Genomic DNA, 57,671 nt, shown 5'->3' with positions numbered 1-57,671 from the left:
ACTTCAAGAATGCATTTAAGGCGTGCGGTCAGCCGTAAATTGCAGAACTTGATTGAGTTTGCCGCTCCGGTAGCCTTCTAAATCGAGGGTGACATATAAAAAGCCCAGAGACTGAAATGCCTCGACCAGCGTTGAAAGATCCGTCTGAACAACGAATTCTTTAACTTGATCGGGCATGACTTCAATCCGAGCCGTGTCACCCTCTGATCGCACTCGAATATTCGACCAGCCCAGTTTTCTTAAATACACTTCAGCCCGTCCAACTCGTTGCAGTTTCGCGATCGTAATTTCCTCACCATAGGGAAACCGTGAACTCAAACAAGGTTGGGCGGGTTTGTCCCAATATGACAATCCGAGATGTTTCGCGATCGCTCGAACTTGAGCTTTTGTGATGCCAATTTCGGCTAAAGGAGATCGTGCGCCTCGCTCTTTTGCAGCTTGAATGCCAGGACGATAATCATGCAAATCATCTGCATTCACACCATCGACCACGTAAGGATAACCCCATTCATGTGCGAGAGGCTTTAATGTATCGTGCAATTCGCTTTTACAGAAATAACAGCGATTGACCGGATTAGAAGCATAATTGGGGTTTTCTAATTCGTGAGTTTGAACGATTTTGTGAGTAATGCCAATCTCAGCAGCTTGAATGCGAGCATCTTCAAGATCTTCGGGCAGGAGAGACGGGGATTCGGCAGTCACAGCAATGGCACGATCGCCCAAAACATCAAAGGCAACTTTTGCCACAAGCGTACTATCGATCCCGCCCGAATACGCGACTAGGGCTTGATCCATCTCGACGAAGAGCGCTTTTAGCAGGTCTAATTTCTCGTACATCTGGGGGCTGAGTTAGGGATACTCTCGTTATGCCACAAAAAAGCAGGCATTGATTGCCTGCTTTACTTTTGAGAATTTGTGAATTCAAGGAATTCGATTAGTCGTCGTACACGCGGCATTCTAGTGCATCAGGATTATCGTCGCAGTATTTTTCAAAGTTGTTCTTGGGCTTGCTGCTTTCGCGCTGGTGAGCCGCTTCAGCCTGTAGTTCTTCGACTACATCCCAAGCAGCCGCACACTCAGCCGAGTTCGCACCGTTGATGTCACACTCTTTGCGAGCATTATCACGCTCGACTTCAATCTGCTTTTCAATATTGCTCATTGTTAGGATCCGTCCTCTTTAATTCAAGTCAAAACAAGCGGGTTAGAGAGAGTAGACGTTAGACCTGGACTGTACTCAGGACAAGTGAGAACGGTTGACAGGACTATCCAGCATTCAAGCTTAGGACAATCAGCTCTTTTTAATCTGCTCACTAGACAACATTCCAGTGAGTGTCCGCTCATGCTTTATGTGCATATATTAACCCGTGTTGTTTCCCCTTGGCGACTCTACCTGAAGTGCGGTCTTCCGATCTGTGAGTCTGATAAGCTGTCAACCGTGTTCTACACTAGAGTCATTGCGACTTTTCTCAGGAGAGCGATCGCGTATGACCGAATCTCTCAAATCATCCATGCGATGGGCAAGCGCCTTGTCAACTCGCCCATTCCTAGAAGCTGCGGTCGAAGAAGTTGTGACTCAAGCACAGGCAACCTTGCAAGCTTCAATTGATTTGGGGATTATTTTTATCTCATCTGCGTTTGCCAGTGAGTACTCTCGATTGTTGCCTTTATTTCGAGAAAAATTGCCGGGTGTGCCGCTGATTGGATGTAGCGGGGGCGGCATTATCGGAATGACACAGCGGGGAAAAGTGCGGGAAGTCGAAGGGGAGCCTTCGCTGAGCTTGATGCTTGGGCATTTACCGAACGTGAAGGTGCAGCCGTTTTACATTTCGGCAGGGGATTTACCGGATTTGGATAGTCCGCCGGATACTTGGACAGATTTAATCGGGGTTCCGACATCAGATTCGCCAAATTTCATCGTGCTCGCAGATTTGCCGCGAGTCAACGATCTACTGCAAGGGTTAGATTTTGCTTATCCTAGTGCGCCGAAAGTCGGCGGGTTGGCAAGTGCGGGAACGTTAGGGGGATCGACCGGATTGTTTGGCGATCGCTTTTATCGAGAAGGCGCAGTTGGAGTTGCGCTGAGCGGCAATATTGTCATGGAAACGATCGTCGCTCAGGGTTGCCGTCCGATTGGTAAACCGTATTGGGTAACCGAAGGCGAGCGCAATGTCTTGCTGGCAATGCAAGAAGACGATGGATCAGGAGTGCCGTCTGATCGCTGTGGTGTGAAGCGATCTCCCTTGGAACAGTTGCAAGAGTTAGTGCAGGGATTGAGCGAAGAAGATCAGCAGCTCGCACAGCAGAATCACATTTTTGTGGGTGTGGCGCAGAACGGATTTAAGCAGACCTTGGAACCTGGGGATTTTTTGATTCGGAATTTATTAGGCGTTGATCCGAGAGTGGGCGCGATCGCAATTGGCGATTTGATTCGTCCCGGTCAACGGATTCAGTTTCACTTGAGAGATGCAGAAACTTCCGCAGAAGATTTGGATTTGTTCCTGCGGCGATATATGCAGACGAGCCAATCTGATCCGAGTCCGACGGGAGCCTTAATGTTTTCGTGTTTGGGACGGGGCGAAGGGCTGTATGGAGAACCGAATTTTGATTCGCAATTGGTGAATGAGTACTTGCAAGAACTGCCGATCGCGGGTTTTTTCTGTAGCGGTGAAATTGGGCCTGTGGGAGGGAGTACATTCTTACATGGCTATACGTCAGTTTTTGGAATTTGTCGGGAGAAGGAATAGACTGTGGCGATCGTTCGAGTTCGAGAGCATGTAAATCCGCTGAGCCGGAGATATCAAACCCCCACGCCTGCGCCAGACTGGAATCAGGTTTTTTCAGATCTGTCGCGCCCTTTGCATTTGGATATTGGCTGTGGGCGAGGGGTGTTTTTGCTGAAAATGGCAGAGCAACACCCGGATTGGAATTATTTGGGGTTAGAGATTCGAGAGCCGATTGTTCAACAAGCCTTAGAGTGGCGAGACGAAGCGGGCTTGAAAAATTTGCATTACATTTTTTGCAATGTGAGTAACTCGCTGCATCCGATGTTGGCATCTTTGCCGACAGGTGTGCTTGCGCGGGTGTCGATTCAGTTTCCTGATCCTTGGTTTAAGCGGAAACACCAAAAGCGTCGAGTTGTACAGCCGGAAATTGTTACAACTTTGGCGGAATTTATGAAGTCGGATACAACCGTGTTTCTGCAATCAGACATCCTGGAAGTTGCGCAGAAAATGGTTGATCGATTTGCAGAGTCACCCAATTTTGTGCGCACCAGTTCAGAGTGGCTCGCTGAGAATCCGTTACCGATTCCAACAGAGCGAGAACTGATGGTGATGTCCTTTGGAGATCCGATCTACCGAGCGATTTTTCGGAAAGTTTGAAGGTCGCAACAAAAAAGCCCTAGCAATTTACTAGGGCTGATTTCAACTTTCCAATGATTGATCCAGAGATTCAGAAGTTGAGGAGAGACAACTTCTGAAAAGTCTTATTGCTCAGTCAGGGATTCAGAAGTTGAGGAGAGACAACTTCTGAAAAGTCTTAGCTTGCAGCAAACGCAGTGAGAAACGTGAAGGCAACGAGTAGGAATGCGATCGCACCTTGAAAAGCGTAGTTCTGCTGTTGCTCGAAAGAAGGAGATTCAGCGAAATACATCACAGGTTCCGAAGCGTAGTTGTTCAAGATTCCGTCTTCATTCCGAGTCGTATACATCGCAGGTTCCTCTTAAGTCAGTGGTTTGTTGCGTTATGTAAATTAATGTAACGTTGTGTTTACAAAATGTCAACAAATTTCTGATTTTCTGATAGAGAAGCACGGACTGCGTTCGAGCAGCACTTCCAAATCCAGAATGAGAGACTCTAGCTAGCGTTGCGCAGAAGCAGACAGTTGCGCCCACGCTTGCACCATGTCTTGTAAAGCTCTTGGAAGATTTTTAATTTCCAGATCGATGTATTGAACAGTAATCCCCATGCCTTTCAGCGTTGTCGTCGGATAGTCTGCCATAGCGGCGCTACTCAAATAACGCAAGCGATGGAAATTGGGAAATCTCTGGGTTTGCATCATTTGCTGAAACTGCTCAACTTGCTGCTGAGAGAGACGCTTGACCACGATCGGACGAGAACGAATATTCGGTCCCATGATCCACTGGGTGATTGCACCATCCTGGGTCAACGTAAGTTGTGTCACTTTGCCAGCCAGATCCCCGCTGACGATCGATTGAAATACAACGTCTTTTTCACTCGGCGATAAGTTCTCTTCTGGAATAAATGAAGGCACTAAACCACCCTGGCTACCGCTTGCTGTGGGATTTTGAGCAATGCGATTGCCGGACTGATCTAAGTGATAGACCCAACTGCGATCGCCGTTTGTCACGATCGCTTGCCATCCAGGTATCGCAATCTTCGTACAGGCTTGTCCTGGTTTGAAAACGCCCATGCAGCCATCCCAAGTTGCGGATCTGACTTCTGCTACTTTTAAACGACGCATCGGTACTCGCACTTGTCTTGAAACCGTTCGGAGCAAGCGTTGGTTGACTGATGCGGGTAAAGTCACTCCTGTTTCAGAGTTGGGTGCTAAGCGAATTGTGTCAGCATTCTTGTCCGTGCGATACAGCCAATTTTGCTGCCCGCTGGAGACTTCAATTTGCCAACCTTCAACCAGTGCTTGTAAACAACTGTCCGCCGCACCTCCTAGACCTAGACATCCATCTGTCCAAGTTTGCTGAGAAAAATGCACAACTTGAATCTCGCGCAGCGGAATGTTAAATTGCTGCGCGGCAGCTTGACGGACTTTAAGTTCAACGGATGACGGAAGTGCAGATCGCGGAGTAGTGAGCGCGATCGCAGATGCAGAAGTATGTGCAAATCCAGCTTGCTGAGAGAATCCTATTCCAGTGCTGAACATCAATCCAGACAATGCAAAAGTCATGAAGTGACGCGATAATCTGAACTGTTTTTGTGTCGTGAGTTTCATAAGGATTGAGAACTTGATTAGGGATAGATCTAAGTTAACGAGCCTGATGATGAGACACGATCGCTGTTTCTGAATCTGTTACATCAATCCATGACTTTATATTGATCGGGAACTCCTACGATTTGTATGGTGTCTTAGTGCGATCGCAATTTAAGGTGTAGTCTGTTTGTAGCTCATTGCAATGAGTAGCTCATATTGCTTGCAGTAAGACAGACATCGGGTGAAACGCTGTGTTCAAGCCAAATCCTTAGAGAATAGCCAGACCTCTTACAATACTCTTATCCATCCCGGACTGAGGACAATCGAATCATGGATTCAGAAGTCTTGACAAAACTGAAAAGCTTGTGCCGAGATGAAGCCGCATTTGAGCAACTCCGACAAACCCTCGCTGACAAAATTCAGCCTTTAGAACAGCAGATCAATCAGGCAAATTTTTTAGTTGAGCGGCAGAAGGCTCTGTTTCATGTCATCGCCCGCTTACGCGAACCCCTTGATCTCGAAACAATTTTTCAATCAACCGCAGCCGAAGTCCGGCAATTGCTCGGAGCCGATCGCGTTGGCGTATTTCGCTTCTATCCTGATTGCGGTTGGAATGATGGAGAATTTGTTTCAGAAGATGTTGATCCTGAGTTTTCTTCCGCGATCGCCCAAAAAATCCACGATCACTGCTTTGGCGACCAGTTCGCAGCACATTACCAACAAGGGCGCATCCAAAATGTAACCGACATCGATACAGCAGGATTAAGCGATTGTCATAGACAAATTTTGGCTCAATTTCAAGTGCGAGCCAACCTCGTCGTGCCGCTTCTGCAAGGTCGCAATCTATGGGGATTACTCTGTATTCATCAATGCCGCGCTCCGCGCCAGTGGCAATCGACAGAGATCGAGTTTGTGCAACAAATCGCCAATCACCTCGCAGTTGCCCTGCAACATGCAGAACTGCTGGCAGAATTGCGCGCAGAAGTCACGGAGCGCCAGCAAGCTGAACAACGCGCCCAAAAACTCAACCAAGGGTTACAACAAGCCATTCTTGAACTTAAAGCAGTCAATGCAGAATTAGAAGCCTTTAGCTATTCTGTTTCGCACGATTTGCGCGCCCCTTTACGCAGCATTGATGGCTTCAGTCAGGCATTACTAGAAGATTGCTTCGAGCAACTCGATCCGAGCGGGCAGGATTATTTGCGCCGTATCCGCTCTGCCACTCAGCGCATGGGGCACTTGATTGATGATCTCCTGACGCTATCGCGAGTCACTCGCAGTGATATGCGAAAAGACACCCTTGATCTCAGCCAAGTTGCCAGCCGGATCTGCACTCAGTTACAGCAAGCCTCTCCGCAACGACAAATAGAAGTTCAGGTACACCCGGGATTGACCGCTTATGGAGATACCCGTCTGATCCAAGTTGTCTTAGACAATTTATTAAATAATGCTTGGAAATTTACTGAAAAGCAGGCACAAGCCAAAATTGAATTTGGCATGATTCTCCAAGACAACGGTATCCCCCTCTACTTTGTCCGAGATAATGGAGTTGGCTTTGACCCAGCGTTTCTTGATAAATTATTTAAGCCGTTTCAGCGGTTACACAGCATGGTTGAATTTCCGGGTAATGGAGTCGGACTCGCGACTGTACAGCGCATCATTCATCGTCATGGCGGTCGCGTCTGGGCAGAAGGAGCCTTAGATCAAGGAGCAACTTTCTATTTCACATTAATAGAGGAGAAACCCAGCGCATGAGTGCGAATAGCAGAGTGATCCTGTTGGTCGAAGATAATCCGGATGACGAAGCTCTAGCAATGCGAGCACTCAAACGGCATCATATCGGTAATGAAATTATTGTCGCAAGAGATGGAGTAGAAGCTTTAGATTATCTGTTTGGAACCGGGCTGTATGCAGGACGGGATATTACATTCAAGCCCTCAGTCGTCCTCCTCGATCTCAAACTTCCTCGAATTGACGGACTGGAAGTTTTACGCCGTCTGCGAGAAAGTGAACCGACCAAATTATTGCCTGTGGTGATCTTAACGACATCGAGTGAAGAACAGGATTTACTCGATAGTTATAGCTTGGGTTGCAATAGCTACATTCGCAAACCAGTTGATTTTCTGCAATTCTCCGAAGCGATTCGGCAATTGGGCATGTACTGGTTACTGATGAATGAACCCCCCCCTGTTTAGAGAGGCGATCGCATATGCATTCTCATCTACAGCTTTTAATTGTTGAAGACTTAGAAGATGATATGCTCCTGATCCTGCGGGAGTTACGACAGGGTGGCTATAGCCTGGATTATGTGCGGGTGGAAACTCCGGAAGCCATGCAAGCCGCGCTCGATCGCGCAACTTGGGATCTGATCATTGCAGACTATACTTTGCCGAAGTTTAGTGCGCCAGAAGCGCTAAAACTCGTGCAGCGCCAGCAACGAGATTTACCATTCATTATCGTTTCGGGCACGATCGGGGAAGAAATTGCGGTCGCTGCCATGAAAGCAGGCGCACATGACTATATTTTTAAGGGGAACCTAGCACGATTAGTTCCTGCAGTAGAACGGGAATTGCGGGAAGCAAAAGAACGACAAAAGCGGCATCAAGCAGAACTCGCATTGCAAGAAAGTGAGGAAAAAATCCGAGAGCAGGCTGCATTAATTAACATTGCTTCAGATGCAATTTTCGTCTGCGATTTCTCGAATCAAATTACGTTTTGGAATCAAGGAGCAGAACGACTCTATGGATGGAATGCGGTAGAAGTTATCGGCAAAGATGTCCGTACACTCCTCGGACAAGATCTAGAAGAGAGTGAAATGCTCCAAACTGTTTTGGAAAAAGGCGAGTGGCAAGGAGAGTGCCAAAAGCTGAATAAAACAGGTCAAATTGTGATTGTTGCGACTCGCTGTACGCTCGTGCGCGGTGAAGCCGGAGAAGCTCGATCGATTCTGATCGTCGATACCGATATTACGGAAAAAAAGCTGTTAGAAGCTCAATTTTTGCGGGCGCAACGACTCGAAAGTTTAGGCACTTTAGCGAGTGGAATTGCCCATGATTTTAACAATCTTCTGACTCCGATTTTAGCGATCTCACAGCTTCTCCCCCTTAAGCTACCCGATCTTGATGAGCAGAATCACCAACTCTTGCAACTGATTGAAGACAATGTGAAACGTGGTGCCGATTTAGTCAAACAGATTCTGACTTTTGCGCGAGGAGGAGATGGAAAGCGTGTGCCGCTACAAATCCGACATCTGCTTTCGGAAGTGACGCAAATTGTACGTCAGACTTTTCCAAAAGCGATCGAGATTCGGACAATGCTATCGACCGTCGATTTGTGGATCGTTTCTGCCGATTCGACTCAGCTGCATCAGGTCATCATGAATCTCTGTGTCAATGCAAGAGATGCCATGCCCACAGGTGGAACGCTGACCATTGGCGCGGACAATCTTGTGATTGATGAAAGCTACAGACGCATCAACCCAGAAGCTTCTTCGGGTTCCTTTGTCGTATTGACGATCGCAGATACAGGAACTGGAATTCCAGCGGAGTTACTCGAGCGAATTTTTGATCCCTTTTTTACGACAAAAGAAGTTGGGAAAGGAACCGGGTTAGGACTCTCAACCGTATCGGGAATTGTCAGAAATCATGGTGGATTTGTTGAGGTCTATAGTGAGATTGGGAAAGGAACGCAGTTTAAGGTCTTCTTACCTGCAATTCCACAAAAAGTGGATCTAGCAGTAGAAGCAACTGCACATGCCCACGGACAGAACAAGCTGGTTCTGATTGTGGAAGATGAAGCTTCGATTCGGCAAGTCACGCAAACAACTTTAGAACTCTGTCATTACAAAACGCTCGTTGCTAAAGACGGAGTTGAAGCAATTTCTCTCTATGCCCAACACCATCAAAAGATTAGCTTAGTGCTGATGGACATTATGATGCCATCAATGAGCGGATTAACAGCAGTTCGTGCCTTGCAGCAAATTAATCCTGAAGTGAAGGTTGTTGCGATGAGCGGGTTAGCAACAAATTATGAGATTTCTCAAGAGGGTGGGAGTAGCTGTATCAAAGCATTCTTATCTAAACCTTATACTACAAAAGATTTAGTCGATACCTTACAAACAGTTCTTTGCCCATAGCTAAATTTAGACTGATGATCAGATACTAAACTTTAGCAAACTATAATTAAGATCCGTCTCAAGAGACATCCGGTCATCGGCACTTCTCCGTAGAATAGAGCCTGCTCAAAATGTGCCCATTGAATGAACGCTCGACCCTCTAGGCAGTCCTGGCAGCCTCTTTTGCTTGGTGCAGGAATTCTTATTCTGTCCCATTACGCAGCGTTACTGTTTCGTGTACAGCCTGCAGTTTCACTCTGGTTTCCACCTTCAGGGGTTGCAGTGACGCTAGCAATTTGGTTCGGAATGCCTGCTGTGATCCTCACTGGAATTGTTTCAACTCTAGTCGCGCCACTTTGGGGAAATCACGGTTGGAGCCAATTTGCGGGTTTGATAGATGGCGTAGAACCTTTCCTAGCCTGGTGGCTTTATCGGCGGGTTTGGCAGCGATCGCTGTCACTTGATCGCGTAAAAGATGTCAGCGTCTTTGTCTTGAGTGCTCCTACTGTCGCCTGTGCTAGTTCTGCAATCTGTGGAACTTTGACCTTAGCCACGATTGGAAATTTACCTTGGGGGAGGGTTTTAAGCACAATCCCACACTGGTGGTTAGGCAATGCGATCGGAACGATGACCATCGCGCCGCTGGCGATATTGACCTTAAACCCAGTACTGCAACACTGGAGATGGCTTCCAGAGAGCGAACTTCCAGCCAAAAGTGCTTCTGATCCGTGCAACTCTTCTCGCTTTCGAGCCGAGAAAATTGCAATTTTTGGCATGAGTATCGCGATCGCAATGTTGAGTGTCTGGCAAACGAGCCATAACGGATTTGCGTTTCAGCAGTTTGCTTTTCTCAACTTTATTCCAATCCTCTGGACAGCTTTGCGCTTCGGAGCTATTGGCAGTATAGCAACGGCAAGCTTCTGTGTGATTGCTGCTCTACTGAGCTATATCCTGAAGTATCCTAATGCTTTAATCTTACAAAATTTCCCAATTGATCCCGCTGTTCTCACCGTTCATAAGCTCAGTTTGCTCACTCAATGCGCGATCGCTTTATTGACTGGAACTGCAATTACTCAGCAAACTCAAACCCAAGTCAAACTCGCAATCTCTCAAGTACAACTTGCAGAATATGCAGCCCGATCGCGTTTAGCTGAGATTTTAGAGCAAACAAATGCCCAATTAAAACAGGCGAATCGTGAAAAAGATGAGTTGCTCGTGCGAGAGAAAATGGCGCGATCGCAAGCCGAAGCCGCAAATCAGGTCAAAGATGAATTTCTAGCTGTAGTCTCACACGAGCTACGCACTCCACTCAATCCAATTCTCGGTTGGTCGAAGCTATTACAAACCGGAAAGCTCGATCCAGCAACAACCGAGAAAGCATTGGAAACAATTTCCCGAAATGCCAAGCTACAATCCCAGTTAATCGAAGACTTACTTGATGTTTCTCGGATTTTGCGCGGCAAGTTAATTTTGCGAGAAATAGAGCTAGATTTGAGTTTAGTTATTCGATCTGCGATCGAGACAGTTCGCTTATCGGCAGAAGCAAAAGCACTTGCTCTAACTTTCACGCAGACGAATGCAGCGTCCAAAGTTTTAGTTTACGGGGATCCAAATCGATTGCAGCAAGTCATAGTCAATTTGCTGACAAATGCGATTAAGTTCACACCTGAACATGGACAAATCGAAGTTCTCTTAGACTGTACCGCAACCCATGTACAAATTCGGGTGAGTGATACGGGAAAGGGCATTCACCCAGAGTTTCTCCCTTATGTCTTTGAGCGATTTCGTCAGGAAGACAATGGCACAACTCGCAATTTTGGTGGATTGGGATTAGGACTCGCAATCGTGCGCCATCTCGTCGAGTTGCATCATGGACAAGTCGAAGCGAAAAGTGAAGGACTCGATCAAGGTGCAACATTTGTGATCACACTACCGATCGCAAATGCAAATTCTGAAATGTTGCCCGAACCCATTCCATCCACACCAGAATTCACTCCCATTTTAGAAGGCAGAAAGATTTTAGTCATTGATGATGAGGCAGATACCAGAGAGCTCCTCCAGTTCTTTCTGGAATCCCAGCACGCGATCGTCATCTCTACTGCCTCGGCGCAAGCCGCGATCGCCCAACTGAAACCCTTTCAGCCGGATCTAATCATCAGTGACATCAGTATGCCAGAGATGGATGGCTATCAGTTTATGCGTCAAGTTCGCCAATCTCATCGTATTCCGGCGATTGCCTTAACCGCGAATGTTCGCGAAGAAGATCGGCTTAGCGCGATCGCGGCAGGGTTCGATGCTCATTTAGCAAAACCGATTGTGATCGAAGATCTGTTAACTGAGATTGAGAACCTTCTGGATTCCTTTCATTCTGCCTTTAGAGAGTGACATTCTCACAACACAATTCGTTACACATAGGGTTGTCCAATTTGAAACGATTAACCCATGCTCCAGCGCCAACCCTTTCATCCCCCGACACATATTTATCCCGCCGACGCTTGGAGATGGGTTGAAACAAAGTTCGCCCCTGATTTTTTAGAGCAGATGGAAACTTTGTTTTCGACCGCAAATGGTTACTTAGGAATGCGCGGAACGTGTGATGAAGGTGATCCCGTTTGGCAAAATAGTACCTTAATCAATGGTTTCTATGAAACCTCGCAGATTGAATATGCTGAGGAAGCCTATGGTTATGCAAAAACCGGGCAAACCATCGTCAATGTCGCAGATAGTAAAACAATTAGGCTCTACGTTGATGATGAGCCGTTCTATCTCCCGACTGCCCATTTATCGCAGTATGAACGCGCCTTAGATATGCGATCGGGAACGCTCGATCGCACAATCATTTGGGAAACGTCATCGGGAAAACAAGTGAAGATTTGCTCTCGCCGATTCGTCTCATTTGAGCATCGCCATCTTGCGGCGATTTCTTACGAAGTGACGGTTCTCAATGCCAATACCCCGATCGTACTGTCTTCAGAAGTTTGTTATGATCCCACGCCTTCTAGCAATACAAATGATCCTCGCCTCACCAAAGGTTTCAAAGAACGGGTTTTATTACCAGAGCATCACTTCTGCGAGAAGCAGCGCATCTTACTCAGCCATCGCACTCGCAATAGTCAAATGAGTGTCACCTGTGGGATTGATCATATTTTTGAAACGGGATGCTCTTATCTCTATGAAGCACAAGCTTCTGAAGATAAAGGTAAAGTTGTGTTCAGTGTGGATGCTCAAGCAGGTGTACCCATCCGATTGATCAAACTGATCACCTATCACACAGGTCAGCGTGCTTCTGCTCAAGAATTGTGCGATCGCTCAAATCGTGCCCTCGATCGTGCGCTCAGACAAGGCTTTGATCAACTCTTAGCCAGTCAGTATGATTACTTGAATGATTTTTGGCAGCGCAGTGATGTGCAAATCGAAGGACATCCAGATGCACCAGATTCAACCGAGAAAATGCAGCAAGTGCTGCGGTTTAATCTCTTTCACATTTTGCAGGCTTCGGCGCGATCGCAAGATGCTGGAGTTGCGGCGAAGGGGTTAACTAGCCAAGCTTACGAAGGGCATTATTTCTGGGATATGGAAATCTATGTTTTGCCGTTCTTGATCTACACCTCGCCACAGATTGCGAAGAACTTGCTGCGGTTTCGATACAACATGTTGCAGCAAGCGCGATCGCGGGCGAAACAAGTGAGTCAAGCGGGAGCCTTATTTCCTTGGAGAACAATCAATGGTGAAGAAGCATCTGGGAACTATGCAGCCGGAACTGCCCAGTATCACATCAATGCTGACATTATGTATGCGCTGAAGAAGTATATCGAAGCGACTGGAGATGAAGAGTTTCGTTTCCGAGAAGGCGCAGAGATGCTAGTTGAAACAGCACGAATGTGGTATAGCTTAGGGTTCTTTTCACCACGCAAAGGAGATCAATTCTGCATCAATGGTGTGACTGGACCTGATGAGTACAACACTGTGGTCAATAACAATGCCTATACGAATTTGATGGCACGTGAGAATCTGTGGTATGCCGCTGAAACAATTGAAACGTTGCGAGACAAGAATGCAGAACAATTTCAGGCTTTAGTACATCAAACTCATCTCGATTTGGCTGAAGTAGAGTGTTGGCGAAAGGCTGCTGATCGTATGTATCTGCCTTATGATCAATCGCGAGGAATTCACTTACAGCATGATGGTTTTCTCGATGATGAAGTTTGGGATTTCGAGAATACACCTCCTGACAAATACCCTTTATTGCTGCATTTTCATCCCCTCGTGATCTATCGCCATCAGGTGATCAAACAAGCCGATGTTGTGCTTGCTATGTTTTTACTAGGACACGAATTTTCACAAGAGCAGAAACGCCGCAATTTTGACTATTATGATCCGCTCACAACAGGTGACTCTTCTTTATCAGTCTGTATTCAAAGCATCCTTGCTGCTGAAATTGGATACATGGATGAAGCGATCGAATATGCAGCCTATGCGAGCTTAATGGACTTAGGAAATGTCGCAGGCAATGTGAAAGATGGCTGTCATATTGCAGCAATGGGCGGAACTTGGATGATTCAAGTGTATGGTTTTGCAGGACTCCGCGATGATGACGGGCGGCTGTCCTTTCATCCTAGACTGCCGAAGATCATTCAACGCCTACGATTTCCCCTAACGGTGCGAGGTCAGCGATTATGGGTTGAGATGCATGACAAGACAGCAACTTATCTCCTGCAAAACGGACAGGGATTATCGATCGAGCATCAAGGCAAAGTACTAGAACTGAGTGAAGGTCATCCTGTCTCCGTCGAAATTGAAGTTTGAAAACGGTGATAGGGCGGATCTGTTTGAGTTGTGAATGCTGAAAAGAGTAGGGGGTAGGAAGTAGAGAGCTACCAAGAAACCAATTCCCTACTCCCCACTTCACACCCAATTCAGGACTACTGAAGTTCTCAAGCCATCGGCTTATCTTTGGGAAGAAAGAGATTGTAGCGGCCTCTAATCCCATAGACATCATAGATAGTAATCGGGTTCTCAAACCCTTTCGGATGAACCTGTTTCTCGCCCATAATTTGCACATTCTGACCTAAAGCCTGACGGGTCTGCTCAGAAATTAGAATTTGTCCACCCTGAGTATAAGACTCAATTCGATAGGTCAAATTCACAGAACTGCCGACCACGCCATACTTCGTCCGTTTTTCCGACCCAATGTTCCCAACAATGACTTCTCCGGTATTGATACCAATGCCCATTTCTAGCTGAGGTAAATTTAAGGCTTGTAGCTTCTCATTGACCAATCCCATTGTCAGTTGCATCGCGCAGGCACAGGCAACGGCTCGCAGCGCATCATCAGCTTGAGACAGAGGCGCACCAAACAGAACTAAGATGCCATCTCCCATAAATTCATCGATCGTGCCTTGATACTGGTTAATCACTTCTGCCATATCTTCAAGGTACAAATTCAGAATCTCAATCACTTTTTCGGGAGGTAAGCGCTCTGAAAGTGTACTAAAGCCTCGCAGATCAGAAGTCAAAATCGTAATCGTTCGCCGATCCCCACCTAACTTTAGTCCGGTCGGTTGATCGAGTAACGTGCCAACAACCGCATCGCTTAAGTAACGTCCAAAGACTTGACGAATCAGACTATTGCGTTTCTCCAAATCCGTATTTGCCTGCGCGAGATCAAAGGTTCGTTCTCGCACTCGCTGTTCTAGCTCTTTTGCTGTTTGTCGCAATCGTCCTACAACCAAAGTTAAACCCGATAGTCCGATGACCGACATGCTGCCTAGCATCGCAAAGGTTCCTTGCAGATTGCGATTGACTTTCTCGACAAATTGATCCAGCGGTTGGCGAATCTCCCAGACTCCAGCAACATCACCGACTGCCCAATCTTTTTTCGGGCTTTGCTGATGCGTATTGTGGCACTCAACGCAGGTTTGCTTCATGATGCTGGCTTCACCGTAAAACAGGGTGGTATGCCCATCTTTGCGCTCAAATCGCACAAAGGGCGATCGCGGAGTTTTCTGCAAAAATGCGATCGCATCTTTTTCCAATGCATCGGCTTGCCTCGCGCCCCGCCACGGAAATGGATACTCGCTGAACAAGCGCACCACCATTTCTGGATTCTTTTCGCTGATTTGATTTCCCAGTTCGAGAGCGAACGTTGAGGGCAAAGGAATACCTCCAGACTGGTTCAGATAAGCATGGGTCACAGTAATGCCTTTCACAGGTTTAGCACGATCGGCAGCAGAATCGCTGTAGAGCGCGATCGCTTGTTGAAAAGACTGGGCATGTAGAGCGGCATTTTGGATTGCTTGGGACTCGATCAAGTTCGTGGACAAGCGAGACATATTTGCCAGCGCGATTCCGGCTCCGAGACAAAGCAGAAGTGCCAAAACCAGCACAATTCGTTTGAGAAGAAATCGAAAAAATCGATTCCAAAGCATTGCCAATATCATGACGGTTGAAGGCGAATGGGCATCTTATACTTAAATTGTTACTGGTTGTGATGTCAGGATTACGGATCACACCAGCAGTTTAAAGAATATCTTGCGAAATGCCGCAACTATTTTGTTTGATTTTTGATGAGAGAGGTCTTAAGTTCATGTCAGGGATAAATTCATCAGTTTGACAGCATGGATATTGACGCAACACTAGCCTTTACTGATCGACTTGTGTTTGAAAAAATTGGCATACATCTGAACGATCTGCAATTGGCAATGCTGCGATCGTCTTGGTCGTGGGAGCGTCAAAGTTATGACCAAATTGCTGATACTTATGGCTATTCAGGAACTTATCTAAAACACGATGTTGGTCCAAAACTTTGGAAATTGTTGTCAGAAGTTCTGGGTGAAAAAGTCAATAAAACCAGTTTTCGAGCCGCGATCGAGCGACGCTTTCAATCTCAAGAACAGAGACAACCAGTCATTAGCAAACAAATCATTCAAGCTCAAGATTGGGGCGATGCTGTCGATGTGAGTTTTTTTTGTGGGCGAGAGCATGAGCTATCTCAGTTACAGCAGTGGATTTGTGAGGATCAATGCCGCTTGATCTCGATTGTTGGGATCGGCGGGATGGGTAAAACTTCGCTCTCGGTGAAACTTGCCAAACAGCTCCAAAACCAGTTCGACTGGATCATTTGGCGATCGCTCAGAAATGCTCCATCTGTTCAGGAATTGCTGCTAGACGTGATTCAGGTGTTATCGAGTGAAGCAATTTCTAATCAGCGAGATGTGACGATTTCTCGATTATTGCAAGAAATGCGATCGCGACGCTGTTTGCTCGTACTGGACAATGTTGAAACCGTTCTGCAAGGGAATCAGTATCGCAGTGGCTATGAGCAATATGGAGAATTGTTTCGGCAGCTTGGAGAAACGATTCATCAGAGTTGTAGTGTGCTGACGAGCCGCGAGAAACCTTATGAAATTCGTATGCTAGAAGGCAATGTGCTACCTGTGCGATCGCTGATGTTGCGCGGCTTAACGCTTGCAGCGGGACAGCAGCATTTGCAAATTAAGGGAACCTTTCGCGGCACAGAGACAGACTGGAGCCGATTGATCGCCGGATATTCAGGCAATCCCTTAGCCTTGAAAATGATTTCCACGACGATTCAGAATTTATTTGATGGGCAATTAGCGGATTTTCTCAGCCAAGATGCTTGGGCATTAGGCAATATTCGATCGCTGATCGAGCAACAATTTCAGCGGCTCTCAGAGTCCGAAAAAACGGTGATGGATTGGCTAGCAGTGTACCGTGAGCCAGTTTCATTTTCAGAACTCAAAGCTGACATATTTCCGCCGCTTTCAGTGCAGCGATTGATCGAGATTTTAGAACTCCTAGAGCAACGCTCTTTAATCGAAAAGGTGAATGCGAAATTTTCGCTCCAGCCTGTGATCATGGAATACGTGACTGATTGCTTGGTTGAAAAAATTTGCCAAGAAATTCAAACCGGAGAGCTGCTCCGCTTAAAAACTCACGCATTGCTCAAACCCCAAGCTAGTGATGATGTTCGAGAGGCTCAAATTCGATTGAGTTTGCAGCCTGTAATCTCGACTTTACAAGCAAATTCTCCAGGGAACATCGAGCATCTTTTGGTCGATAGAATTCACCAACTTCAAGATAATCCCGTATCAGATATCGGCTATGCAGGTGGAAATCTCTTAAATTTACTTTGTCAGATCCAACCTCGGCTGAAGCATCATGACTTATCTGATTTAGCAATTTGGCAAGCAGATTTCCGCCAGGTGAATCTCGATCGAGTAAACTTAGCAAATTCTGATCTCAGTCGTTCTGCATTTGCAGACACATTGGGCGTGGTCTTTACGGTTGCTTTTAGTCCCGATGGTACTCAGTTAGCTACAGGCGATGCTGAAGGAGGATTGCGGCTTTGGCAAGTTTCTTCTGGAGAACCGTTATTGAATCTTTCAGGACATCGGGGCTGGGTTTGGGCAGTTGCTTTTAGTCCTGATGGAAGCTTGCTAGCAAGTTGTAGCAGCGATAAAACAATTCGAGTCTGGCAAGTCGAGACTGGTGAATGTTTACAAGTTCTTCGAGGTCATACTAGCGCGATTTGGGCTGTTGCGTTTAGCGCAGATGGAACTACGATCGCAAGTGGTGGCGATGAGCCGACTGTTCAACTGCGAAACGTTAAAACAGGAGAATGCTACCCAGGTTTAACGGGTCATACGGGTCGAATTCTTTCGGTTGCATTTAGCGCGGATGGTCAGTATTTAGCGAGTGGCAGCGATGACCGAACTGTGCGAATTTGGGCTATGCAGAGTGGCGAATGTCAGGCAATTTATCAGCAACATCGCGATCGCATTTGGTCAGTTTCGTTTAGTCCTGATGGTCAACTGTTGGCTAGCGGAAGCGCGGATCATACAATTCGATTATGGGCATTAGAAACGGGTGAATGTTTGAAGGTCTTGAGTGAACATCGCGATCGAGTGCGATCAATTACTTTTAGCTCAGATTCTCAACGGTTAGTCAGTAGTAGCGATGATCAAACCATTAAAGTTTGGGATATCCACACTGGGCAATGTGTGCAAACACTCAAGGGGCACACGAATTCTGTCTTCTCAGTGGCGTTCAATCAGTTGATTGCCAGCGGTAGTACTGACCATACTGTTAAGCTTTGGGATACTACCACAGGTCGCTGTTTAAAGACCCTCACAGGCTATACAAACTCTATCTTTTCGGTCGCATTTCACCCAGATGGGCAATTGCTCGCGAGCGGGAGTACAGATCGCACCCTTCGGCTCTGGTCAATCCAGTCAGGAACTTGCTCGAAAACGCTACGAGGACATCAAGATTGGGTCACTTCAGTCACCTTTCATCCGAACGGAGAATGGGCTGCGAGTAGTAGTCTCGATCGAACTGTTCGGATTTGGTCAGTTGCAACCGGGGAATGCCTCAAACAATTACAAGGACACTCAAATTGGGTACAGTCTGTAGCATTTAGTCCGAATGGTCAGATCTTAGCGAGCGGCAGCGATGATCAAACGATTCGGCTCTGGTCAGTCGAAACTGGACAATGCTTGGAGGTTTTAACCGGACATTCGAGTTGGGTTTGGGCAGTGACTTTTAGTTCAGATGGCTCAGTGATTGCGAGTAGTAGTGATGATCAAACGATTCGGATTTGGTCAGTGGAAGCAGCAGAGTGCTTGCATGTGTTACAGGGACATACAGGACAAATTCAAGCGATCGCGTTTAGTCCAGACGGAACGTTACTTGCTAGCGGCAGTGGAGATGAAACCGTCAGAGTTTGGAATGTTCAAACCGGGGAATGTGTGCAGATCTTACAGGGACACGAAAACAATGTCTGGACAGTTGCTTTCAGTTTAGATGGTCGTTTTTTAGCAAGTGGAAGCTTAGATCAAACCGTGAAACTCTGGGAAACTGAGCATTTTGCTTGTGCGAAAACACTGCCGATTTTGATGCATTCGGTCAGATCCTCGATCGCGTTTCGTCCAGGCGAAACAATGACGATCGCAACCGGGAGCCATGATGGAACAGTTCGGATGTGGGATTTGCAAGATGCACAGTGTTTGCAGACCTTCATTCCTGATCGACCCTATGAAGGGACAAATATTCGGGGAGTAACCGGAATTACTTCTGCGCAGAGATTAGCGCTGAAAGCATTAGGCGCAACAGATTAATTCTGCTAACATCAAGCGTGCAGCTAGCTCTACCATTGGTTACTCCTAGTCATTAGACAGAATTTTGCCTCTACCCTTCGGAGGATATTGAGTCTAGCAACGCATCTTTCGTTCCTGATTTCAGTAAGTCAGTTTGTAGCTAAGATAACTTGAAGCAAAATCGAGTGCTGTATTCGCCAATCAACATTCCAGCATTAACTTGATCCTGCTAATATTCAAACAACCTCAGAAATAAGTTCGGGAGAGATTTGTAATGACAGGTCTGCTTGGGTCACCCAATGCTGTTGCTCCTCAATCCCAAAATACCCGGTATCGTCCGACTACCCATCGCCGTATTCTCTGCATTTTTCCAAAGTACAGTCGGTCTTTTGGAACCTTCCATCACGCCTTTGGATTAAAAGGCGTAAAGGCTTTCATGCCTCCCCAAGGACTTTTAATTGTTGCTGCCTATTTGCCTTCAGAATGGGATGCACGTTTTATTGATGAAAACATTCGACCTGCTTCCCGCGCTGATTATCGTTGGGCAGATGTTGTGATTGTCAGCGGAATGCATATCCAACGCCCACAAATTCAGCACATTAATGCACTTGCTCATCAAGCTGGAAAAATTACTGTGCTAGGTGGTCCCTCAGTTTCAGGCTGTCCAGAATACTATCCTGACTTTGATATCTTGCATCTCGGCGAATTAGGAGATGCGAGCGATCGCATGATCGAATACCTCGATCGTCATCATGAGCGCCCGACTCAGCAACTTCGGTTTGAAACTATCGATCGCTTACCGCTTGCTGAATTTCCCACACCTGCCTATGACAAGCTCAACTTAAATCAATATTTTCTTGCCAATATCCAATACTCAAGCGGTTGCCCCTATCAATGTGAATTCTGCGACATTCCAGCCCTCTATGGTCGCGATCCCCGCTTGAAAGCACCGCAGCAAGTGCTGCGAGAACTAGATGCCATGCTAGAAGCTGGAAATCCTGGAGCCGTTTACTTTGTCGATGATAATTTTGTGGGCAATCGTCGAGCCGTTGCGGAACTTCTGCCGCACCTGATTGAATGGCAAAAATCAAACGGTTATCCGGTTCAGTTTGCTTGTGAAGCAACGCTGAATCTCGCACAGAGTCCAAAGCTCCTCGAAATGATGCGTGAAGCTTATTTCTGCACCGTCTTCTGCGGCATTGAAACCCCAGAACCAGAGGCATTACGCGCGATTTCTAAAACGCAAAATCTGAGTATGCCGATGCTAGAAGCAATCAAAACTTTGAATCAATATGGCATGGAGGTTGTTTCAGGGATCATTTTAGGATTCGATACAGATACACCAGAAACGGTCGATCGCATTTTGGAATTTATTAAGCGATCTCAGATCCCGATGCTGACAATCAATCTGCTCTACGCTTTGCCAAAAACCCCGCTCTGGAATCGTCTGCAAGCTGAAGGACGCATTGTGTCAGAAGTCGGACGAGAATCGAATATTGACTTTCTCATGCCCTATGAAGAAGTCATTGCAATGTGGAATCGCTGTATTAGTGCGGCTTACGAACCCAACTTTTTGTACGAGCGATTTGCTTATCAATGCCAACATACTTATCCGAATCGGATCAAAGTTCCGAATAGTCCTGCACGCACTGCTCCAGATAAGATTCGTCGAGGGCTAACCATGCTTGCAAAAATCTTGCTCAGAGTTGGAGTTTTTAGTAACTATCGAGAGACATTTTGGCAAATGGCAGCTCCTGCTTTGAAAAAGACAAAAATCGAGCAAGTGATTCACATTGGCTTAGTCGCTCATCACTTGATTCATTTCACTCAAGAATGTACAAAAGGTGCCGAATCCGCTTCTTTTTATTCTCAAAAACTTCGAGGGAAGTAGTAAGCTAAAGATAAAATCTGGCAGTTGGCTGGTACTCATGAAATCGATCGAGCAAATTACCGAAGAACTGTTGTCACTTCCTAGCGCTTCTAGGGCACTTTTAGCTGAGAAATTGGTAGAAAGTTTGGAATTTGATACCGATCCAGCGATTCAAAAGGCTTGGACATCAGAGGCAAAGCGACGGCGGGATGAAGTGAGAAGTGGCAAGACTGAGAATATGCTGAGGTAGTTCAGTATTACGGCAATGCCCGGAAGTTGCCCAAGCTTTTATCAATGCAGTTGAAAATGCAGTTTATCGGATTCGGGAATCGCCTGAGAGTTGGAGCACGATAAGGCTTCCTTTGAATGTAATTGATGAAGTTCGCTCACTTCATCAAACTTCGGCAATTACTTTGCCAATGTCTTGAGGGGTTGCACCTGTTGCTAGCATTGCACGAATCAAAAGTTCGATCGAAACGGTAGCATCTCCATTTTCTGCTTTTGCAATTCGGGGCTGGCTGGAGTGAATCTTTTCTGCTAATTCGGCTTGTGTCATTCCTTGCTGTCGTCGTGCTTTCAAGCTTCGACTAAGCGCGAGTTTGATTTCGACAAAAGCAGTTTCTTCAGCCGTCAGTTCTAGAAATTCTGAAACTGTGCCAACTTTCCAACCCTTTGCCTCTAGACGCTTTTGCTTCTCTTGATCCATGTCTACTCCTGAATATCTGTGTCATATTTACTTAACCGTTTCTGACAATTCTCAATGATCTGGTCGGGTGTTGTTCGTGTCGTTTTGTTGAACACCTCTATGATGAGGATTGCATCTTCATCCATGCGATAGATGATTCTCCAGCTTTTATCAATGTCCCGAATTCTTAATTCGTGGCAACGTGACCCAATACTATGCATCGGTCGCGAGTGAGGAAGTTCGATGTTTTCGCCTTGCTGCAAGCGTCTGAGTAAGAAACCTGCTTCGAGACGAGCTTCTTGGCTGAAAGGTGGAGTTTTAATCTCACCTCGTAACCATACTAGAGGTTTATCATGATCCATGCCTGATTTATATCATATCTGATATATTTTGGCGCAACCACTCCCTATCCAATTTGATCAAGAGATCGTACTTCTAATTTTACTTAGAATATTGGGTTGTTGAATAAGTCGCTTTCGACGAATCATCCACTGCTTTTGTGCAGCGACCTCGCTTGCACAAATCAATCCTTAAACTGCCGCGTTTGAATCCGTGATGTGTAAGCATTCGTCAAGGATCTAATTCTTCCAAGACAAATCCAGAAAATTACACAGCTTATAAACAATTCGGGCAGCTACATTTCCATCCCATTCTGCATTTCCAATTTCCACAACATCAAATCCAATGACTTTTCGCCCACTGTTCACGACTTCACGGAACAGACAAAATGCTTGCTCTAGCTCCAAACCTCCGGGTACAGGTGTGCCCGTTTCTGGGCAAAGCTTCGGGTCGAACCCATCGACATCGACACTGATATAAACATCCTGCGGGAGTTCTGAGACAATCTGCTTGCAAGTCTCTAGCCAGGGAATTCCTGCATATTCTTTCTGTTTCAGCATGGGATCGAAGTAAGTTGAAATACGATCGCTTTTCTGAATCAATTCCACTTCATCAATACAGACATCCCGAATGCCAACTTGCACAAGTTTAGTCATTTGTGGCAGTTTCAGCACGTTGTACATAATCGACGCATGGGAAAACTCAAAGCCTTCGTAAGCTTCTCGTAAGTCAGCATGAGCATCAATGTGGAGAATGCCAAAAGAGGGGTAATGTTGTGCGATCGCTCTCAAATATCCTAGTGGCACACTATGATCCCCACCGATCAATCCGACTCTTTTACCTTGACTCAAAGCTTTGCCTGCTTCTTCAAAGAGCCATTGATTGGTGGACTCACATTCTTGGTTAATGGTTGCTAGTAGTTCAGTCAGTTCTGCATCTAGCTTTTCACCAGACTCTAAGCGATCGATAATTCGTGCTGCTTGGGGTCTTAATGCATCACTCTTCTCTAAGATATGCTGGGGAATTTCAGGCATGAAAATACCTTGCTTCCAACCATCAGGATTATCGAAGTCAAATAGATCGAGCTGAGAGGAAGCATTCAAAGTTGCTTCAACTCCTCTCGCTGTCCCTGCACTGTAAGAGACGGTTACTTCCCAAGGCACACCTAAGATGATCAGATTTGCCGAATCATAGTCAAACGGCAATCCAAACAGCCGACCAGTAACACCAACACCGCTCGGATTGTAGTTTTCTAGATTCGACATAGTTCTCAGAGGCTTGTAGAGTTTGACCAAAAGTTTGCAATTCTAGAAGCAGTTGAGCCGCTCCTAACTAAGCGGCTCAACTCTAAATTACGCAACAACGAAGTTGACTAACTTCCCAGGTACGACGATCACTTTTTTAATCTCCTTGCCTTCGATATAGCGTTTTGCAATCTCAGAATCACGGGCGAATTGTTCTAAAGCAGCTTTGTCGTCTGCGATCGCAGTTGCGGCTTCGATTGTTCCGCGCGTTTTGCCTAAGATTTGAATCACGATCGTTTTCTCATCGGCAACTAAAGCACCCGGATCAACGATCGGGAAAGATTGAGTGTGAATCGAATCAGAATGACCAATCGATCGCCATAACTCTTCAGCCATATGAGGTGCAAAAGGAGCTAACAAGCGCAATAAAGCGTCAATTCCTTCTGCATAAACTGGAGAATCTTTTTGAGCACAATCGCTTAAGGCATTGCTCAATTTCATCAATTCAGAAACAGCCGTATTGAATTGATACTCACCTTGCAAATCTTCGGTGATTTCTTTGATTGCAGTGTGAATCGATCGACGTAAATCTTTCTCTGCTTTAGATAAATCTCTAGCAGGTTTTTGATTTAGCTTCGAGTCTGCTACCAATCTCCAGACACGATTGAGGAATCGATATTGTCCCTCAACGTCTGCATCTTCCCACTCCAAATCTTTCTCAGGGGGAGCTTTGAACAAGATAAACATCCGAGCTGTATCAGCTCCATACTTGTTCACGACATCGCCCGGAGCAACGCCGTTGTGCTTCGACTTCGACATTTTCTCGAAAACAATTTCTAGTTTCTCTCCCGTAATCGGATCAACTGGATTCGTCGGATCTTTGATATCCGCCGGGATTACATACTTTCCAGTGGTCGGATTCTTGTAGGTTCTGCCTTGAACCATGCCTTGCGTCAGTAACCGCTCAAACGGCTCATCAAAGTTGAGTAATCCGCGATCGCGCAGCACTTTCGTAAAGAACCGCGAATACAACAAGTGTAAGATCGCATGTTCAATCCCGCCTACATATTGATCAACGGGCATCCAATCATTGGTAATCGCTTTGTCAAATACAGCTTGATCATTGTTCGCATCGGGATAGCGCAAGAAATACCACGATGAATCGATAAAGGTATCCATCGTGTCCGTTTCCCGCTTCGCAGGAGTGCCACAGCTAGGACAAGGAACATTTAACCAGGATTCGATCTGAGTCAGAGGCGATCCACCTTTACCGGAAAATTCCACATCTTCAGGCAATTTCACAGGCAGATCCGCATCGGGAACCGGAACGGCTCCACAGTTTGGACAGTGAATAATCGGAATCGGTGCGCCCCAGTATCTTTGACGCGAGATCAACCAATCTCTTAACCGATAGTTCGATGTGCCTTTACCTTTTTGGTGAGCTTCTAAAAACGCGATCGCTTTTTCGACACTCTGACCTTTACCTTTACCTGCGGGTACACCATTTAGCTCACCTGAATTCACCATTACACCTTCGCCTGGATAGGCTTCAGTCATGGTTGAACTATCCAAAGTTTGATCAGCAGGTTGTACGACCACATGAATCGGCAAATTGAACTTTTTCGCAAACTCAAAATCGCGCTGGTCATGGGCTGGAACTGCCATAATTGCCCCTGTTCCATAGTCCATCAGCACATAGTCTGCAATCCAAATCGGAATCTTCTGATCATTGACTGGATTGATCGCATAGCTTCCCGTCCAAACACCAGTCTTTTCTTGACCTTCAGCCGTTCGATCTAAATCACTTTTTGCAGCAGCAGCTTCCTGATATTGCTTAATTGCTTTTGATTGCTCTGGAGTCGTTAATTTCTCAACTAACGGATGCTCAGGAGACAAGACCATGAAAGAAGCACCCCACAAGGTATCCGGGCGAGTCGTAAATACTACAATCTCGTCGCCTGCTTCCGTTGTGAAAGTAACTTGTGCGCCAGTAGACTTGCCGATCCAGTTTGCCTGCATCAACTTCACGCGATCGGGCCAGCCTTTCAACTTGTCCAGATCAACTAACAATTGTTCGGCATAGTCGGTGATTTTCAAGAACCACTGCCGCAACAATTTCCGCTCGACTTTCGCACCCGATCGCCAAGATCTTCCATCCGCATCGACCTGCTCATTCGCCAAAACGGTTTGGTCGATCGGATCCCAATTCACCGTTGCTTCTTTCTGATAAGCCAAGCCTGCCTTGAAGAATTCCAAGAAAATCCACTGTGTCCAGCGATAATAATCCGGCGAGCAGGTTGCTAATTCTTTTGACCAATCGAAAGAAATGCCTAATTGCTTCAACTGGTCACGCATCTGATCAATGTTCTGATACGTCCAATTTGCGGGTGCGACATTTCGCTCGATCGCTGCATTTTCCGCAGGCAATCCAAAGGCATCCCATCCCATCGGATTCAAGACGCGATAGCCCTGCATCCGTTTCAAACGGGCGATTACATCGACGATCGTATAGACGCGCACATGCCCCATGTGAAGATTGCCGGATGGGTAAGGAAACATCGACAGAGCGTAGAATTTCGGCTTGTCGCTCTGTTCTGGGGTCTGATCTAGATTCGTCTCTGACCAGACTTTTTGCCACTTTTCCTCAATTTCGGCGGGGGTGTAACGGGACTCCACGAATGCGTCTCCTAGCAATGTTAAAACCTTGTGCCTACTTATTCTAGTTGACGAGATCCCGTCTGTAGCTAGAATAGTTGTAGTATATTCTGTATTATATGGATACGACAAGACGAGTCAAAATCAGTAAATATTTGAGTAAACATTTGCGACATACGCCGGAGCGTCTTGGAATTACGCTGGCTCCGGGAGGTTGGGTCGAAGTTGAAACGTTACTCAACGCTTGTGCTGCGGCTCGGTTTTCGATCACTCGCGCTGAACTGGCTCAGGTTGTTGCACTGTGCGATAAACAGCGTTTCGCGTTTGATGAAACTCGAACTCGAATTCGGGCAAATCAGGGACATAGCACGATCGTAGATTTGAAATTAGAACCCCGAATCCCGCCGGATATCCTTTATCACGGCACAGCAGAATCTTCAATCGAATCAATTCTGCAATCTGGCTTGCTCAAGATGAATCGTCATCATGTGCATTTGTCGGAATCGATCGAGACTGCGAACAAAGTCGGAATGCGGCACGGTCATCCTGTCGTTTTGAGTGTTAATACGATCGCGATGCAGCAAGCTGGCTTTACGTTTTATCGTTCAGAAAATGGGGTTTGGTTAGTCGATCGAGTTCCGCCTGAATTTTTGAGTAGGCTTTGTCTCGATCGATAACTTGATATCGAGATGAGATTGGAGAAAAGTTGACCGCAGATACTTTTCTCCGCAATTAACAGTGGGGTGCAGCGGCGGCAGGCAACCTTAAAATCCACACGAGCAGCTTTTGTCCGCCCGCTGCCATACAGTGTGTATGCGATAAACATTGACCGCTTATCTAGGATTGTCACCAATTTTCGGTCTGTAAACCAGGAATCCCATCAAACTCTCGTGGAGTTCACCCTGGTAGGACTCAAACGCTGGAAAATCAAGGCTTCCTTTGTAGAACAAGATAGGCTCCGACCACTAAGAAGTTAAAACAGATGGTAGTTGAATTATCTGACGTAAGGCTTGCAGGATCAAGGTGTGCAATGGAACATTAGATTGCTCTGCTTGACGGAGCAGATCTTACTCAACATCAGACGGAAGGTCTATTGTGGCTTGCATAATGTAACCTCTTTAATTTGTCTTTTTCTCTAGATTTTGCTCAGTCTTAGGAGACTCGTTTTGATGAAACAAGAATTTCTTGATTTCTTCGTTAAATACTCCACTAGCGGCTATAGAAATTATTGCCACTGCAACAGTTACAGCTATTGAAAGCCAAAATTTCCAATCGAATTCTTTCTTAGAGTTAGAAGGATTAATGCTCCCGTCGCCTGTATTGACAATTCCACTAATCTCAGATCCTGTAATATGAATGCTCTTATCAACTTTAGGTTCATCTTCCATTTTCTTTGTTCTCTGATTTATTGCGTTAAGCTGATTGGACAAATCTGAGTTTGAGGGTTCTTGACTAATTACAAACTGAAGAAACTCTTCTGGTGTCAGGGATTGCCAAGTTTTACGGCGCATACTTGCTTGAGTATCAATTAGAGTTTTGCCAAGCCAGGTGATATTTGGCAATTCTTGGATAATACGTTGCATTTCAGCACATGCTTCTAGGGTTCCTCGTTCTTTTAGTTGTGATAGAACGCTATCCCTTATACTTGCGATGCCGTCTCTAGCTGTTACAGAGTAAGCCATTATCTCATTACCGTGATCAGGATCTTCATCGTAAGGATATTCATGCACTAGCCAAATATATAATTCAGCTAATTGTGCTTCAGTTAAATTTAGTTGAATGCCCTGTGAGTAACGATAAGCAACTAATTCAAGAACTTCCCGTCCAAACGATAAATCTCGCTGAATGAGTGTCCAGATGAATGACCAACTAGATGGATCTGAATTTTCAACCAGCACTCTAGCAGCAATCAGAGCTTTTTCACGTTCATTCTCAGCTGATGGTAGTGGAAAGGTAATCAAAGATTTGGCAAATTCTCCAGCTTCAATTAATCCTTGCTTTAGGAGTTCTTCAAGCAGTTGCCCAATACATTTGGATTTGAGTGATGAATCTTTAGCTTTTTCTAACAAAGTCAACTTTAAATTCTTATCCCAACACTTATCAAGGCGATCGATCACAAATAGGTAGCCATGTTCCTGATTCTCTTTATTAATCAGTACTATCAGGGTCTTAATAAATTCTTTAGGAGCATTTAGATAAGCGTATTTAACTAGTTCCAAGTAGGAATCTTCATGATGATTACTGCTTGGAGCAGCAACAATGACAGGTGCCCATCTTTGCCATATTTCAGATGGAAGATTTTGAAAGAAATCAGAGTTTTCTTTCAAAATTAGCTGTAAAGCTTTACAGCTTTCTAGAGCAAGTCGTTTGAAAGTGTTCGTTCCTATCGAGCCATAGTCTATATCATCTTGTTGCTGAACATACTTCTTTGCACCTTCAATGATTCTTCTTCGAGTAGCTTCGTCTGCCTCTTGCCATCCAGGAAGCTGAGTGAGATCTAATTCAAATTCATGATCATAGCGATGGCTCTCAGGCTTCAAAGTCATTGTCATGCTAAGCTGCCACCATGTAGATAAATCTCCAGCTTCTAACTTATTCAAGCATTGAAGCACTCTTTCCTTAGGCGGTAGCTCTACAGGTAAATTATCCTGTTGATCATAACTTTGCCATACTTGCTCCTGTAGATAAGCCGTATAAATCCTAACAGCTTCCGCTGAATCTAAATCTATTGCCTTAGTCCAGCATGAAAACTCATTATATAGAATTGCGCTTATTTGACTAACTTCAAGAATCACTTTTGCTTCCTTAGCCATTAATTCTGGATATCGAAAGATTCTCCTGATTAAAGCTGCCCAGATTTTTTGCTCTTGTTCAGAATCAGCTTTTTCAATACAACCAAGCATCCATACGATATCTTCTGGTATTACAATACTTCTAGCCAGAGCACTAAGCCAAGAAAGTAGATTTCCTTCTATTTCTGAGATTATTAGAACTGTTTGCTTAATTAGCTTACGTCGCTTTTCGCTGTCATGCAAAAGTGATGCCGTAAATTGCTGTTCTAACTTACTATCATCAGTAATAATTTTCTGATGTTTTTCCCACTGAACTAGAGCTACCTTGATGAAACCTTCTGTTACTCTAGGCAGATCAAAATATTCCCATGCTTTCAAAAGGATTTTATTCCCCAAATTCTCAAACGGATGTCCAAAACATCTGATACCTTGCTTCACCAGCCAATCAAGTGCAAGAACTAAATCATTTGGCTGAAGTTTTGGGACAAGTTCATATTCAGTAAAGATATGGTATGAACCAATTAGATTCCTTTTCTTGGGGCGAGTCAGAGAACTGAAAAGCTCTGTTGCAGTCAAATGATCTGACCAGATGGCTCTCAAAGCATATCCTTTAAGTCGATCGTCTTCATCTTCCGGAAGTTGCTCAATAGCCAAAGGCTTCAGTTTTGATCTTGTATCTGCATCGCCAATAAAACAAATAGCTTTTGCTGCGCTCACTCTCAAATAAATTGATTGTGTTGAGTCAAGAGCGAGTTCGGCTAACTCATACTGAAGCTCAGAGACTTCGCAAACTTCAGCAATGTCGATCGCTAAATCTCGTGCATCAACTTGGTTACTGGAATTACAGATATAGGTACATAATTGCTCAACTAATCCAGGATGCTTGAGCTTTGCGTAGTGACGATAGTTATTTCCACCTCTATCAAATAGTTTCCCTTCTTCATACTGTGTTAGTAAGCTATTTACAAGTGACACTCTAACCCCTGCATCGGTCGGCACATCACCCTGCAAAAGAACGTCCGGATCAGTTTTAATGATTTCTTGAAGAACATCTGGTCTCATGCTGGCTAGCCATGCAGCCGTTTCATGAAGCTGAGGGACTAGCTTATGATCTAGATCTTCGGATGAAAAGATTAATTTCGTTATCTGCTCTAGCGGTATTTCGCGTTGTGTCAAATACCAAGCAGCTAGAAATTCAGCATAGGTTTGGTGTGCCCATCCCATTCGATGTAATCCACGGGATGAGAACAAACCAGTATCTAAAACTTCTTTAATTGCTTTCTTAGTAATCTCAAATTGCCCTCCATTTGCTTTTTCGCTACTGAAACATAACTTTTGAAGAAGAATATCTTCAGCGGGTACATTTCCCTGATCAACACCAGTCCATATAGCAAATCGGTTGGCAAATGTTATAACAGCGGCAATTCGAGCTGCAACAACTAGACGTTGCTCACTATCAAATTTGCCTGAGCGGTCTGAAGCATGACGACTTTCATTCGCTTCCTCACAGAGAAGCTTACATCCCTCAAGATAAAGTTCATGGAGTTTCTGTTCTGGAGAGAATTGACCGTTATGGCGGCGGTATGTATTTAACAGAAACTTTAGAGTAATTGGTTTAATTGCCAGCGGTATAACATCCTTCTGATCGATTTCCTTGAGGAAATCATCAGCAGAAAAACCCTCAGCTTTCGCGGCTTCGATAACGTCTATACGGCGAAGCGGGGCTAGTTCATAAATTGCAAAGTTAGCTTCTTTCCAAAGATCTTTCAGCCCTTCTTCTAAAATTTCTGGGAATACAAACGTTCGACATGCTAAACGGAGATGAAGACGCTTGATATGATTCTGATATTTTGGTTTCTTAAGCTCATCAATTAAGCCTGCTGCCAGAGATGGGATGCTCAACAGCCCTTCATCAAGACTATCTAGGAACAAATAGAGACGATAACTATCTCCTAACCAATCGGTAAGGATTTCATCTTTAAACAGATCCTCCTTTAAGTTATTACAGGAACGTAGATTAAGATCTAAGACTTTCCTGGAATCGCAACTTTTCTTTTTTGTAAGAGCTTTGAGATTCTCTAGTTCCTGAGATTTACCGATACCTGGTTCTCCTAATAAAACCAGACATGGAACATCAACGATTGCCTCTAAACTAACCACATCTGGATTACATGCCTTGCCCCATTCTGCATCTGGATCATACAAATAACCACCATCAGTCAGATTTATGCTACCCAATCGAGGGCACCAAAACCGTTTCCACTTATAATCTTTTTTCGACATGCTAAGCAGCGATGAGGGCATAACTCTTTCTCAAGGATAACCTCCTCCAAAGGTTTTGATTCCCTTACCTACTGATTCAAAGAATAGGTTTGACAAGTTGCCCCTAAGAGATACATCCAACAGATTGTCTTCAAAGACGACTCAGACGACCTAACCGACAGCCTCAGCAGATTGTATAGAGCTTCGTCCGTATACTAGCCTTGCTGCTGAAGCCAGTTTCTATTCCTTCAGCAAGTTTTTAGTATCCGAGGTTAAGTGAGAGCGATATCCCTTTCCCTTCAAGTCATTCGACGATACGCTAACACGCTCATCGATAATCTAAATCGTCATTCACCTCAGTTCGATCGTCATTCACCTCAGCCAGATAAAACGGCAATCAAGCCGTATACGTTGCACCAAGACCGAGCGCACTTAATCCTTTGCGATATGCGATCGACGTTTGATCCGCCCGAATATGAGATTCAGCCCTCAGTTCAAGGGGCAAATCTTCAGGATATTGAGCTTCGACCACTTCTTGATCTTCTGCGAAGACTTGATAGTTAAATTCGTACACCGGTTCAAGAGACATCTCTTTATCGAAGTTCCGGCAAATCGGGCAAAAGATGCGAGTTTTTCGGGCTGAAACGGGAGACGCAGCATTCAAAATACAAAGCCGTCCTTCATTCGGAAATAGCACCGTCAACCGCGCCGTAAAAGGTAAAAAGACTTCAAAAATTCGCATCCACTGAAAATCTGCCGGGGCGCGATCTTGCATCGCTTTAGGAAAATTGCTGACATTGCTCAAATACTCAGCCCGTAATCCCGTTGGCGTTTTTGTCACTTCATAGTGCGGCACAATCGGATTACTGCGATCGCCAAACGATTTCTGATGTACCCAAGCAAAGTGAGCCACATCCAGAAATCCTTCCATCTGCCGTCCAGCCGCAGCATTAAGATCAACCGCTTCAGGTAAAATTTGCTGATAATCCGAATCGTCCCACTCGTGAAAATCAGGCAGGGGATGATCGCCCCCACCCAGCGAAGTCCAGACTAAACCGTAAGCCTCGATCGCCGGATAAGTCTTCAAACAAAGTTTTGCAGGAATTGAAGCATTTGGATCGGCTGGAACCAAAACACAGCGCCCGTCTGTTGAATAATGAAACCCATGATATTTGCAGATTAAATGATCGCCTTCCACAAAGCCCATACTGAGCGGAATGCCGCGATGCAAGCAAATATCATTTGCAACTGAAACGCCTGCTGAGGTTCGCCATACCACCAACCTTTGATCTAAAAGCTTTGCAGCAATCGGCTGATCCGTGACCTCTCGACTAAATGCGATCGGATACCAAAATGGAGCCAACGCATCCCAATCCGAAGGTGCAAAGGTGCAATCTTTCGGATAAACAGTCGATCGAATCGTGCTGACCATTCGCCCCATCCTGAAGTTCAAACTATCTAAATGGAATCGTAGCAAGCACACCCAATCGCGTTGTGTCTTGTACTACGAAACTCCATTTAGATCGATTGAGCGAGCTTCTCAGGACATTAAAATCCCATTGCCTTCGCAAGCACTCCCAGGCTCACAGAAAATTCTTTCCTGCGATGCCAACATCCGATAAGCATGGAGAATTTCTTCATCCGTCACGCATTAAAACTGCCTTGGCTGGAGTCTCGAACCGCGATCGCTTTATGCCAATTCACCAGATTCCCAATCCGAATCGCAGTTGCCAAGGTTTCTGGAGATAACTTGACTTCGTGAATCGCAGGGAAGATGTTAGACCATCGCAACAGGAATCTCAATGACAAACTCTGTGCCTTGTCCGAGTTCGGAGTCAAACTCAATCTTTCCACCATGTTTCTCAACGATGATTTGTCGCACGATCGCTAATCCTAAACCCGTCCCTTTACCCACGCCTTTCGTCGTGAACAGGTTATCAAAAACCTTATGCTTGATATCCTGCGACATCCCAATTCCATTATCTTGAATCTTGATGATTGCCGATTGCTGATCAGCCGATAGCTGCGTTGTAATTGTGATGCGGTTTGGCTGTTCCTGGATTTCTAAAAAACCTTTCCCTTGATTGGAGTCATCCAGAGCATCGATCGCGTTGGCTAGCAAGTTCATGAAAACCTGATTGAGTTGTCCTGGAAAGCAGAGAATGGGAGGTATTTCCCCATAGTTCTGGGTAATCTGAATCGCTGGACGCTGGTCATTTGCCTTTAAGCGATGTTTGAGAATGAGTAATGTACTCTCCAGCCCTTCGTGCAATTGAAAAGGAACTTGATGTTCTGTATCAGACCGAGAGAAAGTTCTGAGGCTGATGCTAATGCTAGCAATTCGTTTGATACCCTCTTGCATGGATTGCAAGAGTTTTGGCAAGTCTTCTCGTAGATAGTCTAAATCGATAATGTCAATTTTCCCTTTGATCGCTTGACCTGGATGGGGAATTGCTTCCTGGTATAAATCGAGTAACTCAAATAATTCCTTCACATACTCTTTAGCAGGTTGTAGATTCCCTGACAGGAACCCAACAGGATTATTGATTTCATGAGCGATACCTGCGATCAAATTGCCCAAAGCCGACATTTTTTCCCGCTGGATGAGTTGCAGTTGGGATTGTTGCAATTGCTCTAGGGCTGCTGTGAGTTCAATCGTCTGCAACTCCAGTTTTTGATTCAATTCTTGTAAAGCAATTTCAGCCTGCTTGCGCTCTGTAATGTCTTGGTAGGTGCCCAGAATCCCGATGATTCGACCATGACCATCATGTAGAGGAGCTTTATTCGTTTCCAGCCACGTCTGCTTACCTTCACTATTAAACTGAGGTTCAGTAATGCCCAACTCAGCTTTACCTGATAGCATGACCCGACGATCGCATTCTCGATAAAACTCTGTTTCTTCCCTTTTCCAAGGCAGGTCAAAATCTGTTTTGCCGATAATCTCTTCAGGAGAATTCAGCCCAGCATCATCTGCAAAATTTTGGTTACACCCCAAGTACACTGACTTTCGATCTTTCCAGAAAATCGCTTCAGGCAATGTATCCATCACAAGTTGCAGCATCTGCTGAGAGGCTCTCAAATCAAGCTCGATCTGTTCGCGCTGTTGTTTTTCCTGAGCTTGAGCTTGCTTCAGGGTTTCAATCTCTGCGCGAGCTTGAGTAAGTTCCTGTTCTAAATAAGCAACTGCCTCATTTTGGGCAATAGCTGGTACACCTGCTTTGTCCATCATCTAGTCTCCAGATAGGAATAGACCCTTGAATCTAGAATTCCCTAGCTAGAATGGCTATCTAACTTGATTATTGGACGGAGTGAACAATATTGGGAGGTTCGATCGTCATTCAATTAAGTCAGCACTAGATGAACTTGATTCAGCAAAAATAAAGAGAAGGTTTTCAAGGCTCTCTACGCCCTTTAAACCTTCTCTCAAGCAGAACTTGGTTAAACAGATTGAATCAAGTGATTAAAATCCCATTGCCTTCGCAACTTCCTCCAAACCGGGTTCAATCCCCTGCTTAAAGTTATTCTCGCTGAACTTAATCGCCGAATCTGGATCTTTCAAGCCGTTGCCTGTCAAGACACAAACCACAGTCGCGCCTTCCGGCACTTGATCCTTCACCTTCAGCAATCCAGCGACCGAAGCCGCACTCGCAGGCTCACAGAAAATTCCTTCCTGCGATGCCAACATCCGATAAGCATGGAGAATTTCTTCATCCGTCACCGCATTAAAACTGCCCTGGCTGGAATCTCGAACCGCGATCGCTTTATGCCAATTTGCTGGATTCCCAATCCGAATCGCCGTTGCCAAGGTTTCTGGATGTTTAAATGGCTCACCTGTAACTAATGGAGCCGATCCCGCCGCCTGGAATCCCATCATTTTGGGCAATTTCGACGATCGACCTTCCTGGTGATACTGGTTAAATCCCATCCAGTACGCACTAATATTGCCTGCATTCCCCACAGGAATACATAACCAATCCGGCGCATCGCCCAACACATCAACAACTTCAAACGCCGCAGTTTTCTGCCCTTCTAAGCGATAGGGATTCACCGAATTCACCAGCGTTACCGGATAATTCTGAGACATCTCGCGCACAATTTCTAATGCGCGATCGAAATTCCCTTTAATCGCCAGCACTTCTGCCCCATACAGCAACGCTTGCGCCAACTTACCCAACGCCACATAGCCATCCGGAATCAGCACAAACGCTCGCATACCGCCACGCCGCGCATAAGCCGCCGCCGCTGCTGAGGTATTACCTGTACTCGCACAAATGACCGCTTCCGCGCCTGCTTCCTTCGCTTTCGAGATCGCCATCGTCATGCCACGATCCTTAAAGCTGCCCGTCGGATTCAGACCGTCGTATTTCACAAACACCTGCACCTGCCGACCAATCTCCCGCGCGATCGCAGGAACCGGGATCAATGGCGTATTCCCTTCGTGCAGCGTGATCACGGGCGTTTGATCTGTCACGGGCAAATAGCGACGATAGCCATGAATCAAGCCGCGCCAAGGCTGTACTCTGGGCAATTCTTCGTTCTGAGCGGGGTTTGCGAGAGACAAGCGTAAAGTCACAGGAGTCAAAATGAATCACGATTAGATTTTCAGTTTACTGCGTTTGGTTCATCTCAAAGCAGCGATCGTCAAGGACATTTCGTTACGCTGCCCTCTCTGCCCTCCAAACTCCCGTCCACCTCACTTCATTCCGCTACAAAATTCAACCTTATCCAAAACTTTTGTATCTAATTTTATGTATCTATTTATGTCTGCAATGTGAATAACTCCTGACCGTTTTGCTATGGTAGAATTTCGTCAAATGAAACAAAGGCAAGGATTTTCAGGTAATGTCAGCAACCGCACAAGTTACAGATTCGTCGTTTGACCAGGAAGTGCTTCAGAGTGAAGTCCCAGTTCTCGTAGATTTTTGGGCTCCTTGGTGCGGTCCCTGCCGCATGGTTGCGCCTGTTGTCGATGAGATTGCAGCGCAATACGAAGGCAAGGTCAAAGTCGTTAAACTTAATACCGATGAGAACCCAGGTGTTGCCAGCAGATTTGGAATTCGTAGTATTCCGACGCTGATGATTTTCAAAGGCGGTCAGCGGGTTGATATGGTCGTTGGTGCTGTTCCCAAGACCACCTTATCGAACACTTTAGACAAACACCTCTAAGACCAGTTTCGACAAGTTTCTTGATTCGCCTGGATTCGTCTCATTTGTTAAATTCATTTGTCACAGTGCTGATAACGCCCTAGACTTGAGTGCTAGGGCGTTTTTCAGTGTCGATACGGGCATTCCCAGTGCGCCCTGTCTCGCTAAAATAGAATGCCCCTGTAAGGAAAATCTACATGACTGCTAACCCTTCGGATTTGCCTCAACCTTCTCGATCGATGCTGAATGTCCAGTCTTTACGATCGACGCTCAACGAGCTTCTGGATCATTTGCCCGAGATGCAACATGGTGCGCTGATTGCTCAAGCCCTGGGTCTGATTGCCCGAATTTCTCAGGACGAAATCGATCGCTTAGATTGGAAAATTCTGAATGCGTCGCTTCAGGACATGGAGCGGGCGTTTACCACCTTTTATCCATATCGGCATATCCGAAAAGTTTCGATCTTTGGGTCAGCGCGGATTAAGCCTGGAACGGAAGAGTATGAGCAGGCGAAAGAGTTTGCGAAATGCGTGACTCAGCAAGGGTACATGGTGATCACGGGTGCTGGCGGCGGCATTATGGCAGCCGGAAACGAAGGGGCTGGCATGGACAAGTCATTTGGCTTGAATATTCAATTGCCGTTTGAGCAGGGCGCGAATCATTTTATTCAAGGCGATCCCAAATTAATTCCGTTCAAGTATTTCTTCACGCGCAAGGTCTTTTTCTTGAAAGAAAGTGATGCGTTAGCGTTGTTTCCAGGTGGGTTTGGCACGCAGGATGAAGCGTTTGAATGTTTGACTCTGACGCAGACGGGCAAATCGGCTCCGGTGCCATTGGTGCTGATTGACAAACCGGGTGGACATTATTGGCACGACTGGTCAGAGTACATTCACAAACAGTTGATGAAACGGGGGTTGATCAGTGCCGATGATCCGAGCCTGTATACCATTACTGATGATCTCGATGTAGCTTGTAACGCGATTTCGAGTTTCTATCAGGTGTATCACTCTAGCCGTTATGTCGGCAGCCAGCTAGTGCTGCGCTTGAAGACAGAATTGAGTGATGCAGCAGTTGATGAGTTGAACGATCGCTTTCGGGACATTTTAGTGACGGGCAGAATCGAGAAGACGAAGCCATTGCCACAAGAAGCCCAAGATGAGAGTTATGGCTTACCCCGATTAATTTTGAATTTTAATCAACGAGATTTAGGGCGACTCTATCAATTGATTGCAGCCGTGAATTTCCTAGGCAATCCACCGCCGGAGGTGTCGGCGCATCCAGAGCGTAAGTGATGGGTAGGGAGTGGGGAGTAGGGAGAGTGGGAGCAAAAATTATTTCTAGTCTTCCCCCCACTCCCCACTCCCCACCTCGACTAACTACGAGACCCACACAACTCCTCCACACACAACTCCTCTCTCCGATAGATGATCCAGCACGTCTGAATCCGTTAGATCTCCAGAGGTTACTGTGAGGAAAGAATTCATGCGTCGATCGCTCAAGTTTCTCGGAGTCCTGATTGCACTGTCAGTCGTTACTATTCAACCGACTATTACACAGGCTCAACCTAGCTCAGAGCTGATCAATCCGGCTGTTCCTTATGTTCCAACGCCGGAAGAAGTTGTGATGGGAATGTTGGAATTAGCCAATGTTGGGCGAGAGGACATCGTTTATGACTTAGGTTCAGGCGATGGCAGATTAGTGATTACTGCGGCTCAGAAATTCGGCGCAAAACGAGGAGTCGGAGTTGAGATTAATCCAGGATTAGTCAATCGCAGTAATGCAAATGCAAGAGAAGCAGGCGTAAGCGATCGTGTTCAATTTATTCAGCAAGACCTCTTTCAAACTAATTTTAGTGAAGCCTCAGTCGTCACCTTGTATCTGTTGCCCAAGATCAATTTACAACTGCGACCGAAGCTATTAAGTGACCTCAAACCAGGCAGCCGTGTTGTTTCTCATGCGTTTGCAATGGGAGATTGGACACCGGATAAACGAGTGCTAGTTAACAATCGATCGGCTTATCTTTGGATCATTCCCGCACCTGTGGAAGGAACTTGGACAGGCACACTCTCTAGTGCTTCCGGACAATCTATCCCTTATACATTGCAGATGAAACAAACCTTTCAAAATGCGAGTGCTACCGGGGAAATTGCGGGAACAACAATTAGCCTGCCTCAGATCAAACTTGTAGGAGATCGTTTCACACTCGAACATCGGCAAAAATTTAAGGGTCAAGACATTCAGGTTCGCATCAATGCTCAAGTCGTTCAGAACACGTTAAAGGGAACTGCTGAAGTGTTAGATGGGACTTCAACTCAGACCTTCACACTGAACGGACAGCGAAGTTAATCGTATGGTCTTCTCAAAGCGCCGCACTGATGCTAGCTGGATTGGGATTGTTTTAGCATTCTACTCGTTTATCGCGATCGGAATTGCAGAAGGTGGATTGGGCGTTCTACTGCCTTCGATTTTGAAAACATTTCAACTCAATCCGGCAAGTATCACTTTTTTGTTTCTCAGCCAAATTACAGGCTATGTGATCGCTGCATTGAATAGTGGCGCATTGGTGAGCCATCTCGGTTTAGCTCGCATGATTCTACTGGCAGCCATTTCTCTGACCAGTGCGCTTTCCATTTATGCTTCAACGACTCATTGGAGCATGATGGTCGCATCGGGCACGCTTTTAGGACTCGGAATTGGGCTAATTGATGCTGGTATGAATACGTTCATCGCGAGCAATCAGCAAAATGCGAATCAGATGGGTTTTCTCCATGCGTTCTATGGAATTGGTGCTTTATTAGGACCCGCGATCGCGACAACGCTCCTGGAAGCACAAGTTAATTGGCGCTATGTCTATTTGGTGTTTGCGAGCTTTGCCGGGCTTGTCATTGTTGGAATGATTTGGGCAATTGTGCATCACTATCGCCCTTTAACTCAGAGAATTGAAGCGACTGCATCGGCTCGATCGAATCTTCGCATGATTTTTCGGACTCCGACGATCGTACTTTCGGCACTGCTTCTCGCTGTTTATGTGGGAACAGAAGCCTCGATCGGGAATTGGTCATATACAGTGCAAACGGTCGATCGGGGTACTGTAACTTGGCTTGCAGGCTATAGCGTCAGCGGCTATTGGGCAGGTTTAACACTCGGTCGATTTTCGATGGGTCAGATGGTTCGCTGGTTTGGAGCAATCCGCACGATTATTTATTCACTCGGATTGTTATTGTTCAGTGCGGGGGTTTGGTGGCTTTTTCCAACGCAGCTTTGGAGTTTGTTTGTGATGGGATTTGCTTTGGCGGCAATTTTTCCGACTGTGATCTGGCTCGTTCCGCAGCGCGTGGAAGCTGCATTAGTTCCCTCTGCGATCGGGTTGATGACGAGTACGGCAAGTTTAGGAGCAGCAACCATTCCAACCTTACTCGGCTGGCTTGCCAATCAAACTGGTTTAGGAATTATTCCAATGGTAATCGTTGGATTAGCAGTTTTCATGATTGTTCTGCATCACTGGATCAACCAGTTTTAGCTCTTTAGTATCCAGCAGCAGTGCCTTCGCCGCGTGGGTCAGCCGCACCTTCTAACCCGCCATCTGGACGAACGACGATCGCATTCGCATTGCCCCAATTTCCACGCTGATAAATTTGATGTCCTCGACGCTGTAAGTCTGAAATCGTCAAGGGATCAAGTCCCCGTTGTTCTACATTTAATCGATCCGGTTGCCATTGATGATGAATTCGAGGTGCGGCGATCGCTTGGCGGACATCCATCTCGTAAACCAACACATTCAGAATACTTTGCAGCACTGTTGTAATAATCGTGCTTCCGCCTGGTGCGCCTACTGCCATTCGGAGCTTTCCATTTTCAGTAATGATTGTGGGAGTCATGCTCGAAAGCGGCGTTTTGCGAGGCGCGATCGCATTCGCTTGCCCCCCGACTAAACCAAACGCATTCGGAGTATTCGGCGCGATCGCAAAATCATCCATCTCATTGTTCAAAACAATTCCAGTTCCTTTCGCAACAATTCCCGCCCCAAAACCCAGATTGATTGTAAAAGTAAGACTGACTGCATTGCGATCGCGATCGACCACTGTGAGATGGCTCGTTTCCGTCGATTCTTTTGAAAGCTTTTGTAAGACTGCTGGATCGCCTGGTTTCACCGAAGGAGCAGCTTTTTTGGGATTAATTTCTGAACGCCGAAGTTTCGCGTAAGCAGGGCTGATCAAGGCAGATACCGGAACTTTCACAAAGTCAGGATCGCCAAGATAAGTTGCACGATCGGCGTAAGCGATTCGCATCGATTCAGCCAGAAGATGCAACGAATCTGGATTGCGCCAACCCATTGTTTTAAGATCCGTATCACTCACCAAATTGAGCATCTGAATTAAATGCACTCCACCCGATGAAGGCGGCGGCATGGAGCAGACCCGCGCTTGGCGAAAATCTCCACATACGGGAGTACGCCAGATCGGACGATATTGTTTGAGGTCTTCGAGAGTAATTAGCCCCTTGTTGACTCGCATATCATTGACGATCGCATTGGCAATTTTACCTTGATAGAAGCTATTCGGATCAACTGCGATCGTGCTTAGAGTTGCTGCTAAATCAGGTTGCTTGAAAATCTCACCCGGCTGATAAGGCTTGCCCTGATGGGTAAAAATCTTCTGAGCCTCGGCATTTTGAAACTTCCGTGATGTGGTTGCTTCCGTAAACCGATGACTCACCGGAAAACCAGATTGAGCCAAGTTCACAGACGGAGCAACAACCGTCTTCCAAGGTAATTTTCCATATTGCCGATGCGCTTCGTAGAGTCCTGCAATTGTTCCAGGTGTAGCGACTGCTAAGTAACCATTAATGCTACTGTTCGGGCGAACTTTGCCCTGAGCATCTAAATACATGTTTTGAGTTGCTTTCAGAGGCGCACGTTCTCGAAAATCCAGGGCTTTCGTTTCATTTTTCTGCGCTTGGTAAAACATCAGAAAGCCCCCACCACCGATGCCAGCAGAGAACGGCTCTGCAACCGAAATCGCTAAGGTCGTAGCAACCGCAGCATCGATCGCATTTCCTCCCTGTTTGAGAATGCTCAAACCAATCTCGCTGGCGATAGGGTGCGCCGATGTCACCATGCCCTGTTGAGCGCGATCGAGATAAATAGTTTGCGCTTTGACCAGCGACGCATCAATGACAACAACAAGACTAACTGCAACGAGGCTACGAACTTTCATGAGCAATGCCACACTAGAAGCATTCATTATCATAATGCGATCAAGAGCATCTGCACTCTCAAATACAGTTCTAAGTTAGCCTCTTAGATTTTGCAGTTACGATGCCCGAGCAGGTTTGAGAGCATCTAACGCTAAGTTCAGCTTTAATACATTTACTCCGGGTTCACCAAAAATGCCTAAGAAGCGATTCTCAGTATTTTGGGTGATCAAAGCTTCAATCTGATTCGGTTGCAGTCCTCGTGCTTTTGCGACTCGATCAATTTGTGCTTTTGCTGCTTCGGGTGTGATATGTGGATCAAGACTTGACCCTGATGTGTAAACTAAATCGGCTGTCGGTTTCACACCTGCTTTCTGCAATCTGGGAATGTCGCCTTTGATGCGATCGAGCAAAGCGGGATTACTCGGAGCCAGATTACTCGCACCTGAAACCCCTGTTTTTAATACCCCTAGCGAATCTGCTTTTGGATCGGCAGTACTATAGTTTGTAGTACTAGGGCGACTATTGAAATAGCGATCGCTGGTAAACGGTTGCCCAATTAAAGCTGAGCCAATCGGTTGTCCCTGAGCGTTGTTGATCAAACTGCCATTTGCTTGAAATGGAAAGGCAATTTGTCCGATCGCAATCATCACAAATGGATAAATCAAAGCAGTCAGAACCCAAAGAACGAAAGTAGAACGAACGGCTCTACCTGCCTCACGTACAAAGCTCATTTTAGAATTTCTCCGGCGCAAACATCACAAAAAACAAGTAAACAGACAACGCAACGATTAATAAGCCAAGTAGTCCCAGTGACCAAGCTTGGGAGCGAGAAAGCTGAGAACTACTAGCAGCATAGACCACAGGTGCAAGAACAAGATTAAAACAAAGTGCCAAGAACAAATACAGAGGCAGTTTTCTTCTGCGCCATGCTAAAAGCATTTCGATCGTATCTTCAAACACTGGAGTGAGATTGTGAGGTAAATTGAATTTCATAGCGGGTTACTAGGATAACGGCAAAATCAGGTCGATCGCTTTAATCGCAATAAAAGGTGCAACAATGCCACCCAAGCCATAGACCAACATATTGCGCTTGAGCAATTGATCGGCAGTGAGCGGACGAAATTGCACACCTTTTAGGGCTAATGGAATCAGTACAGGAATGATCAGCGCGTTGTAGATTAAGGCAGATACGATCGCGGATTCTGCACTCTTTAAACCCATAATGTTCAATGCACCAATTCCAGCAGCAGCAAAGATAGTAGGAATGATTGCAAAATACTTCGCAATGTCATTCGCGATCGAGAATGTGGTCAATGCTCCTCGGGTAATGAGAAGCTGTTTGCCAATCGTCACTAAGTCAATCAGTTTAGTCGGATCAGAATCTAGATCAACCATATTGGCAGCTTCTTTCGCAGCCTGTGTGCCAGAATTCATTGCTAAGCCGACATTGGCTTGAGCGAGAGCAGGCGCATCATTGGTTCCATCGCCCGTCATCGCAACGAGCTTACCTTCAGATTGTTCGCGGCGAATCACGTCAATCTTGTCTTCAGGAGTCGCTTCTGCAATAAAATCATCCACCCCTGCTTCTTGAGCAATGACTGAAGCTGTGATGCGATTATCTCCAGTTAGCATAATCGTCTTGACTCCCATGCGACGGAGTTGATCAAATCGTTCGCGAAGTCCCGGTTTTACAATGTCTTTAAGGTAGATCACGCCGTACATATCACTGCCTTGGCAGACCGCAAGCGGCGTTCCTCCGAATCGAGAGACACGCTCATAAGCTTCGTCGAGTGCAGCAGGAACCTGTCCACCTCGCGATCGCACAAAGCCTTTCACAGCATCCACTGCTCCCTTACGATACTCAATGCCTCCAATATCTGTCCCACTCAGGCGAGTTCGAGCTGAAAATTCAACCCCTTCAGCCGCTTTTCCATTTAAGGCAAAATTCGCACCTAAATTTTGAGCGAGCTGGACAATTGATCGTCCTTCTGGGGTTTCATCGAATAAGCTAGCAGCAAGACAGATATCGGCAACCTCTACGAGTGAATGACCATTCACTGGAATAAACTCGTCAGCGAGACGGTTCCCAAGCGTGATCGTTCCAGTTTTATCAAGCACGAGTGTATTGACATCTCCACAAGCTTCAACAGCTCGTCCAGAAGTCGCAATCACGTTAAACTGCGCCACTCGATCCATTCCCGCAATCCCGATCGCGCTCAACAAGCCCCCGATTGTCGTCGGAATTAATGCCACGAGCAGCGAAATTAAAATCGCGATGCTGGCTCCCAAGCGGAAGCTATTTGCGACCTCTCCTCCGAGCGTTGTTTCTAAAAAGTTTGCAACATGGTTTGCAATTGGGGGAACGGTCGTAACCACAATCAAAAACACCTGGGTCAGAACTGCAAGTAACACAGTTAAAGCAATCTCGTTCGGCGTTTTCGTGCGTGCTGCGCCTTCGACGAGGGCAATCATCCGATCGATAAAGCCTTGCCCCGGATCTTGAGTAATTTTGAGTAACAATTGGTCAGAAATAATGCGAGTCCCACCCGTAACCGAACTCATAATGTCTGTACCGGGTTGCTTCAGCACCGGAGCCGATTCTCCAGTGATTGCAGATTCATCTACAGAAGCAATGCCTTCGATCACTTCCCCATCAGCTGGAATCATGTCTCCAGCCACGACTCGAACCAAATCACCTCGCCGTAGTGCAGTAGAACTCACCTGCTGAGTTTTGCCATTGGGAAAAACTTTTAAAGCAGAAGTATCCGATCGCGTCGATCGCAGTGAATCTGCTTGAGCTTTTCCACGTCCTTCTGCAACTGCCTCTGCAAAATTCGCAAAAACAACTGTAAAAAATAGAATCAACGTAATGATGCCATTGAGCAGGCGTTGTTGATTCACATCAGCTTGCACGGTTCCAAATAAGTTTGGCTCCAGCGTGACGAGCAAAGTCACGATCGTACCGAGCCAAACCACAAACATCACCGGATTTTTAACGACAATCCGCGGGTCAAGTTTAACAAATGCCTCTTTGACGGCTTTTTGATACAAGCCATCCAGCTTGACTTTAGCGGTATGTTTGCGATTGTCACGAGATCCCTGAGGCAATTTTCCTGAATGAGACGGCATAGATTTCATAACAGTTGAAATGTTATCCTGAAGTAAATAACTCTAGTCGTTGATCAAACTAACCGCCTCTAGCAATTTGAAAGGCTTCAGCGATCGGTCCAAGTGCCAAGACAGGGAAGAATGTGAGTGCGCCGAGAATTAAAATCACACCTGCTGTCACACCAATGAATAATCCGGTATCAGTTCTCAATGTTCCACTCGTTAAAGGCACAGGCTGTTTGCGGGACATGCTATCAGCAAGCAACAGCAGTGAAACCATTGGAATATAACGACCTGCTAGTAGACTAAAGCAGCAACTCAAGTTCCACCACAATGCAGAGGGTGCAGGTTGACTATCGAGTAATCCTTCAAATCCAGACCCATTGTTTGCAGCAGCAGACGCATACTCATACAGGAGTTGAGTCATGCCATGAAAGCCAGGATTAGTAATACCGTTAAAAAAGCCTTGAGCCGTCGCACCATCAGGCGCACTGGGTAATGATAATGCGATCGCACTAGGTAGGAGAATCGCGATCGGATGCACCAGCAAAATCAGAAAACTCGCTAGCACGACTTCCCGCTTTTCGATCTTGCGTCCCAAAAATTCTGGCGTTCTACCAACCATCAATCCTGTGACAAACACTGCCAGAAGCAAGTAAGCAAAAAGGTAAGCTGTGCCCGTTCCTTGTCCACCCCAGACAATTTGCAGCAGCATGTTGGAGAGCGTGACAAAGCCACCATTGGGCATAAACGAGTCGTACAAGCTATTGACGGCTCCAGTCATGGTTCCAGTCGTCATCGTGGCATAAAGTGCCGATTGTGCCCAACCAAAGCGGACTTCTTTTCCTTCTAGGTTCGGAGCCTGACCGCCAAGCAGCGCGTTAACTGCCGGATTGCCATTGTACTCCCCAATCCCATTGATAATGACGAAGCCAATAAATAGGAACATGACTAGCCCATAGACGAGCCAAGCTTGCTTACGATTGTTTGCAATCACACCATAGGTGTAGATAAAAGAAGCAGGTAAAGCAACCATGCTCATAATCTGGATGAGATTCGTGAGCGGATTGGGATTCTCAAATGGGTGTGCTGAGTTAATCGCAAAGAATCCACCCCCGTTTTCCCCAAGTTCCTTCATTGCTTCAAAGTGAGCGATCGGGCCGCGTGCGATCGCTTGACTGATTGCTGGATTTTCTAAAGTCGGAACGACTATAGGACTTCCGAGGGTTTCCGGAGTTCCAGCAGCGATAAGAACAATCGTGATCAAGATTGCGATCGGCAAATGAATCCGCGTAATCGTCCGAATCAGATCCACATAAAAATTACCAAGCGGTCTACCTGTCAGCCCTCGGATAAAAGCAGCACCCACTGCCATCCCTGTTGCTGCTGAGACAAAGAACATATAGCCTAAACCAGCAACCTGAGCAAAATAGCTATAGGTCGTTTCGCCAGAATAATGCTGCTGATTGGTATTCGTAATAAATGAAATGATTGTATGTAAATTCGTATCCCAAGTTGGCGAACTGAGATAAGTCGGATTCAACGGAAGCCAGCCTTGACCAAACAAAATAAAAGCCAGCAGCAATGACATCGCCACATTGCTAAACAATACGGCTCTAGCATACTGCCAGCCCGTCATGTTTTCCTGTGCTTGACAGCCACTCAAGCGATAAATTCTCGACTCGATCGCATTGAGCACGGGGTCAAGTAACGATCGCTGACCCAAGTAGATGCGCGCCATATACCCACCTAAAAAAGGGGTAATCACTACTACAATCAGCAGCGTTAACGCAATTTGAAACCATCCTTCCAGCATAATTTATCTCGAACTCCAACAGAAAAATTGAAGTAGTTGTTTTTGCTCAAACTTGAAGCGTAATGCAGCGAACACGCGAAGCATTTGAATCGTCTCTGAGAACTATCATGAACGATTTTGTCGATCTGACAAGGTATAACTTTGAAACGGGCCTCGTCTATATCTTCCACTGAGTCGTGTTTAGGAAAGCGCTATTAGCATAGATATAGATTGCATCTAAACGCGAATTGAAACATCCTTTTTCTCAAGCAGATCGCTTAAACTTTGAGAAAGGACTCCTCCGGATCAGCCCAATGTCACTCTTCAAGCTGTTTGTTAGTTCTAAAGATTGGCATCTTCACGCATTCTGGCTCATCGTATTTCTGTTCGCGATCGTATTTGTCCTAGAATATGCCACGCCTTCTGCCTATGTATTTGGCTATCTATACATTGGTCCTATTCTGATTGCGAGTCATCATTTGAGCCGACGCGCCGTTTTTACACTGACGGCGATCGCTTGCATTCTGACCATGCTCAACGTTTGGCTGCCCAATTTTGAGATCATTAATGCTGCAATGATCTCAAATCGAATCATCGCAACAATCGCGATCGTAGTAACAGGGATGTTGAGCGATCGCAATCGGTCATATCAGCAAACTGTCTTACAACAGCAGAGTCAATTAAAATCCCAAGAACAACTTGCACGTCTTCGAGAAGATTTTGCTTCTACTTTGACACATGATCTGAAAACCCCGTTACTGGGAGCAATTGAAACATTAAAAGCATTTCAACAGGGTAGTTTTGGCGAGGTGCAGTCTGCCCAACAACCTGTTCTAGCAATGATGATGAGAAGTCATCGAACCACCTTACAGATCGTTGAAACATTATTAGATGTCTACCGCAACGATAATGAGGGCATTCAACTCAATGCAGTTCCTGTCGATCTCGTAAAACTGACAGAAGAAGTCACAACAACCCTGAGAGAACTTGCAGCCAGTCGTCGCATTCATATTTCACTGAATTATGGAGCTTCGGATTTTCGCAAATTTCTCTGGGTCAAAGGTGATCCGCTACAGCTTCAGCGGGTGATTGCAAATTTGCTGACCAATGCCATTCATCATTCTTCTCGCGGTGGCAAAGTTGAAATTGCGCTAGAACCTGGCTCAATTTATCAAACGGTAAAAGTAATCGATACCGGGGCAGGCGTGCAGTCTGAAGAAATTCTGCATCTATTTGAGCGATTTTATCAGGGACAGAGCGATCGTCAAACCAAAGGGTCTGGACTCGGACTCTATCTATCGCGTCAAATTATCGAGGCACATGGCGGTACAATTTGGGCAGAAAATGGTCAGGTAAGAGGAGCAGTATTTGCATTTCGCCTGCCAACTCTCCCTCACTCCCCTGTCGTGTAAGATGGCATCTCCACCGCTAAAAATTCTTCTTGTTGAAGATGATGAACTATTCCGTCTCGGTTTGCGAGTTCGTCTCGATCGAGAACCAAACTTAGAGGTTGTCGCAGAAGCAGAAGATGGAGAAACGGCACTCGATCTAGTTAAGTCGCAAGCGCTCGACATTGTTGTCTTAGATATTGGGCTATCAGGGCTTGGAGGAATTGAAACTTGTCGGCAAATTCGGCAGTGTGTACCGACACTACCTGTGCTAGTTCTCACGTCTCATACTCAAAAAGCGATCGTCAATCGGATGATCGAAGCTGGGGCACAAGGATATTGTCTGAAAGGATGCCCTTCTCAACTTCTGATTCTGGCGATTCAGTCAGTAGCAGCAGGTGCATCATGGTGGGATGCGACCGCGACGACTGAAATTCGAGCTGCTTTTGAACATCAAGGAACTTCTGATCCGGATCATCCTAAAGTGGCTCTGACTCAACGAGAGCAAGAAATTTTGGCATGGATCGCACGCGGAAAAACGAATCAAGAAATCGCTGAAATACTATACATTACACCCGGAACGGTGCGAGTTCATGTCCATGCTATCTTGCAGAAGCTAGAAGTTCGCGATCGCACTCAAGCCGCGATTATCGCGATGCAGCAAAAGCTCATTGCTCCTGATGAACTTTCTAAATCAGAGGATTAGGTTTAAAGGCAGTGATTGAGGTTTAAGTTGCGAAAGTGCCTAGCAGCAAGTGCTGTAGTAAAAATAAACATGCGATCGCTAACCAACTCAAAAAACAAACCCGCGTCAAACTGAGCGCTTGATAAATCGTATCAACTGTGATCTCTTGTAAAGGCTCTCCGAGCAGAGGTTTATGTTTTTCGACTCCTTGATAGTAATTCACACCACCGACTTGCACCTTCAAGATAGCCGCATAGATACATTCACTCCATCCAGAATTAGGACTTGGATCTTGAGGTGCATCTCGCTGGCACAGCTTCCATACCTCAGACGGTCTGCCGGATATTAAACCCAATGTCAACACAGTCAATCGACAAGGAAACCAAGTCAAAACATCATCAGTTTTAGCACTAAACCAACCAAGATCCGTGAAAGGCGGTGCCTGATATCCAATCATTGAATCGAGCGTGCTAACGGCTTTATACGCGATCGCAAATGCAACACTTCCCACAGGCGTAAATGCCCCAATCAAGGCATAAAACAATGGAGCCATCACTCCATCGACTGAATTCTCGGTGACAGTTTCCAGAACTGCCCTAAGAATCTCAGGTTTTGACAAATGCTCTGTGTCACGCCCGACATAAAGCCGAAGTTGCGATCGCGCTTCATCTAAATGATCCAATCTTGCAATCACATCTTCTGCTGCCCGTCTCAAACTCCGTCCAGCAAAACAGCTTGCAAGTAAAACGACCGCGATCGCACTTCCTAAAATCGGATGCAGGAATGTTCCAAGCTGAATCAACCCCCAACTGATACCAGCACTTCCAAATCCTAATCCAATCGTTAAAATCACGCCTGCAATTCGCAGCGCGATCGCATTTTTAGTAAGCCGAAAAGTAACTTGCTTAAAGTGCTCGATCACCCAACCCATCACCTGCACTGGATGCAACCAATTCCACGGATCACCAATCCAGAAATCAAGCAGTGCTGAGCAAATTAAAATTAAGGCAGACATTGTTTCAAATCATCGGGAGTATTGCAATTAAACAAGATTTGACGATCGGATACTACTAACTCTTGGACAACTTCAGCATCTAACCAATGCTGAAACGACCTCTGACCTTGTGCAATGTAGCGTTGCAAACTTGGTAGACAATCGCGGCGGTAAAATCCACACAAAGGTTCCCATCTCTGCTCAGTTTTTGCAACTACGATCGATACTTCTGCGAGTTGAGTTGTCCACTGTTTCAACGTCTCACCCCGCAATCGAGGCAAATCGCAAGCGAGTAGTAAAACCCACTCAGTCGCAACCTGTTCAAGTGCTTCTGCAAAACCAACAATCGGCGATCGCGGACTGGATTCTTCAATCCATTGCACGTCAGACACCATTGGCTCATAGCGATCGCGCCACGAAGTCACAATATAAATCAAATCAGTACAGTGTCTTGCTGCATCACAAGTTCGTTTGAGTAGAGGAACCCCATCAATCTCAAGTAGAGCTTTGTCTTGACCCATTCGAGAACTATTTCCACCCGCTAATACGATCGCACTCAGATTCATTAGAAATTACACTCTTTGGGTTCAGAATCCTCTGTCCAATTTTCCAAATTCATCGGTTTGAGCGTTGTTCTAAATTCTTGATTATTCTTCACACCTCTGCCTGTCAGCAAATTCACATCACAAGTACCACCCACTGCAAGATCAAGCGTGTCGTGATAAGAGTAGGTGTACCCTGCCACAACAAACTCTCCATTTTCGTACATCGCTGTAATCTTTTTGCTCCAGCGATCGCGACCAATCGCATCATTTGCAGAATTGATGACGAGAGAACCTTGAGGGTTTACGGACAGCGAAGGCTGTGTGCCATACATTGCGCCACGCCAAGCAACATTTCGCTTACTCAGTGCAAGTCTAGACTTTTGAGACGGATCTGAAAGATAGATCAGCAGATCCGTCTCCGTAGCATCGGCTTCTGAAACAGTTAAGATTGCGCGATCGGTGATACTATCTCCATTCCAATCTGCTTTAACCGCGCTGATCACTTTATCCTGAGGAATATCCGGCATCGCAATTTCAGACGAGGCAGAGGTTTTCGAGGATGGGACAGACTGAGATTTGGGCTTTACTTCTGCTGTTGGTTGGGTACTAGCTGGAGCCTCGGTTTTTTCGGGTTGAGCGCCTGAACTCTCCGATGAATTTGGGGTCTGCTTGGGTTGAGCTTCTGCGATCGGGGTTGATCCGCTCTGTCCTGGTGGCGCAGAAGATGGAGTAGAACTTGCACAGCCGACCATTGTCAAGTTCATGTGACCGATGAGAAGCGCGCTCATCACAACACGGAGATTGGATCGTTGAAGCATCTGCAACCACCTAAACGGTAAAAATAGGATGTAGTCTTGCCATCCCAAAAGCATCGAGCCGAAATTTGAATTCTAGCTCAAATTCCAATTTTTTCATTTCTCAAATCCATTCAAAATCGAGATTATCCGCCTACGTGAATTCTAGGACGCTGTTGAGGGTCGCGTTCTGCTTTCCGCAATACCTCACGGGTCAACACTGGAATATCACCCTCACCAAATAGAATAAATCGTGCCAAATACTTCACGGGATTACCTTCTGCCCATCCAAAATAGACATGGGGCAGCTTACCCGTTTCGTTGCGCAAGTAAAGCAAAATCGCAGCGATCGCGTTTGGGACTGCGGCACTCCGGGCACGCAAAATTCGATATTCTCCCACTTCAACGCCTTGAATTTGAATCGTTTCGGAAAATTCCGACGCATCCGAGATCTCAACTTCTAAAAATAGAATCGGCTCTGCATCTGGAATATGGTTATCTTCACGAACTTGTTGTTCTTTGAGAAAATATTCTTGCCAATCCCCTGCCTGTTTACGATTCGCAATCAGTCGAATCATATGAGCACGTTCATCGTTGATCAACTGACGGGCACTTGCATCTAGATCAATTCGCTCAACTCGCAATTCGGTCGATCGCCAAATCCGAGAAATCAGTGACGTAATCACGATCGTGGCAATAAACAAAGCCGCAATCCGAATGCCCTCAGGACGTTCAATAATGTTAACAACAGTGGTATAAACAAAAACTAACGTAATTAAGCCAAAGAGCAAAATACTGCGGGTAGCTCTACGGCGATAAGCAGAGAGTGTCACCGCAAATGCTGCCGAACTCATTAACACTAATACGCCAGTTGCATAAGCACCCCCTTGAGCTTCCACATCTGCTTGAAAAACTACCGTCACCGTAAACGCGATCGCAATATAAACCAACACCAGCGGTCGGGCAGCTCTTGCCCAATTTGGAGCCATGCCATAGCGCGGCAGATAACGCGGCACAATATTGAGCAGTCCTGCCATTGCAGACGCTCCAGCAAACCATAGAATCGAAATTGTGCTGAGGTCGTAAAGTGTTCCAAATCCACTTCCCAAGTAGCGATGAGCGAGATATGCTAATGCTCGCCCATTTGCTGCACCGCCGGGTTGAAATTCTGCAACTGGAATCAACAGCGTCGTCACCAGACTACTCGCAATCAAGAAAACGCTCATCGTCACAGCCGCAGTCAGCAGCAATTTGTGAGTATTGCGAATTCTGCCACGCGGTTTTGGTTCTGTGTCGTTTCCACTTCCTTGCACGAGTGGCATCACTGCCACGCCCGTTTCAAACCCAGATAGCCCTAATGCAAGCTTGGGAAAGAGTAAAGCAGCCGATGCCAGTAAAAGAATCGGATTACTGCGATCGGCAAAGAGAGCCGCTTGCCAATCTGTAATCACGCTCGGTTGATTCAAAATGTGCAGGGCACTCACTGAGATCGTGATTAAATTCAAAGCAAGATAAGCAAATACCAGCACTACAGCAAGCCCGATCGCTTCTCGAAATCCTCGCAAAAACACAATTCCGAGTAATGTAATCAGCATCAGCGTAATACCCACTGTCTGACTGTGCAGAAATTCCGGAACCATCGGATTCTCTACAATATGTGCAGTGGCATCTGCGGCAGAGAGTGTAATCGTAATGATAAAATCGGTCGCGACAAAGCCGAGGAGACAGAGTACGAAAAACTTGCCCTGCCACCATGCTAGTAAATGTTCGAGCATCGCGATCGAGCCTTCTCCATGCGGACTATTCATTGCAATTCGCCGATAGATCGGTAAGGCTCCAAACAAAGTGAGTAAGACTAAGATAAATGTCGCGATCGGAGATAACGCCCCTGCAGCTAAGGCAGCAATCCCAGGCTGATATCCCAGCGTTGAAAAATAATCCACCCCCGTTAAGCACATCACTTGCCACCAAGGGTACTTCCGCTCAGTCTGTGCTTTGTGATAGGGTCCTTCTCGCTCGTGATGTTCTTCTTCTAGCAGCCAATTGAGAAAAGGACTGCGGTGTTGACTAGGAGGATTCGGCTTGACCATTTTTTAAGCACATTCAAGAAAATGCGATCGCATTCAATACTTCTACCACAAGCCCATCAAGGAAATTAGAAAGCGCCCTGCTCACTTAGAGAACTATAGTCAGTGTTTCCTCTACCTGAGACTAACAAGAAATATTCAACCTATACAATCTGTCTATCAGTAGGTGCGGACGATTGAGAACGCTCAATGCAAGTCATGGCTCGATCATGGCTAAGTCTTAAGCGGCAGGCGAAGTGTAAAAATACTCCCTTTTCCGAATTGGCTTTGAACTTTAAGACTTCCCTTGTGAAGCTCCACAATCGCTTGAGCGATCGCCAGTCCCAATCCTGCCCCGCCCGTCTGCCGAGAGCGGTCTTGGTTCACACGATAAAATCGGTCAAAAATTCGAGTCTGCTCCGCTGTCTCGATTCCAACCCCTGTATCTTCAACTTGAATGATGGCAGTCGAGTCTTCTTTGAGCAATCGCAACATTACAGTCCCACCAGGATACGAATATTGGATGGCATTCGTAATCAGGTTCATGACTAAACGGTAGAGCTGTTCTTCATCTCCAACAACATAGAGATCTTGAGCCTGGATTGAGAGTTCTAAGGAAACTTTAGCGGAGATCGCGAAAGCAGCAAATTCTTCAACTAAATCGTGCAATAAATCATCTAAACAACAGTTCTGATGTTTAGTCGGTAAGACTTTCAGATCCATCCGAGACAGCATCAGCAGATCTTGAACGATTTGAGCCAGCCTCTGATTCTGACGAGTAATCGTTTGCAGAGTCGTCTGAGCTTCAATCAAGTTCAGATTTTCTGTACCTAAGGTTGTCTCAACCGTCGCTTGAATTGCAGCAAGAGGCGTTCTCAGTTCATGGGCAGCATCTGCGGTGAATTGCTGGATTTGTCGATACGAATTATACACAGGCTGCATCGCTAATCCGGCTAGCCACCAGCTTGCTCCCCCAATTGACACCATTGCTATCGGTAAGCCAATCAGCAGAAACACTTTCAGCGAGGCAAGATATCGTTGATATCCAGAGAGCGATCGTCCAACTTGAATATAGCCCCAAGGCTGCCCTGCTGAAGTCGTCAACACCATTGAGAATTGATGATAGCGTCGTCCTTTCTCGTCTGTGAGGATTTGCCAATTTTTGCCTTGAGCAGCAGAATCTGCCGGGGGGGGAGTGTTAACTGTTGCTAATGTTTGGAAGGATAGGTTTGTGAATCTCACATAGTAGGGATCTTGGTAATCGGCTCCTAAAACATGAATATGTGATGTTTTAACCGGGCGGCAAAGCTGACCTCCAACACAAAGTCCGGGAAGAATCTGCCTGACACGCGGATGCAGTTCGCCCGGTTTTTCGAGCATCGGTTCAATGCTGTCATGTAAAGACCCTACTAAGGTTTGAATTTCGCCAGCGATCGCTTCAAAATGAGTTTCTGCTAGATGTAGATAAACCGCAACGCCACAAACACCCAAAATCGCTCCCATAACTCCTGCATACCAAGCTGCAAGCTGTAGTCGCGTTCGATTAAACAGTCGATTTTGGTGCATAAGCTCTACATAAGCCTTATGTGGGAAGATTCAATCGATATCCTAGTCCATAAACTGTTTCGATCGCGTGACCTAAGTCTTGTTCTGCCAACTTTCGACGCAGTAGGCGCACTTGTGCCGCAACAACATTACTCACCGAGTCTGAGTTGAGTGTCCAAAGCTGATTGCGGATTTGCTCAGTACTGACGATTTGATTCGTATGCTTCATCAAATACTCCAGAAGTTGAAATTCCTTCGCAGTCAGCAGGACTTTTGCCTCTGATGCTTGAAGCTTCACACAAGAGGAACCATAGTCTAAGATGAGCGAGCCAACCTGAAGAGTCTGAGCTTGAACTTGAGGGGATCGACGCTGCAGCGCTCGCAGTCGGGCAAGCAATTCTGCCATGCCAAACGGTTTAACCAGATAGTCATCCGCGCCTGCATCTAATCCAGTCACACGATCGCTGATACTATCTCGTGCAGTTAGGAGCAGCACAGGCAATGATTTTCTTTGTGCCCGAAGCCGATTGCAGATTTCAATCCCAGACAAACCAGGCAACATCCAATCAATCACAGCCAGCATATACTGTGCTTGGGATTGAGTGAGATACTCCCAAGCTTCATTACCATTTTTTGTCCAATCGACAATGTAACGTTCGCGCGTTAGCGCTTTCTCGATCGCACTCCCTAAGTCTGGCTCATCCTCAACAAGAAGAATTCGCATAGCGTTCGCACTTTCTACCTAAAATCGATCACTCTAGCTGCTATTTGCATTATTAGCAGATAAGGATGAAATCAAGATGAAATGTCGCAACTTAAAGCAATATTTCTAAATGTTATTTTCTCTGATCCTCGGAAAAGTTCTGGGGAATTTCATCACAAAAAATTTCATCCTTATTTCACTCTTTGTTGTTAGAGTCAGGATAAGGGTGCACAAAGCAATTTCAGACAACAATACCGTCGTATCATCCAAAATGTAGAAATCTGCCCAAAATCCTTGCAAAGTTTTAGCTGTTTGTTCTAAAAGTCTAATTAGGCAAAACCTTCAAGATGAGCTTTCACTAATTAGAAACAATTAGTCCGAGCAGAAGATAAGCATTATGTAGTTCACATTGCTCAGTTATTTTCAGAAGTAAAAAGTCAGCTTACCTTACTATCAAAAATATGAATTTGCCCCAGTTGTTTAGCACACAAAAGGTATTAGTCACAGGCGCGTCTGGCTTCATTGGAGAACATCTTTGCCGACAGCTCCTTTGCTCTGGAGCAGAGGTTTATGGAATCTCTCGACTGAAGCGATCATCGCCTCATGCCGCGATGCAGTGGCTTCAGGGAGATGTGAAAAATTTTGATGAGCTGCGGCAAATTTGGAAGAGCATTAAGCCTGATATTGTCTTTCACTTAGCAAGCTATGTATCAGGTTCACGTAGCATGGATGCTGTGCGATCGACTCTAGAAAATAATTTGGTGAGCACGGTCAATCTGCTAACGCTGATGGCTGAATTTGGCGGACAGAGGATTGTCTTAGCCGGATCATTAGAAGAGCCAAATGCGGGCGATGTTCCCATTCCATCCTCGCCCTATGCTGCCGCAAAATGGGCAAGCAGTGCCTATGCCCAGATGTTCTATCAGCTCTATCAAGTCCCGATCGTCAATGCTCGTATCTTTATGGTGTATGGACCAGCCCAGAAAGATATCAAGAAGCTGATTCCTTACGTGACTCTTTCATTATTAGAAGGAAAAGCGCCACAGTTAAGCAGTGGTCAGCGTCAGGTCGATTGGGTTTACGTAGATGATGTTGTGGATGGCTTAATCGCAGCCGCTCACGTGCCCAATATAGAAGGGTGTACTTTCGAGCTAGGGTCAAGTCGCTTGACTCCTATTTCAGAGATTGTTCAAAACCTGAATCGCTTGATCGATCCGAGTATTCAGCCTCTATTTGGTGCATTACCTGATCGACCTATGGAGCAAGTTCGTGTAGCAAACTTGGACAATACTCGGTCAATACTCGGTTGGATGCCGAAAACTGCTCTAAAACAGGGACTGATGAATACTGTGCAGTGGTACTCTGCTCATCGAGATTTATATTTGCCTCATGCACTAAACTTAGCGCTCTGAGCAAGCAAGCTGCATTTTGAACAGCATCCTTTGAAATCAGAAGACTCAGAGCCATTAGAAGCTCGAATCCAGATCAAGACGAATCGTATGATTTAAGTCTTAATTTCAAGCTTGAAATTAAGACTTAAATTTCATAGTGCCAAGCTTCCGATTCTCGCAAGACAATGCGACGCAGCGATCGCTCAATCACGCCTTGTTCCTCAAATTGTCCAAGAATCCGTGTCACTGTCACGCGCGTTGTTCCCAACACATCCGCAATATCTTGATGGGTGAGCTTCAGATCAATTAAATTTCCAGCTTCTACTTCTCGTCCGAATCGCTTTGCTAACCAATTCAGCAGCTTAATCATCATGGCATCGACTTTTCGATGACTGCGAATCACAGCTAATTGTTCCATCTGTTGGAGATGAGACAGCAGCAACGCTGCATCAGGTTGCCATTGTTCTGAGGATAGCGGCGTTGCAGTGACTTTTGTGAGGCATTCCACTTGATAAGGATCTACACAAGAAAGCGCCTGACCCACAATGTCCCCGGCACCCCAAATGCCAAGTGTGATGATCGTTCCGTCTTCTAGCCAAGTGAGCGATCGCGCGACTCCCGATTCAATCCGCCAAAGTTTGAACCTTTGATCGAGCAGTGATCGCAGTCCAAAGTCGTGAGAGTGAACCGCAGACGAGAAAGGTGAAGAGAATAAACTGGTCATTACATAAATCCTATTTATCTATAGGATTACCGGAGTATTTCAATATCGTAGATCGCCAAGTGCAAATTGTCACGATCTTGAACATGATGAATTTGTTAAGGCTGCCGCAACCCGAGAGGGTTTGATCATCTACGGCATTTGAGTGTACTCACTGAATGATTAAATTCAGTCATCTAGATGTCACAGACGCAATAGACCAAAAAAGACTTCTGACGCAGATTCATAGAAACGCGCGCGCTGACTCCTCTACAAGCCTTAAAACAATCCTAATCTCAAGTAATCCGATCAAAAAATGGGAGTATTTTCTTGCGCTTTATCTCTTTCTCCGATACGATTGAAAGCTGAAAAGAACGGTAATCCTACAATATTACCGTAGATTAGGAGAACAATTCATGAAGTTGAAGCAAAACAGACCGCTATTTAATTTACGATCGCTGAAAAAATTCGTTTCACTCTTTGTGATCGGCACCACCCTAAGTGTCGCTATCGCCTCCTGCGGCGGCAACACCGCTTCAACTTCTTCTAGTCCCAATAGCGCTAGCCCCGTTGCCAACGCCGCTAAAGAG

General features: G+C 45.9%; 45 protein-coding genes (1 of these 45 running past the window's edge). 19 read left to right on the top strand and 26 right to left on the bottom strand.

All coding sequences use genetic code 11. The features are described 5' to 3' along the window. Positions 1 to 38: the 3' portion of a vitamin K epoxide reductase family protein gene (locus J0L70_RS27100; protein ID WP_190652225.1), read on the top strand. It extends 958 nt beyond the left edge of the window; the window shows 38 of its 996 coding nt (coding positions 959–996); the start codon falls outside the window, past its left edge; the stop codon is at positions 36 to 38. On the opposite strand, the gene larE is transcribed toward J0L70_RS27100, so the two are convergent. Then, complete coding sequence (gene larE, locus J0L70_RS27095; protein ID WP_017291481.1) at positions 16 to 837, bottom strand: ATP-dependent sacrificial sulfur transferase LarE; 822 nt, start codon at positions 835 to 837, stop codon at positions 16 to 18. The genes J0L70_RS27100 and larE overlap by 23 nt on opposite strands. A 97-nt stretch (positions 838 to 934) precedes the next feature. Next, positions 935 to 1,159: a Calvin cycle protein CP12 gene (locus tag J0L70_RS27090; RefSeq protein WP_017291480.1), complete on the bottom strand. Its 225-nt coding sequence runs from the start codon at positions 1,157 to 1,159 to the stop codon at positions 935 to 937. A 325-nt stretch (positions 1,160 to 1,484) separates the two neighbouring features. On the opposite strand from J0L70_RS27090, the gene J0L70_RS27085 reads away from it, so the two are divergent. Both J0L70_RS27085 and trmB read left to right on the top strand, forming a co-directional pair. Beyond that, the gene (locus tag J0L70_RS27085) at positions 1,485 to 2,744 is read left to right on the top strand and encodes an FIST signal transduction protein (protein WP_017291478.1); all 1,260 of its coding nucleotides are present in this window, start codon (positions 1,485 to 1,487) and stop codon (positions 2,742 to 2,744) included. Positions 2,745 to 2,747: 3 nt separating this feature from the next. After that, positions 2,748 to 3,380: a tRNA (guanosine(46)-N7)-methyltransferase TrmB gene (gene trmB / locus J0L70_RS27080; RefSeq protein WP_017291477.1), complete on the top strand. Its 633-nt coding sequence runs from the start codon at positions 2,748 to 2,750 to the stop codon at positions 3,378 to 3,380. Positions 3,381 to 3,537: 157 nt separating this feature from the next. On the opposite strand, the gene psb34 is transcribed toward trmB, so the two are convergent. Next, on the bottom strand, positions 3,538 to 3,708 hold the full coding sequence (gene psb34 / locus J0L70_RS27075; protein WP_017291476.1) for a photosystem II assembly protein Psb34: 171 nt from the start codon (positions 3,706 to 3,708) through the stop codon (positions 3,538 to 3,540). A 150-nt stretch (positions 3,709 to 3,858) separates the two neighbouring features. Next, entirely contained in the window at positions 3,859 to 4,968 is a 1,110-nt protein-coding gene (locus tag J0L70_RS27070; protein ID WP_287456553.1) for a DUF8738 domain-containing protein, read from the bottom strand. A gap of 309 nt (positions 4,969 to 5,277) precedes the next feature. Here J0L70_RS27070 and J0L70_RS27065 point away from each other — a divergent pair, with 309 nt between their 5' ends. From J0L70_RS27065 to J0L70_RS27045, 5 genes are all read left to right on the top strand, one after another. Next, positions 5,278 to 6,702 (top strand): GAF domain-containing protein, encoded by a 1,425-nt coding sequence (locus tag J0L70_RS27065; protein ID WP_017291474.1) that lies wholly within the window; start codon positions 5,278 to 5,280, stop codon positions 6,700 to 6,702. After that, complete coding sequence (locus J0L70_RS27060; protein ID WP_017291473.1) at positions 6,699 to 7,142, top strand: response regulator; 444 nt, start codon at positions 6,699 to 6,701, stop codon at positions 7,140 to 7,142. The genes J0L70_RS27065 and J0L70_RS27060 overlap by 4 nt, the downstream gene beginning before the upstream one ends. Before the next feature lie 14 nt (positions 7,143 to 7,156). Further along, a complete protein-coding gene (locus J0L70_RS27055; RefSeq protein ID WP_017291472.1) occupies positions 7,157 to 9,082 on the top strand; it encodes a hybrid sensor histidine kinase/response regulator in 1,926 nt (641 codons plus the stop codon). Between the two features lie 123 nt (positions 9,083 to 9,205). Beyond that, positions 9,206 to 11,446, top strand: a complete 2,241-nt coding sequence (locus J0L70_RS27050; RefSeq protein ID WP_287456552.1) for a hybrid sensor histidine kinase/response regulator — start codon at positions 9,206 to 9,208, stop codon at positions 11,444 to 11,446. 57 nt (positions 11,447 to 11,503) lie between these two features. Continuing rightward, positions 11,504 to 13,867 (top strand): glycoside hydrolase family 65 protein, encoded by a 2,364-nt coding sequence (locus J0L70_RS27045; RefSeq protein ID WP_287456551.1) that lies wholly within the window; start codon positions 11,504 to 11,506, stop codon positions 13,865 to 13,867. A gap of 128 nt (positions 13,868 to 13,995) precedes the next feature. Here J0L70_RS27045 and J0L70_RS27040 read toward each other — a convergent pair whose 3' ends face one another. Continuing rightward, positions 13,996 to 15,501, bottom strand: coding sequence for an adenylate/guanylate cyclase domain-containing protein (locus tag J0L70_RS27040; RefSeq protein ID WP_081614780.1), 1,506 nt, complete (start codon positions 15,499 to 15,501; stop codon positions 13,996 to 13,998). A 177-nt stretch (positions 15,502 to 15,678) separates the two neighbouring features. Here J0L70_RS27040 and J0L70_RS27035 point away from each other — a divergent pair, with 177 nt between their 5' ends. The 3 genes from J0L70_RS27035 to J0L70_RS27025 all read left to right on the top strand — a co-directional run bounded on the left by J0L70_RS27035 (position 15,679) and on the right by J0L70_RS27025 (position 21,299). After that, positions 15,679 to 19,200 (top strand): WD40 domain-containing protein, encoded by a 3,522-nt coding sequence (locus tag J0L70_RS27035; RefSeq protein ID WP_287456550.1) that lies wholly within the window; start codon positions 15,679 to 15,681, stop codon positions 19,198 to 19,200. Positions 19,201 to 19,453: 253 nt separating this feature from the next. After that, on the top strand, positions 19,454 to 21,070 hold the full coding sequence (locus J0L70_RS27030) for a B12-binding domain-containing radical SAM protein (protein WP_287456549.1): 1,617 nt from the start codon (positions 19,454 to 19,456) through the stop codon (positions 21,068 to 21,070). A gap of 37 nt (positions 21,071 to 21,107) precedes the next feature. Beyond that, positions 21,108 to 21,299, top strand: coding sequence for an addiction module protein (locus J0L70_RS27025; protein WP_287456548.1), 192 nt, complete (start codon positions 21,108 to 21,110; stop codon positions 21,297 to 21,299). A gap of 144 nt (positions 21,300 to 21,443) precedes the next feature. Here J0L70_RS27025 and J0L70_RS27020 read toward each other — a convergent pair whose 3' ends face one another. From J0L70_RS27020 to leuS, 4 genes are all read right to left on the bottom strand, one after another. After that, positions 21,444 to 21,755, bottom strand: coding sequence for a helix-turn-helix domain-containing protein (locus tag J0L70_RS27020; RefSeq protein WP_017291467.1), 312 nt, complete (start codon positions 21,753 to 21,755; stop codon positions 21,444 to 21,446). A 2-nt stretch (positions 21,756 to 21,757) separates the two neighbouring features. Continuing rightward, the gene (locus J0L70_RS27015; protein ID WP_287456547.1) at positions 21,758 to 22,096 is read right to left on the bottom strand and encodes a type II toxin-antitoxin system RelE/ParE family toxin; all 339 of its coding nucleotides are present in this window, start codon (positions 22,094 to 22,096) and stop codon (positions 21,758 to 21,760) included. A gap of 216 nt (positions 22,097 to 22,312) precedes the next feature. Next, on the bottom strand, positions 22,313 to 23,338 hold the full coding sequence (locus J0L70_RS27010) for an agmatinase family protein (RefSeq protein ID WP_287456546.1): 1,026 nt from the start codon (positions 23,336 to 23,338) through the stop codon (positions 22,313 to 22,315). Positions 23,339 to 23,425: 87 nt separating this feature from the next. Then, on the bottom strand, positions 23,426 to 25,993 hold the full coding sequence (gene leuS / locus J0L70_RS27005) for a leucine--tRNA ligase (protein ID WP_287456545.1): 2,568 nt from the start codon (positions 25,991 to 25,993) through the stop codon (positions 23,426 to 23,428). A 98-nt stretch (positions 25,994 to 26,091) separates the two neighbouring features. Here leuS and J0L70_RS27000 point away from each other — a divergent pair, with 98 nt between their 5' ends. Beyond that, positions 26,092 to 26,649: an RNA 2'-phosphotransferase gene (locus J0L70_RS27000; RefSeq protein WP_287456544.1), complete on the top strand. Its 558-nt coding sequence runs from the start codon at positions 26,092 to 26,094 to the stop codon at positions 26,647 to 26,649. A gap of 441 nt (positions 26,650 to 27,090) precedes the next feature. Here the strand turns inward: J0L70_RS27000 and J0L70_RS26995 are convergent, their stop codons facing one another. The 5 genes from J0L70_RS26995 to thrC all read right to left on the bottom strand — a co-directional run bounded on the left by J0L70_RS26995 (position 27,091) and on the right by thrC (position 35,599). After that, positions 27,091 to 31,047, bottom strand: a complete 3,957-nt coding sequence (locus J0L70_RS26995) for an NACHT domain-containing protein (RefSeq protein ID WP_287456543.1) — start codon at positions 31,045 to 31,047, stop codon at positions 27,091 to 27,093. A gap of 376 nt (positions 31,048 to 31,423) precedes the next feature. Next, positions 31,424 to 32,458, bottom strand: a complete 1,035-nt coding sequence (locus J0L70_RS26990; RefSeq protein ID WP_287456542.1) for a Rieske 2Fe-2S domain-containing protein — start codon at positions 32,456 to 32,458, stop codon at positions 31,424 to 31,426. Positions 32,459 to 32,670: 212 nt separating this feature from the next. Beyond that, positions 32,671 to 32,817 (bottom strand): hypothetical protein, encoded by a 147-nt coding sequence (locus tag J0L70_RS32035; protein ID WP_316429055.1) that lies wholly within the window; start codon positions 32,815 to 32,817, stop codon positions 32,671 to 32,673. After that, a complete protein-coding gene (locus J0L70_RS26980; protein WP_287456541.1) occupies positions 32,804 to 34,255 on the bottom strand; it encodes a PAS domain-containing sensor histidine kinase in 1,452 nt (483 codons plus the stop codon). The genes J0L70_RS32035 and J0L70_RS26980 overlap by 14 nt, the downstream gene beginning before the upstream one ends. A 231-nt stretch (positions 34,256 to 34,486) precedes the next feature. Continuing rightward, on the bottom strand, positions 34,487 to 35,599 hold the full coding sequence (gene thrC, locus J0L70_RS26975; protein ID WP_502711034.1) for a threonine synthase: 1,113 nt from the start codon (positions 35,597 to 35,599) through the stop codon (positions 34,487 to 34,489). 269 nt (positions 35,600 to 35,868) lie between these two features. Here thrC and trxA point away from each other — a divergent pair, with 269 nt between their 5' ends. The 4 genes from trxA to J0L70_RS26955 all read left to right on the top strand — a co-directional run bounded on the left by trxA (position 35,869) and on the right by J0L70_RS26955 (position 39,691). Beyond that, positions 35,869 to 36,192, top strand: a complete 324-nt coding sequence (gene trxA, locus J0L70_RS26970; RefSeq protein ID WP_017291454.1) for a thioredoxin — start codon at positions 35,869 to 35,871, stop codon at positions 36,190 to 36,192. Between the two features lie 176 nt (positions 36,193 to 36,368). Next, complete coding sequence (locus J0L70_RS26965; RefSeq protein WP_017291453.1) at positions 36,369 to 37,463, top strand: LOG family protein; 1,095 nt, start codon at positions 36,369 to 36,371, stop codon at positions 37,461 to 37,463. Positions 37,464 to 37,653: 190 nt separating this feature from the next. Then, positions 37,654 to 38,517 carry an SAM-dependent methyltransferase gene (locus J0L70_RS26960; RefSeq protein ID WP_287456540.1) on the top strand — a complete coding sequence of 288 codons (864 nt, stop codon included), beginning with the start codon at positions 37,654 to 37,656 and terminating at the stop codon, positions 38,515 to 38,517. Between the two features lie 4 nt (positions 38,518 to 38,521). Then, positions 38,522 to 39,691 carry an MFS transporter gene (locus J0L70_RS26955; protein ID WP_287456539.1) on the top strand — a complete coding sequence of 390 codons (1,170 nt, stop codon included), beginning with the start codon at positions 38,522 to 38,524 and terminating at the stop codon, positions 39,689 to 39,691. A gap of 4 nt (positions 39,692 to 39,695) precedes the next feature. On the opposite strand, the gene ggt is transcribed toward J0L70_RS26955, so the two are convergent. From ggt to kdpA, 5 genes are all read right to left on the bottom strand, one after another. Beyond that, positions 39,696 to 41,387: a gamma-glutamyltransferase gene (gene ggt / locus J0L70_RS26950; protein ID WP_287456538.1), complete on the bottom strand. Its 1,692-nt coding sequence runs from the start codon at positions 41,385 to 41,387 to the stop codon at positions 39,696 to 39,698. Between the two features lie 96 nt (positions 41,388 to 41,483). Further along, positions 41,484 to 42,098 (bottom strand): K(+)-transporting ATPase subunit C, encoded by a 615-nt coding sequence (kdpC, locus tag J0L70_RS26945; protein ID WP_287456537.1) that lies wholly within the window; start codon positions 42,096 to 42,098, stop codon positions 41,484 to 41,486. Between the two features lies 1 nt (position 42,099). Continuing rightward, positions 42,100 to 42,360, bottom strand: coding sequence for a potassium-transporting ATPase subunit F (locus tag J0L70_RS26940; protein ID WP_199329315.1), 261 nt, complete (start codon positions 42,358 to 42,360; stop codon positions 42,100 to 42,102). 9 nt (positions 42,361 to 42,369) lie between these two features. Next, positions 42,370 to 44,496, bottom strand: coding sequence for a potassium-transporting ATPase subunit KdpB (gene kdpB / locus J0L70_RS26935; RefSeq protein WP_287456536.1), 2,127 nt, complete (start codon positions 44,494 to 44,496; stop codon positions 42,370 to 42,372). A gap of 58 nt (positions 44,497 to 44,554) precedes the next feature. Then, complete coding sequence (gene kdpA, locus J0L70_RS26930; protein WP_287456535.1) at positions 44,555 to 46,291, bottom strand: potassium-transporting ATPase subunit KdpA; 1,737 nt, start codon at positions 46,289 to 46,291, stop codon at positions 44,555 to 44,557. Between the two features lie 293 nt (positions 46,292 to 46,584). Between kdpA and J0L70_RS26925 the strand changes: the two genes are divergently transcribed. Both J0L70_RS26925 and J0L70_RS26920 read left to right on the top strand, forming a co-directional pair. Continuing rightward, a complete protein-coding gene (locus J0L70_RS26925; protein WP_287456534.1) occupies positions 46,585 to 47,682 on the top strand; it encodes a sensor histidine kinase in 1,098 nt (365 codons plus the stop codon). Between the two features lies 1 nt (position 47,683). Further along, a complete protein-coding gene (locus tag J0L70_RS26920) occupies positions 47,684 to 48,364 on the top strand; it encodes a response regulator (RefSeq protein ID WP_017291444.1) in 681 nt (226 codons plus the stop codon). 22 nt (positions 48,365 to 48,386) lie between these two features. Here J0L70_RS26920 and cbiB read toward each other — a convergent pair whose 3' ends face one another. From cbiB to rppA, 6 genes are all read right to left on the bottom strand, one after another. Further along, the gene (gene cbiB / locus J0L70_RS26915) at positions 48,387 to 49,358 is read right to left on the bottom strand and encodes an adenosylcobinamide-phosphate synthase CbiB (RefSeq protein ID WP_287456533.1); all 972 of its coding nucleotides are present in this window, start codon (positions 49,356 to 49,358) and stop codon (positions 48,387 to 48,389) included. After that, a complete protein-coding gene (locus J0L70_RS26910) occupies positions 49,346 to 49,903 on the bottom strand; it encodes a molybdenum cofactor guanylyltransferase (protein ID WP_287456532.1) in 558 nt (185 codons plus the stop codon). The genes cbiB and J0L70_RS26910 overlap by 13 nt, the downstream gene beginning before the upstream one ends. Continuing rightward, positions 49,903 to 50,700 (bottom strand): superantigen-like protein SSL4, encoded by a 798-nt coding sequence (locus J0L70_RS26905; protein WP_268242129.1) that lies wholly within the window; start codon positions 50,698 to 50,700, stop codon positions 49,903 to 49,905. The genes J0L70_RS26910 and J0L70_RS26905 overlap by 1 nt, the downstream gene beginning before the upstream one ends. A 122-nt stretch (positions 50,701 to 50,822) precedes the next feature. Next, the gene (locus J0L70_RS26900) at positions 50,823 to 52,766 is read right to left on the bottom strand and encodes an APC family permease (RefSeq protein WP_287456531.1); all 1,944 of its coding nucleotides are present in this window, start codon (positions 52,764 to 52,766) and stop codon (positions 50,823 to 50,825) included. A gap of 210 nt (positions 52,767 to 52,976) precedes the next feature. Continuing rightward, positions 52,977 to 54,308 carry a two-component system sensor histidine kinase RppB gene (rppB, locus tag J0L70_RS26895; RefSeq protein WP_287456530.1) on the bottom strand — a complete coding sequence of 444 codons (1,332 nt, stop codon included), beginning with the start codon at positions 54,306 to 54,308 and terminating at the stop codon, positions 52,977 to 52,979. Between the two features lie 16 nt (positions 54,309 to 54,324). Then, positions 54,325 to 55,011, bottom strand: a complete 687-nt coding sequence (gene rppA / locus J0L70_RS26890; RefSeq protein WP_017291438.1) for a two-component system response regulator RppA — start codon at positions 55,009 to 55,011, stop codon at positions 54,325 to 54,327. Positions 55,012 to 55,451: 440 nt separating this feature from the next. Here rppA and J0L70_RS26885 point away from each other — a divergent pair, with 440 nt between their 5' ends. After that, positions 55,452 to 56,402: an NAD-dependent epimerase/dehydratase family protein gene (locus tag J0L70_RS26885; protein ID WP_268242132.1), complete on the top strand. Its 951-nt coding sequence runs from the start codon at positions 55,452 to 55,454 to the stop codon at positions 56,400 to 56,402. A gap of 124 nt (positions 56,403 to 56,526) precedes the next feature. On the opposite strand, the gene J0L70_RS26880 is transcribed toward J0L70_RS26885, so the two are convergent. Then, the gene (locus tag J0L70_RS26880; protein ID WP_287456529.1) at positions 56,527 to 57,105 is read right to left on the bottom strand and encodes a Crp/Fnr family transcriptional regulator; all 579 of its coding nucleotides are present in this window, start codon (positions 57,103 to 57,105) and stop codon (positions 56,527 to 56,529) included. Positions 57,106 to 57,671: the final 566 nt, after the last annotated feature.

This window comes from Leptolyngbya sp. UWPOB_LEPTO1, from assembly GCF_017302695.1.
Classification (GTDB): Bacteria; Cyanobacteriota; Cyanobacteriia; order Leptolyngbyales; family Leptolyngbyaceae; genus Leptolyngbya; species Leptolyngbya boryana.
Note: the sequence above shows the minus strand (reverse complement) of the source record. Positions and strands in the feature narration are given on the sequence as shown.

Excerpts from the sequence above, each read along its gene's own strand:
- J0L70_RS27030 (WP_287456549.1), top strand. The coding sequence starts at position 19,454 with ATGACAGGTCTGCTTGGGTCACCCAATGCTGTTGCTCCTCAATCCCAA.
- kdpA (WP_287456535.1), bottom strand. The coding sequence starts at position 46,291 with ATGCTGGAAGGATGGTTTCAAATTGCGTTAACGCTGCTGATTGTAGTA.
- J0L70_RS27025 (WP_287456548.1), top strand. The coding sequence starts at position 21,108 with ATGAAATCGATCGAGCAAATTACCGAAGAACTGTTGTCACTTCCTAGC.
- J0L70_RS27015 (WP_287456547.1), bottom strand. The coding sequence starts at position 22,096 with ATGGATCATGATAAACCTCTAGTATGGTTACGAGGTGAGATTAAAACT.
- psb34 (WP_017291476.1), bottom strand. The coding sequence starts at position 3,708 with ATGTATACGACTCGGAATGAAGACGGAATCTTGAACAACTACGCTTCG.
- J0L70_RS27070 (WP_287456553.1), bottom strand. The coding sequence starts at position 4,968 with ATGAAACTCACGACACAAAAACAGTTCAGATTATCGCGTCACTTCATG.
- J0L70_RS27040 (WP_081614780.1), bottom strand. The coding sequence starts at position 15,501 with ATGATATTGGCAATGCTTTGGAATCGATTTTTTCGATTTCTTCTCAAA.
- cbiB (WP_287456533.1), bottom strand. The coding sequence starts at position 49,358 with ATGTCTGCCTTAATTTTAATTTGCTCAGCACTGCTTGATTTCTGGATT.
- J0L70_RS27090 (WP_017291480.1), bottom strand. The coding sequence starts at position 1,159 with ATGAGCAATATTGAAAAGCAGATTGAAGTCGAGCGTGATAATGCTCGC.
- J0L70_RS26990 (WP_287456542.1), bottom strand. The coding sequence starts at position 32,458 with ATGGTCAGCACGATTCGATCGACTGTTTATCCGAAAGATTGCACCTTT.
- kdpB (WP_287456536.1), bottom strand. The coding sequence starts at position 44,496 with ATGCCGTCTCATTCAGGAAAATTGCCTCAGGGATCTCGTGACAATCGC.
- J0L70_RS26955 (WP_287456539.1), top strand. The coding sequence starts at position 38,522 with ATGGTCTTCTCAAAGCGCCGCACTGATGCTAGCTGGATTGGGATTGTT.
- J0L70_RS26900 (WP_287456531.1), bottom strand. The coding sequence starts at position 52,766 with ATGGTCAAGCCGAATCCTCCTAGTCAACACCGCAGTCCTTTTCTCAAT.
- J0L70_RS27050 (WP_287456552.1), top strand. The coding sequence starts at position 9,206 with ATGAACGCTCGACCCTCTAGGCAGTCCTGGCAGCCTCTTTTGCTTGGT.
- J0L70_RS26980 (WP_287456541.1), bottom strand. The coding sequence starts at position 34,255 with ATGATGGACAAAGCAGGTGTACCAGCTATTGCCCAAAATGAGGCAGTT.
- J0L70_RS26940 (WP_199329315.1), bottom strand. The coding sequence starts at position 42,360 with ATGAAATTCAATTTACCTCACAATCTCACTCCAGTGTTTGAAGATACG.
- J0L70_RS26885 (WP_268242132.1), top strand. The coding sequence starts at position 55,452 with ATGAATTTGCCCCAGTTGTTTAGCACACAAAAGGTATTAGTCACAGGC.
- J0L70_RS27055 (WP_017291472.1), top strand. The coding sequence starts at position 7,157 with ATGCATTCTCATCTACAGCTTTTAATTGTTGAAGACTTAGAAGATGAT.
- J0L70_RS27020 (WP_017291467.1), bottom strand. The coding sequence starts at position 21,755 with ATGGATCAAGAGAAGCAAAAGCGTCTAGAGGCAAAGGGTTGGAAAGTT.
- J0L70_RS26880 (WP_287456529.1), bottom strand. The coding sequence starts at position 57,105 with ATGACCAGTTTATTCTCTTCACCTTTCTCGTCTGCGGTTCACTCTCAC.
- J0L70_RS26905 (WP_268242129.1), bottom strand. The coding sequence starts at position 50,700 with ATGCTTCAACGATCCAATCTCCGTGTTGTGATGAGCGCGCTTCTCATC.
- J0L70_RS27085 (WP_017291478.1), top strand. The coding sequence starts at position 1,485 with ATGACCGAATCTCTCAAATCATCCATGCGATGGGCAAGCGCCTTGTCA.
- J0L70_RS27010 (WP_287456546.1), bottom strand. The coding sequence starts at position 23,338 with ATGTCGAATCTAGAAAACTACAATCCGAGCGGTGTTGGTGTTACTGGT.
- J0L70_RS26910 (WP_287456532.1), bottom strand. The coding sequence starts at position 49,903 with ATGAATCTGAGTGCGATCGTATTAGCGGGTGGAAATAGTTCTCGAATG.
- J0L70_RS26965 (WP_017291453.1), top strand. The coding sequence starts at position 36,369 with ATGACTGCTAACCCTTCGGATTTGCCTCAACCTTCTCGATCGATGCTG.
- kdpC (WP_287456537.1), bottom strand. The coding sequence starts at position 42,098 with ATGAGCTTTGTACGTGAGGCAGGTAGAGCCGTTCGTTCTACTTTCGTT.
- J0L70_RS26960 (WP_287456540.1), top strand. The coding sequence starts at position 37,654 with ATGCGTCGATCGCTCAAGTTTCTCGGAGTCCTGATTGCACTGTCAGTC.
- J0L70_RS27045 (WP_287456551.1), top strand. The coding sequence starts at position 11,504 with ATGCTCCAGCGCCAACCCTTTCATCCCCCGACACATATTTATCCCGCC.
- ggt (WP_287456538.1), bottom strand. The coding sequence starts at position 41,387 with ATGAAAGTTCGTAGCCTCGTTGCAGTTAGTCTTGTTGTTGTCATTGAT.
- rppA (WP_017291438.1), bottom strand. The coding sequence starts at position 55,011 with ATGCGAATTCTTCTTGTTGAGGATGAGCCAGACTTAGGGAGTGCGATC.
- J0L70_RS27000 (WP_287456544.1), top strand. The coding sequence starts at position 26,092 with ATGGATACGACAAGACGAGTCAAAATCAGTAAATATTTGAGTAAACAT.
- J0L70_RS27060 (WP_017291473.1), top strand. The coding sequence starts at position 6,699 with ATGAGTGCGAATAGCAGAGTGATCCTGTTGGTCGAAGATAATCCGGAT.
- rppB (WP_287456530.1), bottom strand. The coding sequence starts at position 54,308 with ATGCACCAAAATCGACTGTTTAATCGAACGCGACTACAGCTTGCAGCT.
- J0L70_RS26995 (WP_287456543.1), bottom strand. The coding sequence starts at position 31,047 with ATGTCGAAAAAAGATTATAAGTGGAAACGGTTTTGGTGCCCTCGATTG.
- trxA (WP_017291454.1), top strand. The coding sequence starts at position 35,869 with ATGTCAGCAACCGCACAAGTTACAGATTCGTCGTTTGACCAGGAAGTG.
- J0L70_RS27035 (WP_287456550.1), top strand. The coding sequence starts at position 15,679 with ATGGATATTGACGCAACACTAGCCTTTACTGATCGACTTGTGTTTGAA.
- larE (WP_017291481.1), bottom strand. The coding sequence starts at position 837 with ATGTACGAGAAATTAGACCTGCTAAAAGCGCTCTTCGTCGAGATGGAT.
- J0L70_RS27065 (WP_017291474.1), top strand. The coding sequence starts at position 5,278 with ATGGATTCAGAAGTCTTGACAAAACTGAAAAGCTTGTGCCGAGATGAA.
- J0L70_RS26925 (WP_287456534.1), top strand. The coding sequence starts at position 46,585 with ATGTCACTCTTCAAGCTGTTTGTTAGTTCTAAAGATTGGCATCTTCAC.
- J0L70_RS26920 (WP_017291444.1), top strand. The coding sequence starts at position 47,684 with ATGGCATCTCCACCGCTAAAAATTCTTCTTGTTGAAGATGATGAACTA.